Source organism: Clostridium gasigenes (assembly GCF_900104115.1).
GTDB lineage: Bacteria > Bacillota > Clostridia > Clostridiales > Clostridiaceae > Clostridium > Clostridium gasigenes.
On record NZ_FNJM01000002.1, the window covers coordinates 115344 to 173014 of the forward strand.

Here is a 57671-nt window from a genome sequence, read left to right on the forward strand (position 1 = left end):
TGGAATTTTTATGACAAGAAATGAATTTATAAAAAAAGTTGACGAAAAAGTTAAACTTATAAGAATTGAAAAAGGATATACACAAAACAAAATGGCAGAGATACTTGGAATATCAAAAAAAACATTAATACAAGTTGAAAAAGAAAGATGTAGTTTAGGTTGGGCAGTTGCTATTGCAGTATGTGTTATCTTTAAGGATAGTGAAATATTAGAATTAACTTTTGGAGGTGATATAGAAGACATAATAAGATCTTTGGCATTTGAAAATGATGATACTAAATACACTCCAACACTTGGAGGAAAGATTTGGTGGAAGGATATTCAGGCTAAAAATTGTTATACAATTCAACAAAATGTAATATCAAATCATTATAGAATTTTAGATAGTAATAATCGAAGAGTGAGTTATTCCTTTGAATTGGAATATATAAAGAAAATATTTAATGAACTTTCTGATTAAATATACAGAAAAAAACATAATTCAAGGAGGAGTTTATATGAAAAATGATAAAATTATTTATGGTGCTATATCAGTAATATTAATCTATTGTGGGGTTATAGCATTAAGGCATCCTATGTCATGGACACTGGCGACAATAGCAATATTACCTTTAGTATACATTGGTAGTAGAGAAATAGGTGATTTTAAAACAAGGTTAATGATAACTAAAATACTATCAATTATATATGGATTTATTTCAATATCTACATTTTCATTAGGTATTGTAGTTGGATTGGATAATGGTACTATATGGATTGTATTGAAAAATTTAATGGAGGCTAGCCCTGTAATATTTGGATTTTTAGTATTATCAATTTTTATTTACAAAAAAGTTAAATACGAAAAATAACCATGTTAAAAGAAATTTTATTGCTAAAAAGTGATATAGAATGTAAAAAAATAACTTTAGTTATAAACATTAATGCACAATATTCATACTCCGAATTAATAAAAATAAATAACATATTTAAATATCGCATTATTCATAAATGAATTTGCGATATTTTTTTATTCTCATTTTCCTACTCTACCTTTCTGTAAATTTCTATTAGTCTCTATATCCAAATACTATAAAATAAGTATAGAAAATATTATTTTTTTCCTTTAGCCCACATTTCTGTCATTGTACATCCTTATATATTTAGTTTTTGCATATATCCAAACTCCCAGTTCCTACTGCTGTTACTCTTGCATAAATTGCATCTACATTAAAACCTGTTACAAAAAACTCTAATTCTTCTGAATCCTCTAAAAGTTCATTGACAACTTTTAATATTTCTTCCTTAACCTCTTTTGAATAACCCTTATTCTAACCTATAATGTAAATTTAACAATACAATATAAGTAAAATATGTTATATTATTAATTAACAAGATTATTAAAATTAATAATCTTTAGTCAAAATAAGGAGGATTTATCATGGATAAACCAAGTAATATTAGAATCAAAAAATATGGTATAGGAACTTCGGCTTTGATAATTTCTATATTTTCTATAATGTTTTCATTCACTTATATCGCAGGGAAATATATAGGTGATCACATCTTAAGTATACTAGGAATATCCTTACCAATTAAGATTATTTCAATAATTCTATTTTTTATAGCAGTATTTATAGGACATAAATATAAGAATGATTATCTAGCTAAAACTGGAAGAAATTTATCTATTGCTTGTATATTTATGATATCAATTCTAACTTTAACATGTACACAATTTTAATATTTTATATAATAAGTTACCCTAAAATAATTTAACTAAGTCATGTCCAAATAAATAAAATACCTATAGGTAAACACTTTTTCAAGTGTATAACCTATAGGTATTAATTTACTTGTAATAAGTAATCAGTTTTAGTTATTTGTTCTATCTAATAAAAGTTTTTCTATAACTTTTTCATCTGTTGCATTTTCTAGTTCTTCCTTAAAATCATCATCCATTATACTTACTGCTAACATTTGAAGTATTTTTAAGTGTTCATTTCCATTCCCTTCTGGCACAGCTATTAAAAATACCATGTGAACTGGCTCATCATCTAAGCTTTGCCATTCTATTCCTTTTAAACTTTTCCCAACTACTACTGTTGGTTTTTTAACCCAAGATGATTTTGCATGAGGTATAGCCACACCATCCCCTATTCCGGTCGTTGACATTGATTCTCTAGTTTTAACGTCTTCTACGTATTTATCTACATCTACAAGTCTTTCTTCCATTAGGTTTGCTAGGTGCTTTATTGTAGCGAACTTTTCAGTTGTTACTACGTTTAAATCTATATATTTTACATCAAATAATTTATCGTTCATTCCAATCAACCTCTTTCAAATCTATTTTTTATATTGTTTCTTTATTTTTTTAAATATTCTTATTTTACTTGTTCTTTTCTAAATCTTAATCCCTTTAAGTAGTTAACCATTATTGCACTTACCATTGATCCAACGGCTATTGCGATTAAGAACATTATTACTCCATCAATTCCACCCATTAATGCAACTATTGGTCCACCATGTGGAACTCTATCTGCAACATTACCTGCCATTGCAATGTTAGCACCAACTATTGATCCTACCATTAATGAAGGTATAACTCTTATAGGATCTACTGAAGCAAATGGGATTGCACCTTCAGTTATTCCACAAAGACCCATTGCAAATGCTGCTTTTCCTGCATCTATTTCATCTTCACTATAATACTTCTTTCTTAAGAATGTTGCAATCCCCATTCCGATTGGAGGTATTGCTATTGCTGCTGCTATTGGTCCCATTATTTCTGGGTTACCTTGAGTTATCATTGAAACACCAAATAAGAATGCAACTTTATTTACTGGTCCACCCATATCAAATGCAATCATTGCACCTAATATAGTTGCAAGAACTATTGAACTTGTTCCTGATAATCCTGCTAAGAATGATGTTAATCCCTCAAACACTGCTGTTATCGGTCCACCTAAAACATATATAAATGCAAGGCCAGTTACAAGTGTTGATATTATTGGTATTATTATTATTGGCATTATTGGTTTAATTAAACTTGGTACTTTAATATCTTTTAAGAACTTAGCTATATAACCAGCTAAGAAACCTGTTACTATTCCACCTAAGAACCCAGCATTTGCTTGTGATCCATAGAAAGATCCGTTTGCTGCTATATATCCACCAATCATCCCCGGTACAAGACCTGGTCTATCAGCTATTGAGTAAGCTATGAACCCAGAAAGCACTGGTACCATAAATCCAAATCCTGCTCCTCCAATCATTTCAATCTTCTTCCAGAATGAGCCATCTGGTATTACAAGACCTTTAGCAGTTGGTTCTCCTCCAAAAGCTAATGCAAGTGCTATTAATAACCCTGCAACAACTACAACTGGAATCATGTAAGAAACTCCACCCATTAAATGCTTATAGAATGCTGGTTGTTTTAACTTCATTTCTTTTTTTGCTTCAGTAACACTTTTAAGTTTCTTTGGATCTTTCTTTTCTACTTTTCCATCTAAGAACATTTGAATTAATACATCCGGTTCCTTTATTGCTCTACTAACTGGACATTCAAATATTGCCAGTCCTTGAAATCTATCTAAGTTAACAGATTTATCTGCTGCTATTATTATCCCATCAGCTTCTTTTATATCCTCTTCTGTTATAACATTTTCAGCACCTGATGATCCTTGAGTTTCAACCTTAATTTCTACTCCCATCTTAACTGCCATTTTATTTAATTTTTGTGCTGCTATGTAAGTGTGTGCAATCCCTACTGGACATGATGTTATTGCTAATAATTTCATTATTATTTCCCCCTTGTTTAGACATCTTCAAAATGTTATTTTTTGAGGTGTCTTACCTTAAAATTTATATATTATTTTTTTAAAATCTTCAAAATCACTACTTTTTATAATCTCTAAAACAACATCTAATTCTATAATACTTTTATATAATTGTTCTAAATTTGATTTCCATTCATGTTGGTCTTCTTTTGCTATACATATAATTAAAACCACTTGTACCTTTTCTTTATGCCACGTAATCCCTTTTTTAAGTATAGCTACTGATATAAATGATTCCTTCAAATCCTTATGACTTGTATGAGGTATGGCTACTAGATTTCCAATTTCAGTACTAGCTAGCTTTTCTCTTGAAAAAATTTCTTTCTTCACAGCCTTAGTTATATATTTTTTATCTATTAACTCCTCTGTAAGCTTTTCTAACAATTCTTCTCTTGTAGGTGCTTCTACATCTTTAAAAAACAGTTCCTTTTTCAACTTACTAACAAGTCCATTTTCTTTATAGTTATTATTTTTCAAATTTTCCTCTATTTTTTTAATTTCATCCTTATCTAATAGGTTTTTAACATATATAACCTTTTCAGATTCTGCCTTTAAAGGAATTGTAGTTATTATAAAATCAACACTTTGTAATAATACCTCATTAAATTCATACCATGAAATTGTATCTACTATAGTTAATCTTCCTTTAAAATGTTGCTCAAGTTTTACCTTAAGTAATAATGATGTTCCAATTCCTGTAGTACAAACTATGATTACTTTTTTTACCGTTCCTATTTCCTCTTGTTTTATCCTCTCAATCGAAGCTGCAAAATGTAAGGATAAGAATCCTATATCATCTTCACTTAAATCAAGTCCATATTCTCTTTTAATAATATTATTTGATAAAACTCCTATTTCAAAAGCAAATGGATAATTATTTTTTATAATCCCTAGCATACTATTTTCCATTTTCACACCGTACTTCGCTCTATTTATAGCAGCTTTTAAATGAGCTCCTAAAAATTCTCTTAGTACTTTATCTGAGGTTAAATCCACATTAAAGTTTTCTTTAACAGCTATTAAAATTGTTTCTGTTAATTTGCTGTTTTCCTCATCTATATCAGTTCCAATTGAGCTACTTGCAATTATATGTTTAGTTACATAACAAACTTCTGTTTCATTTATTTCTACATTTAATTTTTTCATAAGATCACTACATATACTTTTTGCTATATCCATTTTCGATTCTTTTTTTAAATCATTAGTCATAGCTTCTGTATAAATTAAATTGTTACCACTCTTGTTTCTAACTAACATTACTGCTACATATGACCTTAAGTCTTTAAGCGCTATATCAGATAATCTTAATTTAAACTTTACAATATTATCTTTTATAATTTCCTCTAATTCGGATAAATTTTTAAGTCCTAAAGAATCTTTTAATATTTCTTCAAACTTTTCTAAGAATATTTTATTTGAAAAATTTAATTTTTCAGTTATACAACATCTTAAAGAATCTTCCTTGCCAGTAACTTTAATTCCCTTGTTAGCATGCTTTTCAATATCTAATGTAACATTTGATCCTCTGCCCTTAGGCTGTAAATTTGTTTTTGCAAGTTTAATATCATTTTTTAAGGTTGATAAACTTATGAATAATTCATCTGCTAAATCTATTTGAGTAATTGCATCTATATTTTTTATTTCATTTAGTAGAAGCCTCATAATTATATATTCTGCTCTACCTTCTGCCGTAAGATTTATATAGTTATCTTTTTTCTTTTCATCACTATATATATCTTTAAACTTTTCCATATCGGTAATTTCTAATATATATCCTTTTCCTTTTTCGGATAAAATAACAGCACCATGATTTTTAAAAATATTATTTAATTCTTTTATATCACTCCTTATAGTTCTTGATGAAACACCTACTGTAGTACACAACTGATCTCCTGTAACTACCTTACTGCTTTCCGATAATATTTTTATTATTTTCTGAAGCCTTAAATCATTTATCATTTCCATCACCTTGACTTTATTATAGATTTTTTGAAAACCTATTCATAGTTCTATTATTTCCTCTATCAAAGGAAATAATATATCGTTTCCAATTTTACTCAATTTATATTTATCTTTATTATTATTTATATACAATGCATCCTTTATTTTCTAATTGTTCTAACCAATTTACGTCCTCAAGTTCACTATTCCATCGTAAATCTAGTCTTTCTAGACCTTCTATATTTAATATTGATTTTGGAAGTTCCTTAATTTTATTTCCTCTTAAATCTATCTCCAGTAATTTTTTTAGATTACCAATCTCCTTTGGTAGCTCTTTTATATTGTTATTTCTAAAATTTAAACGCCTTAAATTAATACACTTGCCAATAGACTTTGTAATTTCCAATAATTTATTTTCGCTTATATCAAGTACACGTAGGAATTTCAACTCACCAATATTTTCTGGTAATTGCTCTATTTTATTTTCCTTTAAATGAAGTTCTCTTAAACTGTGTAGATCACATATAGATTCAGGTAATTTGAAAATACTATTATCCATTGCCCTAAGTTCAACTAAACTCTTCAACCCACCAATGTTTAAAGGTAATTCCCTTAAAAAGTTATTACTTACGTTTAAATACCTTAATAGATAAAGATTACATATCTCATCCTCTAATACTTCAATTTGATTGTTATGAATATAAAGATATTGATCTAACTTTTTTAAGTTTCCAATTTCTTTAGGTATGTCTTTTATTTTATTGTGTCCAAAATCAATACTTCTAAGTTTCTTCAATTTCGAAATACTCCTAGGTATAATTTCTATATTATTAGCTGATATATTAAGTACTGTTAAATTGCTTAAATCAAAAATACTCTCTGGAATATCCTTTATTCTATTGTTATAAAAAGTTATATCCTCTATGTCTCTACCGAATTCTCTCAAATTAGGCACTTCTTCTAATCCTAAATTATTAAAATTTAATTTCATACTAAATCTCCTTTTTAATAAAACATCTTCAAAAAATAGCAAGCTAATATGATATCTACTTTTTTTAAATGCCTAATATAGTTTATACTTTTATTATAGCCTTACTTAGATATGTTCAAATGAAAAATGTATCAGAAGTAGAATCATAAAATTGATTCTACTTCTGATACATACAAAATCACTTCCCTAAAGTTTAAGTTCCTGAACTGCTTCTCTTGTGATAATAAGCTTTTCTTCTACTTCTTTAATATTATTTTTTACCATTCCTATAAATAGCATATCTATAATTGCAAGTTGAGATATTCTTGAGCTCATAGCCCCTTCTCTTAATGACTTTTCTACAAAAGGTATTTTTAAAGTTATATCTGACAGGTTTTCAAGTTTATTATTCATACTTGCTTTTGTAATAGATATTACTGGTATTTTAAGTTTCTTAGCATTTTCTACACATTTAATAACTTCTCTTGTACTACCGGAGTATGAAATTGCTATTGCAACATCCCCCGGTTGCATTAATATAGATGAAGTTATTTGAAGATGTGTATCTGTATGAGCTATACATCTTCTATTTATCCTACTTAGTTTATAATAAAAATCTAACCCTACAAGTCCTGATACTCCTACACTATAAACATATATATCTTTAGCATTAATAAGTAACTCTATAGCTTTTTCAAGGTCTTCTTCTTTTATTAACTTAACTGTTTTTTCCATAACAACATCAATTGAATTTTTTATTCCATAAATTATATCTCTAGTTTTTAAATCTTTATCTAGGTATTCAAATTTTGGATTTTCCTCATTATCGTTATTATTTAAATTTATAGATAATTTAAACTTCATTTCATTTAAGCTATTAAATCCTACCTTTTTAGAGAATCTAACTACTGTTGCTGCTGAAGTATTTGTTATATCACCAATTTCCTTTGCTGATAAATTTATTATGCTTTCTTTATTTGAAAGTAAATAATCTGCTATTAGTTTTTCTCCATCTGTAAAATTTTCATAGTTCTGTCTTATGTAATCTAAAACATTCATGTAATCACACCCTAATTATATTTAAGTTTGTCTAAAATAAAACTTTTTACCGTTATTTATATATTTTAATAGATAAAAGTCTTTATGTAAAACGGATGCTACATTATTTATTCTCTTATCAGCTTTTTGGTCACTTATTAGAATCTGAAGTTCCCCTTCATATCTCATATATTCTTCATTATCTATTGTTACATCGCCATATTTTTTATCTACTATATTAGTAGGTTTTATTTTATCACCATTAAGAATTAATCTACTTTCACTAGCCCTTATTGCATCTCTTGCATTATCTGGTCTTGAGCTATAAGTTTCTTTAAGTAATCTTAAACAAACCTCATCTTCTACTTTTATATCTACTCTTAATTCTACACCATCTTGTTTTAATGATGATAAATCTTTTAATTCTTTTTCACTTGGAAGAGAATCTCCAATAAATACTGATCCATTTCCAATAGCAAACAAATGATTTGCAGCCTCTCTCACTTCCATTCCTCTATGATCTTCAAGTGTTGGCAACCCATCTTTCATAGGACTTCTTCTTCTATTATTAGATTGAACAAAAGCACATATTTTTATTCCTCTTTCATTCAACATATTATTCTTTTGTATCATACACTCCTCTGAAATTCCGGTTCCTATTCTTGGATAGAAATTATGAAGTGAATCTATATTATTATAATTTGGTGAAAGTTTATCTAACTTTTCAAAGAATTCTTCTGTTATTGTAGATGCATTTAATTGAATTTGTATTCCATAATCATTTTTACTCATTTGTGATATTTCTTCTTCTGTATAACCAAAATCTATTCTTATTGTTTTAACACCCATATCTCTTAATCCTTTTAAATCCATGTTTTTTAAATCTAAAAATTTAAAAGTATTTGGAGATATATCACTTATTATATCCATATCATATTCTTTAGCTAATTTAAAAAATCCTCTTACTTCAGCCTTTAACACATCATAATTAGCCTCGGGAATATGTAACGAAGTAAATATTCTTGTATATCCTAATTTATGTGCATCATTTAATAGCTTTATGTTTTCCTCTTTTGTATTATCTAAACCAAAATAAACTGAAAATCCAAAACTCATAATATTTCCCTCCATTTTTTTATTATGCCTTAGGGATATGAAATAAAATACACCAACGGCGGGCAAGGCCACTAGTCAAAGATTATAACTAGTTATTTTTTCAAGTTCCCTTTTGCAACTATTATTTAACATACATTATACTTTTAAAAAGAGTGATAATAACATTAAATCTAATGTACTTACCACCCTTTTCTATAAAATTTCTACTATAATATTATTCTACTGGATCTTCAAATCCAAGCATTTTTGTGAAGAAGTATCCAGCTATATATGATGTTAAAACTCCTACTAAGAATACTAGCATCTTTCCATCTGCAATTAATAATGCAAGTGGTAATCCAGATACTCCAAGCGCAACTGCTCCAACTTTAAAGAATGCCATTACAGCTCCACCAACTCCAGCTCCTAAACAAGCTCCAAGGAAAGGTCTTCCAAGTGGCAGAGTTACTCCGTATATTAAAGGTTCACCTATTCCTAAGAACCCCGGTATCAAACCATTTTTCGCCATTTTCTTTAAACGTTCATTCTTTGTTGTCCTTAATACTGCGATAGTAGCTCCAACTTGAGCCATACCAGCTGTTGCAAGTATTGGAAGTAATACTGTAAACCCAACATTAGCTATTAAATCTGCATGTATTGGTGTTAATGCTTGATGCATTCCTGTCATAACTAGTGGCAGGAATAATGCTCCTGATATTGTTCCTGATATAACAGAAACTATCATATTATCTGATGCTATTGTTTGAGCCACTAATAATCCTATTGAATCTGATATAAATCCCCCTGCTGGTTGAAGTATAAACAACGCCGCAAGTACTGAAACTGTAAGTGTAACTAATGGTGTTACAAATAAATCTAAAACATCTGGTACAAAGCTTCTACAAATCTTTTCAACATAGCAAGCTAGTAGTACTACTAGTATTACTGATATAATCCCACCTCTACCTGGAGTTAATGCTACTCCAAAAAGAGTTATTTTAGCAAGTGATGCTGATGACAAAATACCACCAAGAACACCACCCATCATAGGCATTTGTGAACCAAACTCCTTAGCTGCGTTAACCCCAACTAAAATTGATAAAATCGAGAATACACCATTACCTATAAGTCCTATAATTAGTGCTGATGTTGTAGACTTATATACATCTCCAAAATACACACCGGCTATATTATTTACAGCAAGTACAAGTCCACTTGCTACAAATAAAGGTATTAACGGGATAAATATATTCCCTATTTTTTTAAGAGCGTTCTTAAACTTGGTATCATTTTTTTCTTTTAATTTAGCTTTAGTTTCACGTACTGCTTCTTCTCCAAGTAAAACATTTTTCCCTATTAGTTTCTTTAATTCTTCGGTTACTTTATTTACCTTTCCTGGTCCATAAATAACCTGTAATTGGCCTTTATTTTCTACAACACCTAAAGCTCCCTCTGATTTTTTTATTGCAACTATATCTGCTTTTGAGTAATCATTAAGTTCTAATCTACAGCGAGTCATACAGTTCGTTGCTGATTTTATATTTTCTTTCCCACCAACTAATTCAACTAATCTTTTTGCAATTTCTTGATTTGTCATTATAATGTCCTCCTTATTTTTTATTTTTTACTTACTATAATATATATTGTTTATTTATCTACTTATTAAAGATTTTTTAAAGCTTCAGCGATATAACCTTTACTTTCTTTTAATTTAAATCCTGCTTCTTCTTTTTCAAGTTTTGATAAAATCATGAATATAGCAAGCTTTACATCAAATTCTGTTTTACTTAAAACTTCAGCAGCTTCATTTATAGTTACTCCTGTTGCTTCAGCTACTATTTTTTTAGCTCTCTCAACTAATTTTTCATTTGTTGATCTTACATCTACCATTAAGTTCCCATAAACTTTACCAAGTTTTATCATGCTTCCTGTAGATAACATATTTAAAACTAATTTTTGAGCTGTTCCTGATTTTAATCTAGTAGACCCAGTTATTACTTCTGCCCCAACTACAGGCGCTATTGATATTTTTGCTTCTTTTGAAACAGCTGAATCCGCATTACACGTAACTGAAATTGTTAAAGCTCCTATTTCATTTGCATATTGAAGTCCGCCAATAACATAAGGTGTTCTCCCTGATGCTGCAAGCCCAACTACTGTATCATTTGCAGTTAATTTTCTTTCTTTTAAACCCGAAACTGCAAGTTCCCTTGAATCTTCTGCACCTTCTTTAGCTCTGAAAATTGCTTCTTGACCTCCAGCTATAATACCTTGAATCAGGTCTTCTGAAACTCCATAAGTTGGTGGACACTCTGATGCGTCTAATATTCCAAGTCTACCGGAAGTACCAGCTCCTATGTAAATTAATCTTCCACCTTTGTGCATTCTTTCAACAATACCATCTATAGCTTCTGCAATTTGAGGAAGTTCCCTTTCAACAGCTTCTGCCACCTTCTTGTCCTCATTATTAATTTTCTTAACCATTTCAATAGTTGAAATTTTATCTATATCTAAAGTATTTTGGTTTCTACTCTCTGTAGTTAATTTACCTAAGTTTAATCTATCCATTTTATTTTCCTCCGCTTTCTTTTATATTAGGGGCTTCAAAGAATAACTAATCAGATTCTGTTTTATTTTCTTTCAGCTCCATTACCTTGTTTATTATTATTTAATGTCTACGTTTACTTAAATTCTATGACTACGTTTTCATCTGTTGAATTTATAATAACATATTTAAAATTATATTTCAAGTATTTTTTTATTTTATGAAACGTTATTTCATAAATAGCTAAAAGTTATCCTTCTCTACCCACTATTATTCTCAATAAAAGAACTTTTTCAAACCATAAATTCCCTATTAATTGAATAATAGTAATATTATCTATTAATTTGCGATTATTTTGTGTATAATTGATATGTATTTATTTTTTAATATTAATACAACCAATATATAAATAATAAATATAGTTGAAGGTTTATTGCTTTTAGCTCCTCTGGCAATTATTGTGCCTATAATTTTCAATAAATTTAGAAATATTAAATCAATACTAATTCTATGTTTTTCAGTATCTATATTAATAGATTTTCTTTAGTATTTATTGCTTTTATTAGGAAATTTAAGATAAGTTAACATAGACTGAGTAATTAAAAATACATTATGTGGCATAATAGGATTTTTAGTATTTAAAATTATAAATAGCATACGGCATTCTTTTTAAAATAACGATTCAATACGCTAGTATATTTTTTAAGAATCCCTTACTTTTAGGAGATGAAAAAATGAAAAAAATTTTTATAATACTTTCATTAATACTTATTATTTGTTCTGGAATTACTTTATTAATTTGCCCTGGAATCTCACCACTAATACATAATAAATTAATTTTAAAATATGAAAATACTGAAGGTGGTAAATTTTTAAACAATATTAAGACAGAGACAACAATCAATGACGATTCAAATTTATTAACGGATGTTCCATATGAAGTTAATTTATATTTTAATAAAACCAAATTAAATTTAAGCAATAAATTATTACACAAATATAACAGATATTACGTTCCTATAACTGAATTTTCAAAATTCTTTGGAGAAGATATTCTAATAAACGATGAAGAAATTCAGATATCTAACGATGTAATTTTGAATATATCCGATAAAAATTACAAAAAAGATGATAAAACTATTTCATTAAGAGGCGATCTTCCATTTATAGATAGTGAATATTACATCTCTTTTTCTGATATATGTGAGATTTTAAATCTATCTACTTATTGGAGTTATAAGAATAACAATATTTATATCAATAAAACCAATGTTCCCAATTCCGATACTTTACGCAAACCTAAAAAGAAGCATAAAAAAGACGCTTATATTAGATTTGAGGATGTTGCGGCAGGAGATGTATATACTCAACAAGATACTTTGGAAAAATTAAGGATAATAACGGATTATATGTATGAGGAATCGCAAAATTTTAGTGTAGCATGGGTTCCAAGATATATTAATAATACATTACATATCGATAACGATGTTTCAGAAGATAATTCATTTGCCAATGCTAATTTCATATTTACTCTGGATCATTCAATTAATAGGGGTGGGAGTATAGTCCTTCATGGTTACACTCATCAATATGGCGATGCTAACAGCATTTCAGGTTCTGAATTTGGTGAAAAAGGGTATAATACTGAAAAAGAAATTAGAGAAAGATTGGAGTCTGCTATAACTCTTGCAACTAAGGTGAATATTCCTCCATCCGGTTGGGAAACACCACACTACCGTACAAATCGTGAGCAACAATTAATATTTGAAGAATATTTTAAAATACTTTACGAGCCATCCATAGAAAAGTATAACAAAAATATAATTACTAGCAAAAAAAATGGTCTTACTAAATTTATTCCTACTCCTTTAAGTTATATTAAGGATAACGATGTAGATACTATGATTAAAAATATTGAATCTAAAAATTCAGATACAGAGTTAAGTTTATTCTATCATCCAAGCATTGAAATTGATAGCGTACATGTATCATTAAGTGAAGATGGAACCATTAATTCTACTTATGATGAAAATTCTATCCTTAAAAAAATAGTCTCTTGTATTGATGTATTAGGCTATAGATTTAAAAGTATAGATGATTTATAACTCTAGAATAGTTCACGTTAAGTATTTGAAAAAATACCAAGTTAAGGCGATTATATATTAGCTTGTTATTTTTTTAGATACCCCTATCCTTACACTAGTATCTAAATATATATAAGCCATGCTTTTTTTAAAAGCATGGCTTATATATATTTAGCAATCTTCAAAAAGTTATATTAGTGATCTAAAATAAAATACACGAGAATCTGACTAGTTTTTTTAGCTCACTTATTCAACATATTTCTCTATATTATCTAATCTTTTTAACAAGTCTTCGAAGTCTTTCATATACTTCGAGTATTCATCTAATTCTAATCCTATGCTACACGCTAACCTTCCAGGAATATCTTTAGCTTTTTCTTCAAGCTCTATACCATTTTTAGTAATAACTATATATATTTTTCTATCATCTTTTTCATCTTTAATTTTATCTATATACCCATAACCCTCTAACTTAGTCACAATAGGGGTCAATGTGCCTGTCTTCATTTTCAATTTATAACTTAAATCTTTAAAAGATATTTTCTTATTTTCCCATAGAACCATCATAGTCAAATATTGTGGATATGTTAATTTAATATCCTTTAGCAATGGGCCATATATTCTAACTATACTTTTTGATATAGAATACACTTTAAAACAAAGCTGATTTTCTAATTTTAAATAATCATTCATAATACTTACTCCTATTATAATTATAAATTTATAATATTATAATTTCATAATTATTTTTTCTTTTAATGACTTTATACCTTCTGGGCTGTGAGTTGATAAGTAAACAGTATTATTCATTTTAATAAATTCTCTAATTTTATTTAAAGTTTCTATAGCTAAATCTTTATCTTCAAATACCACTGAAAGTACATTTTGTCTTAGTGCTTCATCTGTATAAGTTACATCTCCATGAAACATATACTGTAATCCATCAAATTCTGCTACTACTATGGAGTTTCCCTTTGTGTGTCCATAAGCAGGCAACATAAATACATTGTCCGCTATTTTTTCACTCTTTTTAAAATTCTTATATTCTCCATCTTTAAAATTAACTCTAACTATATTGTCTCCATTTAAATTCATAGCATCAGCTTCTATTTCCGATATATAAATTTTTGCATTATTAAATAATCTAAGTTCTCCACTATGGTCTGGATGTTTATGTGTAACTACAACTTTATCTATATCTTCTACTTTATATCCGGCCTGTTTTAATGCATCAACAAAATTATTAATCTTTTTACCAGCATATATCATTTGTCCCGGCTTTTCTTCCATATCTTTCATTTCCATAGGTAACCCCGTATCTACTAGTATAACCTCATTTCCTGTATCTATTAAATAACTTTGCAGACTAGATTCATAAAGTTTATCTTCATCTATCTTTTCTTTTTCAACAGACCCTCCAAATGCAAACCCCTCTTTCATATATCCTTTCTCATAAAACTCTAATGATACTATTTTCATTTTAAAATCCTCCAATACTTTTATTTTTAATTTTTAATCGCTTACGATTAATCTTATACGATTATATTAACTAAATTTGTTTTTCTTGTCAATAGTTTATTTATATATTAAAATTTAATATTTTCGCATTTTATTAATATATGCACATAAAAAAGAGACTAGATAATATAATCTAACCTCCTTTACGTTTAATTTTCCTTATCTATATTCTCAATTTTTTTATTTTCTTTTTGACAATCTTCGTCTTCACAATGGCATTTAGATTCTAATGTATCTTCTACTAATATTGATGTCTCTGTATTTTCTTCAATTGATGTTTTCTTGTATTGAACATTATCGTTTGGATTATCGATATTTGTACTACATATTACTGATGGGGTCATAGCTAACGCTCCTATTAAAGTTAATGACAATATTATTTTTTTCATTTTTTTCCTCCATATCTAATAGTTTATATCCTAAATTCTACAAACTTGAGCATCTTTTAAAAATAACTAGTTAAAATATTTCACTAGTGGCCCTGCCCGCCGTTGGTGTATTTTTTTAACTCCTTTATATTATTTGCATTTAATAATATTTTATTACTAACAAATTAAAATTTAAGACTATTTATAGAGTATATTAATTTATATTTCAAAAAACCGCACACCAAAAGGTGTACGGTAAATAATATTTATTTTTTATTTAACTATTATTCTTCAATTGAAATAGCTTCTACTGGACATCCCTCGCAGGCTTCTCTAACTGAATCTTCTGTTCCTGCAACAACTTCTCCAGCTACTGCAACTCCTGTATCTAAAGAAAATACTTCTGAACATGTTCCTTCACATAATCCACATGATATACAAACGTTCTCGTCTACAAATGCTTTCATCTTTTATTCCCCCTATGATTTATATTGAGTATAAATGTATTATCAGTCAATAATGATTATTTGTCAATACTTTTTAAACATTATTATCTATTCTAATATTATAATGTATTATTTTAGTTATCCACTCTTTTTACTAGTGGTACTGAACTCCTATTAAAATTAACTGTTATTTTAGAAAAAATACCTCTAGACTAAGGTTTTTTAGTCTAGAGGTATTTTTATATTTACTATTTCCTTTTTTTATTGAATATTATCAACGATACTATTCCGATTAATAAAACTCCTATATAACCTAACATTGATGAATCTCCAGTATTAGGAATATTAATTTTTGTTTTTTCTTCTTGTTTTTCTTCAACTAATATTTGTGATTTTATTATTTCTGGGCTTACCAATACTTCCTCTTCTTTAGTTGGTTCTATTTTTTCTGGTTTTATTTCCTCACCAGTTAATTCCGTTGTTGTTTCTTCTTTTACTTCTTCTTCTATTTCATTAACTAATATTTGAGGTTTTATTATTTTTGGTTTTACTAATACGTCCTCTTCTTTAGTTGGGTCTATTTTTTCTGGTTTTATTTCCTCACCAGTTAATTCCTCTGTTGTTTCTTCCTTTACTACTTCTTCTATTTCACTATAATTAATTATTGAAACTTCATTTTCAATATCTTTTAATTTTATTACTTTTCCTATATCATCTTTTAAAATTTCAATTCTATGATCTTTTCCATCTATTTTATAACCTTTAGGGGCTTTAATCTCTTGCAGATAATATATTCCAGGCTCTTCTAAATAAGATCTTATCATACCATTATTATCACTTACTATTTCTTTAATAGTATTCTTATCCTTATCTTTCAATATAAACCTAGCACCTTCTAGCACCTTATTCTTATCATTTTCATCTATTTTTTTAGCTTCAAATTTGAACCCTTTAGCTGTGCTAACTTCATTTGTTGGTATATCATTAATTTTAGCAATATTTCTAACTATTGTTCCATCTTCTACATTCTTAAAATCTACATATATTTTTATCTCAATACGTTCTCCATATAATAACGGTCTCTTATCATTAATAATTTTCACTATATTTGTGTTTTTATCTATGCTAGTAGTAAAACCCTCTGGTGCTTCTATATTTAATATTTCTAACCTTTTATCAATATCATCTGTTACAGTTAAATAATCTTTATCAAATAAGCCAAAGCAATCAAAAACTATAGAATATATTGCTTTTTGATCTTCTAAATGCTTAATTTGTTTTTTATCTACACTCTTTTCAGCATTAATAGCGCCTGCTGTTCTGTCATATTTTATAATATCTCCAACATCTTCTATTTTATTGTTATATTTAAGTTTTGCTTTGTTTTCATAATTCAGTTCTCTTGAAACTACTTTCATTTCATAAATAACAACATAATGATCTTTAATATCTCCAAAGTTTATTATTATTTTCCCATTTTCTACACTTATTTTATTTTTCATTTTCTCTGTTATCCAATTGAAATTTCTATTCAAATCATACGTGCCAATATTAATACTTTCCCTATTAACTTCCATTCCCTTAGGAATAATATCTTCTAATATAACATTCTGTAAAGATGATCCATTCTCATTAACATCGATCCTATATTTTACCACCTGGCCAATTGAAGTAACATTTATAATTCCACCATCTTTATCTTTCCCTTTATCAGTTGCATAACTACTTTTAGATAGAACCTTTTCCTCACCGACTACCTTATTTAATACGACAGTACTTTTAATACTTGTATTATCTTTATAAAGAACAGCAGTGTTCGTATATTTAAGTAGCTCTTTAGTTATTTTCGATTCATAACTAATAATATATTTACAATTAATATCACCTAATTGTATATCCAACACCTTATTATTTTTACTAACCATACCATCATTGGTAATATCTATTTGTTTATTTTCTCTATCAACTTTAATTATTTTTACTGACTCAGTAATTAATTCCATATCATCTGGCATATTATCAATTATTCTTGCTTTACCTAAGTTACTATATTTTTCATTTACATATATAGTATACTGTTTTATTTTCCCTACTATTTGACCGCTAACTTCACCTATAGTATTTCCATCATTATCAAATCCTACATGACCATCTATATCCTTAAGTAACTCTCGATCTACAATTACACTTGGTTTTACGGGGTCCACTATTATTGGTTCCGTTGGCTTTAATACAATATCAACGCTAGTTATTAATTTTCCATTAACCTGAACTTCTATTGTTTTTTTTTCTTCAGTTCCACCCTTAGATACTAAAGCTTTAATTTTTATATATCCTTGTACAGCCTTATAAGCATTCTCTCCAAATGTTAATGTTGTTATATCACCTTCAGTTTTCATATCCTTAAAATGTTCTTTTGGATATATTAATTTAAAATTTTTAAATTCCTCCGGCAATTTAAATACTAAACTATCATTTTCCTTTATATTTCCTATATTACCTTTAACCTTATATTCTACCATAAAGCTAATCTCTTCCCCATCACTATAAGTATTTTTATCTAATAATACCTTTACGTCTAATACAGAACTTGTAAATGCCGACACTGGAATTGCTAAAGCATTAATTAATATTACACTCACTATTGCTAATAATACTACTGATTTCTTTAAACTTTTCTTTATCATCTATTTTCCTCCTCTTTATATTTTTAGATGTTGTTTTATTTTTCTTTAATAATAAATATTGTTTTTTGCAAAAAAAAAGACTATTTAATAATTAATTTTTTAAAATTAATTATAAATAGTCGGTTGCACTTCTAACTTCATATATTCCAAGTGCCCAAATACAGAATATATTTCATAGTTCCTATATACATTATTTTGAATATTTTTAACAATATTCTTTCTTTTTTATTTACTTAATATTTATATTTTGCAAAATATCTTTTGACTTTCTTTTGATAATTGACATTATTTTTGCAAAAAAAAGACTATTTAATAATCAATTTTTTTAAATTAATTATAAATAGTCGGTTGCACTTCTAACTTCATATATTCCAAGTGCCCAAATACAGAATATATTTCATAGTTCCTATATACATTATTTTGAATATTTTTAACAATATTCTTTCTTTTTTATTTCAATTAATATTATAGCATATTATTTTATTTTATCAATATATTTATTCCATTTACTCCAATTGTTTTCCATTAACCATAATTCTAGCATCATTAAATTCAAAACTACATGTCGTCAATGTTATAATTTTATCCTTTTCGCCTATATCTAATTTGTTTAAATGTATTGATTTTACTTCTAATTTATTTAAATAAGTTAGATATGATTCTTTATTTGCAAAGTTATATTCTAAATATTCTTCTTTTGCATCGGTGACATATACAGAAAATATTTCATATCTTTTTATTTCATTATTACTCTTTAAGATAATAACCTGGTTAGAAAATCAATATTCTTAATAAAAACTAAAAGCTATAGAATTAATGGTATAACCACTATTTCTATAGCTTTTATTTTTTTCTATAAAGAATCGTAAAATAAATATGAAGAAGTTGTATCAATATAAATTATAATCTGCATTAATAACTTCTATAATAATATTATTTTTATCTACATTTACTAAGCTTACTTCTTCTGAAATATCTGCCCATTTATGTGCACAAACTTTAAATCTTGCAAGTTCCCATAAAGTATTGTTATGAGTTTATCTTGTAACATTTCCATATTGTATTTCAAAAGTGGCTTATATGCTATTTATATCAATTGTTAATGATGCCTTTAATAATATATATCTATATACCAGTTATCAAATCACATAGGTTTATTTTCAAATGACTGAAGTTCATTTCCTATAGATTCAGTTTTCAAATTTTCTTTATTTGCTGCTTTACTAATAAATGATATTATTTGTTCCTCAGCATCAAATTTAACTCTAAAGCTTGTGCAATACGATTAATTTTCTTATATTCCCCTACACTATTTTGATTTTCTCAATTCCCACCTTTTACTCTCTTTATTTAATTAAAATATAAAATTTCAATTAATTCTATATTTTATAATAGAGCTCAATACTCCCATTGTTAGATTCATTCCATATCCATCAATTACAAAATTAAGTTTCATTAATATTATTAGCCCTTGATAATTGCCTTCAGAGTTTAAAGGAGCTCTGGCTTCCTGCTCATCTAATGTAACCTCATAATTATTAAATTTAAATTTAAATGTATATGTTCCATTTTTATTTTTATTTTATCTAATTATACTAACTTATTTCTATTTTTGGAATTTATCTTCTAATTAATTTTCAAAATATGTGTTTAATAAAATTTATCCACAGTTTTGAAATCTATAGTAAAAAAACCGCACACCAAAAGGTGTACGGTAAATAATATCTATTTTTTATTTAACTATTATTCTTCAATTGAAATAGCTTCTACTGGACATCCCTCGCAGGCTTCTCTAACTGAATCTTCTGTTCCTGCAACAACTTCTCCAGCTACTGCAACTCCTGTATCTAAAGAAAATACTTCTGAACATGTTCCTTCACATAATCCACATGATATACAAACGTTCTCGTCTACAAATGCTTTCATCTTTTATTCCCCCTGTAATTTATATTGAGTATAAATGTATCATCAATCAATAATGATTATTTGTCAATATTCTTTAAAGAATACTATCTATTCCAAGAACATCTATTTCATATATTCTTACTGCGGAATCTGCTCCTTGACTTGGTTTTAGCACATTTATTTTTACATATTTAGCTTGAGTAGCTTTAAATGTATCAACAGTGTTTCCAAGTTGATTTTTAAGAACTTCAACTACTGGCGTAAATGTTACTCCATCTAAACTAGTTTCTATTGTATAGCTTTGAGTGTTCATACCAGGGTTTTCTCCACCAGCTTCTGCATGAGCCATACGAATTTCGCTTACAGTTTTAACTGCTCCAAGATCTATTGTAATATCATGAGGAGCTGTACCTGTTGCACACCATTTTGTATTAGTTTTTCCATCTAAAGCAAAATTAGGTGCTTCAGCAGGATTAACAAAGCTTGAGGCTGTAACTTGTTTATTTTGTGAAAGGTTTGTAAGTTCTGATTTAACCTTTGAACTTACTGTTATAAAATCTTCAATAACCTTAACATCTTCACCTTCTTTATTCTTAGCTGTTAAATTAACTGAATACACACCATCTTTAGCATAGCTAACTTTTGGGTTATTATCTGTACTTTTTTCTGTACTTGATCCTGGCATGCTCCATTCTACACTTTCAGTAACTGCAGAACTTATGCTTTCGAATGTTATTTCTTCACCAGGTGCAACTAATGTTTTTGATACTTTTAAATTAGCTTTAGGAATGTTATTTGCTGGCCATTCCATAACTACTTTATCTGATTTTCCTGATTTGTTGTTTTTATTAACAGCAACTACTTCAAATGTTGTTTTATCTGATTTATCATCTCTCTTAAGTGCATTTACAAAGAATCTATTATTTTGAGTAGCACCTAAGAATGAGCTTGTTTTATCATCATTAATCCTGTAAACTTCATAATGATCAATATCTTTTTCATCTCCTGCATCCCAAGAAAGTCTTGATCCTGCATACATATCCTCTTCTTCAAATTTAGCATCATCAAGTTTTAAGTTTTTAACATTAACTTTTTTGCTAGATTTCGGATCTTGTATTGTTATATTACCTAAGTTAAAAATTAAATTACTAACATTTTCTTCTGAAGATATTTTATAAGATATTGTTTTAATAGATTTATCAGTAAGCTTAGAAACATCATATTTTACAGTTGTCCATTCTGTTCCTATAGCCTTGTCAGCTTTTATAGTTTCAGTGCTTCCATCATGGAATTCTAAAACTAAATCAAGGTCTACTTGTGCACTTGATTTTGCTGAAGTAGTAAATTCAATACCTTTTTCAAGTTTAAGATCTGCACTGTAAAGCTTTATATTAGAAGATTTAGATCCTTCTAAATTTCCCATGAATTTTATAGAGTTACCACCATAAAACGCAGTTGCAAAATCCATAGTAGCATTTAATTTATTATTTCCTTCATTTGCAATTATCCATCTATAGCTTGGCATTATATCTCCAAGACTTCTATTATTCCAATCACGTTCTGATGCTTTCTCCCCATTAATAAAGAAGTTATATCCGTTACCCATATTGAAACTAGTGTTAAAAGGTAATGTATTTACAACTGATTTTTCAACAGCATAAGTTGAAATCCCCTTCCACTCTGTTCCTTTAGTTTCTGTATTAATAGTTGGGTTTTTAAATTCATTTACCCATAATCTATTTTCTTTATTTTCAAACTCTTCTATAGTTTCAGAAGAGAAGTATGTCCAACTTGGACAATATAAACCAAGAGATGTATAGTTTTTTCCTGGACCATTTTCAAACAAGTCCCAACGAATTGGAGTTCCTGTTCCATTTTCTTGCATATCTACTCCAGCATATACATCGTATGGATTTACTCCTACTTCTTCTGCTTTTTTATTAGAAGCTTTAAGCAATTCTTTTTCAACAAGCTTCTTATTAGTCCACCAGAAATTTAAGAACATGCTATCTGCAACAGCATTCTTATCTCCATCAACTAAGAAATAATCATTTTTATCAGTAAGTGCATTTTGCCAATCCATCTCACCATCTTTTGTCATAGAATCATACCACATTATCTCTAAATCATCATTAGCTTTACTCTTAAATTCTTTTATAAATTCTTGCATAAGAGCTGCATGTTCAATAGATAAGGGTGCTTCCTTTGTAGTTTCAGTTTCTTGGTTTATAAACCAACCATCAAAATTATAAGTTTTAGCAACTTCTATAAGTTTATCAGTCATAGGAAAATTCCCTGACTCATCTTTTTCTAAAAATTCATTAAGCCATTCCATCTTGCCGCCATGAGCTGTTTGAGGAAAGAATATCGTTCCTAAAACTGGAACCCCATTTTTATGAGCAGAATCAATAACATCCGCAGTTGGTGGAACTATTAGGCCTTCACCTGCAGATCCTCCCCAATAAACAAGCTTATCTATGTATTGCCAATAAGAAAATGTATTAGATGCAAATTTACTAGATCCTTGTGATGGATTTCCACTAGTACTAGCATTCATTATTGAAATAGCAACAACATTCATATCCTTATTTTGCGTAGCATTAACAGCTTCTAACTTTTCTGTGTCTACTCTCTTTGCTAAAGGTACTTTACCCATATTGAAAGCAGCATCTTTATCATCCTCTGCCTTCCAATTTAAAAGTTCTTCTGGAAACCACTGAGATGATATGGGTTGATTTGCTATAACAAATTTGTCAGCTTCCTCTGTAATACCATAGTTACTCTTTTTCTCACTTCTAGTGCAAGAAACAAGATTAAAACTAAAAGTAAGCGCTAAAAATGCAGGCGCTAAAAGTTTTATTTTTTTATTCATATAGTTATCCCCCTTAAATTTTAGAAGTCATTTTATAATTTTAAGGCCCCTTTTTTTATCTTAATTTTAGAGTGCTCAATTTAATGTGTACCCTGAAAATACAGATCAAATCTACATTTATATTCACTTTAAACCAACCCTTATCGAATACCATGTAAATCGATTACATTCAAATTTTACCATATTAAAAAGTACTTGAACAAGTGTAGTAATTTTAGATAATATGAATAAACTATACATTTACTCTATTTTTCTTATTTTCTATAAAATACGGGAAATAGACTAAATTAATAATATTGCTAAAGCAACTGCACCTATAACCCAGGCATCTGTTCCTAGTTGTGCTGGTACTATTTTGCAGCCAGAAGTCATTGTTTTAAGCCCTCTTTCATTAACAACTTCTCTAACTTTTTCAAAAACTACTTCACCAGCTTTTGAAACTCCACCACCTATTACTACAATATCTGGGTCAAAGGTATTAATAATATTTGTTACTCCAATACCTAAATATCTTAAAGCATTATCTCTTATAGAAATTGCAACTTTATCTCCCTTTTCTGCTTCTTTAAATACCTCATATGATGTTAATGTCTTATATTTCTTTAAACTTGTATCAATATTACTCAGCACTGCATCTTTTGCTCTTCTTGCTATTGCTGTTCCTGATGACAAAGCTTCCAAGCAACCTAGATTTCCACAATTACATCTTGCACTACTAAATGGATCCACAGTTGTATGCCCAACTTCTAAAGCATTTGTTGTTCTTCCTCTATATACTTGTCCATTAAGAATAGCTCCCCCTCCAATTCCAGTACTTACAGTTATATAAATCATATTTTCTGTACCGGCTCCAGCACCAAACATAAATTCACCAATGGCTGCTGCATTTGCATCATTGTCTAAATAAACAGGAATATTAAATTTCTCCTTTATGGGTGTTACTAAATCAAAATTTGTAAAGGGAAGATTTGCAGGCTCTATTATAATGCCCAATCTTGCATCTAATGGTCCTGGTGCACCTATTCCAATCGCCTTAACATCTTCTTTAGTGATATCTCTATCTATCATCACTTTATCAATTAATCTTATTATTCTACTTAATACTGCACTTTCACCTTCACTTGCATTAGTCTCAACTACTTGAGTTTCAATTATATTGCCTGATAAATCTGATAATGCACAACTTATTTTAGTTCCACCTACATCTACTCCAATTATATACCTCATACTAATATCCCCCAATCTATTTTCACACCCCTGGGGTGTTATTTTATACATTTATTCCATAAATTACACCCCAGGGGTGCTATAGTTAAAATCCGTTATTTTTTGAAACCTCTTTCATCCAGTGTCCTGATTTTTTGATGGTTTTTTCTTTAGTTTCTAAATCTAGTGATATAAACCCATATCTATTTTTATATGCATTATTCCATGACCAACAATCAATTGGTGTCCATAAATGATATCCAAAGCAGTTTGTTCCAGCTTCAATACCTTTATGTAACCACTTTAAATGATCTGTAATAAACTCTATTCTATAATCATCTTCTATTATTCCTTCAGCATTTTTAAACTTTGATTCTCCTTCTACTCCCATTCCATTTTCTGAAACATACCATGGTATATTTTTATAATTATCTCTTATGTTAATTGCCACATCATACATAGCTTCAGGGTATATTTCCCATCCTCTATGTGGATTTATTCTTTTTCCTGGCATATCGTATCTTTCAAAATACTTCTCTGGCATCCATCCATTAATTTTATCAAATTCAATTTCTCTTGCCATTATACGTGATGGTTGGTAGTAGTTAACCCCTAGGTAATCTACTGTATTTTCTTTTATTATATTATTTTCCTCTTCGTTGCACTCCCACATAACATTATCTTTTTTAAATATTTCAACTAATTTCTCTGGGAAAGTTCCATGTACCGCTGGGTCTAGGAACATTCTATTAAAGAACATATCTGCAATATTTGAGGCTTTTATATCTTCTTCTGAATTACTTCTTGGGTATGATGGTGTAAGGTTTAATATTGTAGATATTTTTCCACCATTTTTATCACACCCAAGGTCTCTAAATTCTTTAATTGCCTTTGCTGAAGCTAACGCTAAATTATAAGAAGCTTGCACTGCTCTCTTTCCATTAACAACACATGGATAATGGTGTTTATATAAATATTGACCTTCAATTATAACTATAGGCTCATTGAATGTTGCCCAATGTTTAACTCTATCACTAAACAGTTCAAATGCTTTTCTTGCAAACTTGGCAAATAAATCTACAACATGTTTTGATTCCCATCCATTATACTTTTCATATAATTCTACTGGTAAATCAAAATGATGTAAATTCATAACAGGTGTAATTCCAAGGCTTAAGCATTTGTCTATTACAGCATTATAAAATCTAACGCCATCTTTATCTACCTCGCAGGTTTCTAAATCTTTTATAAGTCTTGTCCATTGCATCGAAGTCCTAAAAGAATTTAAGCCTATCTCTTTTAACATTTCTAAATCTGATTCATAACTATTATAAAAATTTGATGCTACATTTGGTCCTACCTCATTAAAAAACTTATTAGGCTCTATATCAAACCAATAATCAAATACATTTTTATGAGGCTTATTAAACCTACCTTCACATTGTGGACCTGATGTTGCAGCTCCCCACCAAAAGTCTTTTGGAAAAATCTTATTCATATGCTTACCTCCATATTGGTTAATAATTTAAATTTTCTAATCTATATACCTTTCTATTAGTGATTTGAAAGAAAATAATAGACTAGCAAATTTGTCTATTATTTATTTTTTCATAACTTATATAAAAACAAACTCTACGTAAACACATAGAGTTTGTTTTCTTTTGCTATATTTCTACTTAGTCTTTTTCCATTCATCTATTTGTGTTTGCATTTCTGCTATAACCTTATCTAATCCTTGTTCTTTTAACTTATTATTTAATTTTCCTAAGTATTCGTCAATATCAACTGATCCACTATACAGTGTTGCTTTAAATTCTTCTAAAACATTATTTACAGCTGCTATTTCATTACTTACTTTTGATGTATCAAATTTAAACCCTAAAGCTGGTGAACTCTTTGCTGAATTATTAAATGCTCTAAATTCATCCCATTTAGTTAATGGTTCATTACTTAAAACATCTGTAATAAATAAGTTTCCTAATGTGTAATATCCAACTTCATAGTTCTTTCTGTTAGCTTCTATTAATTCAATTTGACCTTCTCCCATTTTGTTATAATGAGTACCTTCAATACCGTAGTTTAATAAATTTCTTAATTCTTTATCAGTATTTAAAAGGTTTAAGAATTCTACTGATTTTTCTTTATTTTTAGAGTTACTTGATACTGCTATCATTGATCCTGTTGTTGATCCATTTGTTATAAATGAATCCATAATTGGAGTTGCTACTACTTCATATTTTAAATCTTTAGACCAAAGAATTTCTGCGTAAGGTTGTCCGTCACCTTTAGTTGCAAATCTCTTAATTGATTTATCATCTTGAGCTGTAGCTGAATCTGCATTTATATATCCTAATTTATAATATTTTCTTAAAGTTTCTAAATCTTTCTTCATTTGATCTGTTTCAAACATATTTTTTATAGTTAAAGTATCATCTCCATGTTCCACTCCAATTGGATCAACTAATTGATCAAAGTATTGTGGTCCGGAGAACCCCTTAGTTATATATAAAGGTACTATATTTGGTTCATTTTCTTTTATAACTTTTAACCACGGTTCTAAATCTTGCAAGGTATGAAGTTCTTTATATGGTATATTATACTTATCTATATATTCTTTAGTAAATACCCACATTGGAGCTGTTGATATTTCTTTTTGGTTAGGTACTGCATATATTTTTCCATCAATAGTTGCTCCATCCCAAAATCTTTGGTCTATTGCAGCCTTCATATCTTTGCCTGTTGTTTCTAAATATTCATTTAATTCTAAGAAACCACCTTTTCTAGCATTACCCAAATAATCTCCAGCCCATGAGCATGTAAATCCTAAATCAAAGTTTTCTCCAGAGTTTATTATAACGCCCATCTTTTGTGTATAATCTCCATAATCAATAAATTGCATATCTATAGTTACATTCATTTTATCTAATAAATATTTATTTGCTTCTTCTTGTACTACTTGTAAATCCTTAGGTTCTGCACCAATTGTGTACCACTTTAGTTTAACAGGTTCATCACTCTTACTTCCTGACGTAGATCCACTGCAACCAGTAAATATACTTGCTGACATAATTCCACAAGCAGCCAAGGCTATTAATTTTTTAACTTTTTTCATTTTATAGTCCTCCCCCTTATTTTTAAACGTTTTAATAACGTTTACAAGATAATTATAATGCATATTTTTATGCTTTTATAGTGAACTTTTTTAATATTTAGTCTATTAATTCTATATAGTTTCCACACCAGTTATGAAAATAATCCCTTACAAATGGAGGACGCGTTTCACGCGCGCCCCCTTGTACATTAAACTTATACTATTTTAACTTAACTTTAAATGTTAATATTTCATATGGCTTAATTGTAAAGTCAATTTTATTTCCAGTTGCATTAATAGTTTCTAAATCTCTTTCCATTAAGTTACATTCACATATTTCTTCAATATCTTTAAAGAATTCTAATGTAGCATTTGTTCTCTTATTATGGAATTCGTACATTCTTACTATTAAGTGGTCTGTATCTTCAGCCTTTTTAACAACTTCTATAATAATATTATTTTTATTTACATTAACTAAGCTTATATTTTCTGCAAGCTTACCTGCATGGGCTTCTTCAACCTTAGTGTATAAAGGTACATTTAGCTCATATGCTCTTTGAGTTGTATCTGCTTCTTTCCAAGTTCCAACATGACTGTATAGTGAATAAGTGAAGTAATGTTCTTCTTTATCAGCTGATGGGTTTGGATCTGAAGTTGATTTAAGTAAGGTTAATCTCATATTACCTTCTTTAATATCATGTCCATATTTACTATTGTTAAGGATTGATACTCCAAAATCTCCTTCTGAAATATCTGCCCATTTGTGAGCGCAAACCTCAAAGCTTGCAACTTCCCATGAAGTGTTATTATGAGTTGGTCTTGTAACATTTCCATATTGTATTTCAAAAGTTGCTTCTGAAGCATTTGTATCAATTGGGAATGCTGCCTTTAATAATATATTTTCTTCTTTCCAATCAATATATGTGTCAAAATCAATTCTTCCAAGGTCATTATATACATAAATTTTTTGTATAATAATTGATTCTAAGAACTTTCTTTCAATCTTTAAAGTACTTCTTACAGGACCTTCTTCTATAACTTCAATATTTTCTATATTATCTATTTTCCACATTTTCTCTTTGTAATATATATCTATATCCCAGTTATCAAAGCACATAGGTTTATCTTCAAATGCTTGAATTTCATTTCCTATAGCTCCATTTTTTAAAATTTCTCTATTTGCTGCTTTATCAATAAATGATATTATTTGTCCCTTATCATCAAACTTAACTGCAAAGAACTTATTTTCTCCACCATTAACAGTTAAACTTACTTTTTCTTCACTAATTTTGCTAGCCTCAACTATTTTAAAAGTTGTATATCCATTAGCTGGGATGTTAGTTGCAAAGAATATGGCCTTATTATCAGCTATTCTTTGACACACTATTTCTTTTCCATTATTATCTACTACTGCTGGGTTTATTATATCTGCTGGCACTTCAAATGTAGCTATATCATTTCTTTCAAATCCTAAAGTATTTGATACAACAACGCTTCTATCTTTTATATTTATTTTAGAAGCTAGATATTCTACACCCTCATTAACTAATTTAGTTCCATTTTCAAGTAAAGCTTTATATTCAACTTCAGTTACATCATAAACTTCCTTAATTGAAGACCCTGGTATTATATCATGGAATTGATTTAATAAAACTGTTTCCCATGAATCTCTTATGCTGTTATATGGATAGTTTTTCCCTCCTAACATTGCAAGTGAATTTATCTTTTCCGCGGATGTATATATGTTTTCACAAGCTCTGTTATCTCTCTTATTTCTAGCCATTGAAGTATATGTTCCTCTATGGTATTCAAGATATAATTCTCCAACCCATTTTGGTAACTTTTTATTTTCTCCAACTTTTTCTTCTAATCTCTTAAAGTAATCTAATGATGTTCCCATTTTAACTCTTGGAGCTCCTGGGATACCTTTAGCTAATCTTCTTCCATTTTCAAGCATTTCTAAAGTAGCACCACCGCCACCATCTCCCCATCCAAATGAAACTAAAACATCATTATTTATGTTTTTATTTTGGTATCTTCTCCAAGATCCCATTATTGCATCTGGTTGAATGTGTCCATTATAAGTTGTGAAGTGAGATTCTTTTTCTTGTCCTGGCCCTGTTGTAGTTATAAAGTGAGTTAATACTTCAGTTCCATCAATTCCCTGCCACCTGAATGTGTCATTTGGGATTTTATTAAATTGATTCCAAGCTATTTTTGTTGTCATAAAATAATTTACATCAGATTTCTTTAATATTTGAGGTATTGCTGCAGAGTAACCAAATACATCTGGTAACCAAAGTATTTCATTATCAACATTAAACTCTTCTTTAAAGAATCTTTTACCATGTAATATTTGTCTTACCAAAGATTCTCCAGATGTTACGTTACAATCAGCTTCAAGCCACATAGCTCCTTCTGGTTCCCAAACTCCTTCTACAATTTTCTCCTTAACTTTCTTATAAAGCTTTGGATGATCTTCTTTTAAGAATTTGTAAAGTTGAGGTTGTGATGACATAAACACATACTCTGGATATTCTTCCATTAACTTAAGAACTGTTGAGAAACTTCTCTCAACCTTTTCTCTTGTTTGTGCAACTGTCCATAACCAAGCAACATCTATATGAGTGTGTCCAACACAAGTAGCAATAACATCTTCATGTCCACATAATGCTCCATAAAACTTCTCATTTAAATAATCGTTTGTAATAATTACACTTTCATCATATTCCTTTGATTTTGGGCGTCTCAAATCAATTAAGTTTATAGCATCATTTAAAACTGTTATCATATCTATTCTGTTTTTATCTTCTTTATCTAACTCCTTGCAAACTCCAACTGGTACTTTCAAGTTGAAATATAGCTCTCTTGCAGCCATATCTATTACTACTAATTTACCATGTAATGTAGCTTTCTTATCTGCAAGCATTCCTGCATATGCATGTAAATCTATTATATATATTGTGCCAGCTACTGCATTATGAGTTAATATAACTTCTCTATGATTTATATCAACACCTTGTATTTGTTCTCCGTTAACATATACACTAAATTGTGGATTTGTTGCATCCCATCCTTCATAAAAGGTATGGAAGTGTAATGCTATAGTTTCTCCCTCAAAGTTTTTTGGAACTTCTACTTCACATTTAAACCAACCATGACAATCCTTACCACCCCAAAGGTCTTCTGTTTTAAATTCTCTCCAGCCATCAGCTGGAGCTTCTTTAATTCCATCTATATTATGATAATTTCCATCTATATACATATATTTTTCAAGTTTAATCGCATCTCTATATACATGCTTCGCTATTTCCTCACAAGTTTTTTCAATTCTTTCTAATAAATAATACATAATTATACACCTCTTATATTCTTATATTTTTGTTTATTCTTATTAATTTACAGTTGAAATTTTTACTCTTTTACTGCCCCAATAGTTAATCCTCCAACAAAATATTTTTGGAAGAATGGATAAGCAAATAAAATTGGTAATGTAGTTATTACTACTATAGCCATTTTAGCCGTTTCTTTTGGCATTTTACTAGCAGCTTCAATTGCTCCAGTTCCCATAGTTGTTGCATTATTTGCCAAGAACTCCATAGAAGTTTCCATCCTTACAAGTAAATACTGCAACGGTATCAGGCTGTTATCATCAATATATAACATAGCATTAAACCAATCATTCCAGAATCCAAGTGTTAAAAATAACCCTATAGTTGCAATCCCAGGCACTGATATAGGTAAAACTACTTTTATAAATGTTACCCACTCTGATGCTCCATCAATTTTTGCAGCTTCCACAATTGCATCTGGTACTGTTGTTTTGAAAAATGTCCTAAGTATTATTATATTAAATGAACTTACACATATAGGAAGTATAAGTGCTAATATATTATCCTTTAATCCTAAACACCTTGTAACTACCAAGTAAGAAGCCACCATCCCACCTGAGAATAACATTGGTATAAATATTAACTTTGTAAAGAATTTTCTATAAATAAAACTCTTTCTTGATAGCGCATATGCGTATGTTGACATTATTGCAAGACCAAGTAAAGTTCCACTTATAGTTACTATTATAGTTATTCCATATGCTGTGGTTATTTGACTACTTGATGTGAAAATATATTTATAAGCCTCTAAACTCCATTCATCTGGCCAAAATTTATATCCATTAATTAGAAGTGATTGCTCACTTGTTAATGAAATTATAAGCACAAATATAAATGGTATTATAGCTATAGCTGCTAAAATAGCAAAGAATATATTTAATCCTACATTTGTCCCTCTTGATACTGAATTAAATCTACTTACCTCCTCTACTGGCTTTTTACTTTTTCTTTTTTTCTTAAATATTGGTTTCCTATTTGATAGCTCTAACATAACGTGTCCCACCTTTCTTTCTAGAAGAATGCATTATCATTATCAATTTTTCTAACTATTCCGTTTGTTACTAGTATTAATACAAGACCTACAACTGATTGGTATAATCCCGCAGCTGAACTCATTCCTATATTCCCTAAGTTCATAAGCCCTCTATATACATAAGTATCTATAACATTTGTTACAGGGAATAATGCCCCTGAGTTTTTAGGTAGATTATAGAATAATCCCATATCCCCTCTAAACATTCCTCCAACTGAAGTTATAAACATTATTATTAATATTGGTTTTAATAATGGAATTGTTATGAATTTTATTTGTTGCCACTTAGTAGCTCCATCAATCATAGCTGCTTCATAATAGGTTTTGTCTATACCACATATCGCTGCTAGATAAACAACTGTTCCATAACCCATAGCTTTCCATTGACTCATAAATATTATTATAAATGGCCAGTATTTAGGTTCTGTGTACCAGGATACTGTATCCATACCAAGGTTTGTTAATATTCCATTTACGAAACCTTGTCCCGGGCTTAAGAAAGCATATAAGAAATAACTAACTACAACCCATGATAAAAAATATGGCAGAAACATTGCACTTTGATAAAACTTTGCTGCTCTTTTATTTAAAATTTCTTTTAGTAGTATGGCTAATGTTACTGGTATGGCTAGTCCAAGTACTATAAATACCAGATTATATGCAACTGTGTTCCTCGTTATAAGCCATGCATCACTACTTTGGAATAAGAATTTGAAGTTATCAAGACCTACCCACTTGCTCGTTATTAAACTTTGCATGAACCCACCATTTATTTTCCAATCCTTAAATGCTACTATAACTCCAAACATTGGTAAATATGCGAATATTAAAAACCAAAGTGCTCCTGGAACTGTCAACAATAGAAGTTCTCTATTTTCTTTTATTTTTTTTAATTTTGATTTTTTATTAACTTTAATTATCTCTACATTTTTATTCATATTATCACTCGCTCCTTTATATATTCTTCTTTGTAAACGTTTCTTTTATTATATAAAATATATCACACCCAACCCGGTCTTTTAAAGTTGATTTTTTTTAGGTTTAGTGTATAAATTAGATATTTATTATTTGTTTAGAAATAACTCATCTAATTTTCCACAAAAAAAAACTCCTGTTAGGGAGCGTAAAATAAATAACTAGTCAAAGATTCTTAGGCTTTTTGGCCCTGCCCGCCTTTGGTGTGTAATAGACAAGGAAGTAAATTTAGTTATTAATTTTACTATTCCTTAGTAATTTTTTATTTCCCTTAAAGTAGATGGACACACCCCATAATACTTCTTAAATTTTCTATAGAAATAACTTGTATCTGTATATCCTACAGCTTTAGCAATATCATTTATTTTCATATTAGTATTTAATATTAACTCTTTAGCCTTAATATTTTTAGTGCTATTTAAGTATTCTGAAAATGAAACCCCTAGCTCTTTTGTAAATACCTGTCCTAAATATGAACTATTTATATTATATTGACAAGCAAGGGTCTTTAAACTAAGCTCTTCATAATATTTTTCATTAACACTTTTCATAATTTGAGATATAACAGGACTATATTTAATTGTGTTTACATTCATTAATAATAAAAGTTCTTCGAGTTCACTAATTAGAAAAGTCTTTACATTATCCCTAGTACTTTCATTGCAAAGTTCCACTATAGTATTGCTTAAGCTATCTTTACTATACTTATTATCAAGCTTAAACTCTTCTGATATTTTATCTGCACAAAATATTATCTTTATTGATAAATCATATATATTTTTAGGAGTTAAATTACAATCATCAAACAACAACCCTATATAATCTTGTAATTTACTATTGTTTTTTTCTATTATTAATTTATTTATTACTTCTATTTCCTTTGAAAAACTTCTTTTATTAGCTTTTATATTACTAACATCTTCTTTGCATAAACAAGCATTAGATCCCTCTGTTAGAATATATTTTTTAAGCTTATTTGCCACACTATAACTTTCTTTTAATTTATCTATACTATCTACTAAATCTCCTACACCAATAAAAATATCAGTATTAAGTTCGTCTAGTAGATTGATCTTTATAGACTGAAAATAATTCATAACATCTTTAATAGTATTATTTTCATTCCATGAATTCACTACTATCACTTGTCCATCATAGTTTTTTATTACCTCACACTTACCATAAGTGTTTTTCTCAATAATATCACTTATATTAATATTTTCTTTATTATCCCTTTGCCCAAAAGTTATACTACTTACTGTATATCTTTTTTCATTTAACCCTATATTAATAACTTGATGTATTTTACTTAACCCAGACTTATCTATCTTTCCATTTATAAATTGAATAAGTTTTCTATTTTTATCTAACAATAAACTTTGTGTTTCTTTTTCCATATTCATTGTATTTACAATTTTTATTAACGCCTCTTCCAACTCTTCTTCATTAATTGGTTTTAATATATAATTTTCCACCTTATACTTCATAGCAGTTTTCGCATATGAAAACTCATCATATCCACTTAATATTATAAATTTAACATTTTCATCTATAGCTTTAATTTGTTTTATAAGTTCAAGTCCAGTTACTTTAGGCATACTAATATCCGTAATTACAATGTTAACAGGATTTTTCCTAAACAGTTCTATTGCACTTATTGCATTATCAGCAGTTTGTATAACTTCTAATCCAATTTTATCCCATTCAATAATCTTTAATAACCCTTGTAATATTAATTTTTCATCATCAACTAGCATAACTTTATACATCTTTATCTACCTCTTTGCATGGTATTTTTATAACAACCATTACACCTTTATTTTTATTATTAATCAATTTTATTCCATAATCTTTTCCATACTTTATCACAATTCTTTCATGAGCATTTAAAAGTCCTATAGATTCCCCAAAATTAATTCTTGTCTTTAGCATTTCATTTATACTTTTAATTTTCTCTTCATCTATCCCAGCACCATTATCATTTATCCATATAACAATATCTTTATTTTCTATTCTTATTTCTATGCTTAGCTTATTATTATCATTCTCAAGTCTTATTCCATGAACAAAGTAGTTTTCTATAAGTGGCTGAATAGTAAATTTAATTATTTCTTTATTTAAAAGCTGTTCATCGCAATTTATAGTATACTCAAATTTTTCATCGTACCTAAATTTGAATATTTCTAAATATTTCTCGCAATATTCTAACTCACTCCTAATAGTTATAATATTTTTTTCTTTTAGTTGCCGTCTAAATAAAAAGGCTAATATATACAACATTTTTCCAACTTCTTTATCCCCATTACAAATAGCTTTCATTCTTATAGATTCTAATGTATTATATAAAAAATGTGGATTAATTTGATTTTGAAGAGCTACCATTTCGGCACTTTTTTGATTTAATTCTGCTAAATAGCTTTTTTCAATATGTTCGTTTAATTTTTTACACATATCATTAAAATTTTGAGAAATATAATTTATTTCATCATTTTCATTAGTTATAGGAATTGGAATATTAAGTTCTCCATTTTTAACCCTCTCCATTGCCAGTAATAAGGTATCTGTTCTATCACTAAGTTTTTTAAGCTTTATATAAAGCACACCTTCTACTATTATAAAAAGTAAAATATCTATAAAAAATAAAGAGCTAAAAAATTCTTTTGGTAAATTTCTCATTTTGACTTCCTGAGTCTTTACTATAGTTACTAATGCCGAGGCATTTACAGCTTTAGTTATATAATAATTTTTATCTAACTGAACTTCTTCCTTAGCCTCCATCACTTTTGAAAAATAAGAATATTTTTCATATTCATAATCATCATTAGAATCATAAACAACATTCTCATTATCATCTAATATCATAACTTCATATTTTTTTTCATAAGTACTAATAATTTTCCTAATTTTACTTAAATCATATGTACATATTATTTCACCTTTAGCTTTAAGTGTTGTTGGCTCTCTTATTTCTCTAATATACCTTATACTATTTTTTTGACATACAATATTAGAAAAGTTATATTCTTCTCCTAAGTAATCCCTTTTATTTTCTTTTACTTTTATTTGATTTCTTCTATTAAACGAGCTCTCTTCATCTCTACTATAACTAATAAATGAAATATTAATCAAAGCGTCATTCATATTAAATGAATCTTTGGTGAATTTTTCAATTCCTTTGTAAAAATACTCATTACTACTAGAAAATTTATCTAATTTTCGCTTTAAATATGTTATCCCATCCACATCTAAGAAATCAATTACATCATTAATAATATATTTATCATCATACATATTTTTAACTATTAAGTTTGTACTATTATTTATGTTATTTATTTCTTCATTTACATCATAGGCAATCTCTTGATTTATGTATAAACTATTTTTTTTAATATTAGTTAATTGTTTTTTTATAATATAAATATCTAAACTTGATATTAAAAAAATTACCATTATCATATAAACACCAAATATTCTTTTATATATCATAGATTTTTTTATACGCATTTCTTCACTCCTCTAACCTTAAGAATGTATAAATAAACAACTATATAAGTTAATATACATATTAAACTCTAGATACCTTAGATCTATACGTCTAGCTGTATTAAATTAATGTAAATTACTAATTAGAACTTATATAGTTTTTTAAATCCCCTATGCTATTTACTGTTTTTTACAACATCTTCTATACTTCGACTCATAATTACATTTAACCATAATTAAAATTTAATGAAAAGGTTTATCCGTATGACATTTTATTGTTTTAGTGGACTTATTTTAGAATACTCTATAATTTGGACATAAAACTTTGAATTTTAACATTAATTATAATATACTTTATTATAATTAAAGTAAACTTTTACATAGGAGGCATTATTCATGGGAGACTTTTTTAGTTTAGATAAAATCTTTGATATATTTAATTATATATTCTGGTTTTTTTTATTGAATCTATTTTTTATGATCTTAAATATACCAAGTGTATCATTCTTTCTCTTCCTCGGAATAAGTAATATTTCTTCATACTTCCCTTTGTTTTTAATATGCTTAATTCCTATTGGCCCATCATTAACATCACTACTATACTGCACTGGGAAATTAATTAGAAATAAAGATTTAAATATTATAAATGATTTTATTAAAGGTTTAAAATTAAATTTTAAACAAGCTACTTTCTTATGGTGCTCTGAACTAATAGTAGTATTTATACTTTATTCTAATATAAAATTTTTCTCCACTTCAAAATATAGTTTAGTTTCAACATGCTTATTTGCCTCACTAACCATTATTCTTTTATTAATGACACCCTATATATATATATTAATAAGTAGATTTACTATGACAAATATGTCCATTGTTAAATCTTCACTTATTCTAGTCTTTACTAGACCAATTATTACTATATCTAATATAGTAATAATTATATTTTCACTTATTTTATTTGAAATGACTCCAGGTACAATAATACTATTTATTTCAAGTATATTTGCATTTTTACTTAGCTTTACTAATAAAGCATTGCTTCTTGAACTAGAAACAACTAAGACATCGTAGCATTTACATAAGGCTCAATCAAATAACAAGTCAAAAAATCTTACTAGTTATTTTTTTGAAGATACCTAACTACAAAACTTATTATACTAGGAGGACTTTTATGACTACTATAACAAATACTAAATTAGAGGTTATTAAATCTACAATAAGCGAAATAGGACAAAACTTAACCAACTCTATAGAAAATGAAAAACTTAAATCTATATTTTTAAATTGTTTTATTAATACAATAGAAACTACAGTTGATGTATCTTTTGATGATGCATTTGTAATAACAGGGGATATTCCTGCTATGTGGCTTCGTGATTCTACCTCTCAAATAGAACACTATTTACCTTTTATTAAAGATCACGTTGAACTTAAAGATATATTTACAGGGTTAATAAAAAGGCAAATGAAATGTATTCTTATAGATCCCTATGCAAATGCTTTTAACAAAGAAGCTAACGGTAAAAAATGGGATAATGATTTAACAAAGGATAGCCCTTGGGTTTGGGAAAGAAAATATGAAATAGATTCATTATGTTACCCAGTTAGACTTACACATAAATATTGGAAAGAATGCGGTGATGCCACTTTCTTTAATGATGAAATAAGAAATGTTTTTAATATTATTATTGATTTATGGAAAACTGAACAAAACCATTTTGAAAAATCTGATTACTCATTCCAAAGATTAAACTGCTCAAAAACAGATACTTTATGCAATGGAGGCCTTGGAAACCCAGTTTCATTTACAGGGATGACTTGGTCTGGTTTTAGACCAAGTGACGATGCTTGCCAATATGGATACTTAATTCCAGCTAATATGTTTGCTACTGTGGCACTAAGATATATAGAAGAAATTTCTGAAGTTATATATAAAGATTTAGAACTTAAAGAAAAAGCTAACTCACTAAGACTTGAAATTGAAGAAGGCATAAAGAAATTCGGTATAGTTCATAATGAAGAATTTGGAGATATTTATGCTTACGAAGTAGATGGCTTAGGCAACTATAACTTTATGGATGACGCTAACGTTCCAAGCCTTTTATCAATTCCATATTTAGAATTTAGAGGAATTGATGATGAAATTTATCAAAACACACGAAAGTTTATATTAAGCAAAAACAATCCATTCTACTATGAAGGTACAGTAGCTAAAGGGATAGGTAGCCCACATACACCACCCCAATATATATGGCATATAGCACTTTCAATGAATGGACTTACAACTAATAATACTCAAAAAATAAAAGATTTAATAAATATATTAATAAATAGCCATGGTGGTACAGGCTTTATGCATGAAGGATTCCACTGCGACAATTCAACCAAATTCACAAGAGATTGGTTTGCTTGGTCTAACTCACTATTTGCACACTTTATATATGATGCTATGATAGAGAAAAAAATTAAATTATAGTTATTAATATACCCATGATCTAAGGCATTATAAAATAAACTTATTACATCATGGGTATATCAAAATTATAGATACCTTTAAAATGAAAATTAGTAATCTACCGAAAGAAAGATAGAGAAATAAATCTCTATCTTTAAATATCATATACAATTATTTAATATACTAATGACGCATGCTAAAGTTATACACTGCACCTATTAAATTAGCATCATTTGAATAAACGCATTTTCTAACAGTTGGCATTATCTTAGCTATTTTTGCTTGTTTTAATATAAGTTCTAGTTTTGCATTTATACAATCTACTAAATCTTCACGATCACTTATAGCTCCCCCGATAACAATTACTTCTGGATCATATACATATTGTAAATTGAATATTCCTAAAGCTAATTTATAATAAAATTCGTCAATTGCTCTTAAGCAATCCTTGTCTCCGTCTTTAGCCATATCAAATATTTTTTTCCCATCAATTTTACTAGTATCTATATTTTTATATTGCGCTACTCTTTTAACAATAGAAAAAGTAGATGCAACTTCACTATAATTTTTGACTATTCCTTTTTCTATATCACTTTCCATTATCATATATCCAAATTCTCCACCATGTAGGTTAGTTCCTAAATGTAATTTCTTATTTTTTATAATTGCTCCACCTATACCTGTTCCACATACCAAAAAAAGTGCATCATTATTATCTTTTGCTGCACCCATCCAAACTTCTGCTAAAGCTGCGCAGTTAGCATCATTTTCCATAGACATATCTAAACCTGTAGCTTTTTTTAATATATTTCTAAAATTAGGTCCATGTATATATGGCACTGCTGATGCTCCATATATTATTCCCTCCTCATTATTAACAGCTCCAGGGCAACTTAAGCCTATCCCCTGTAATTTCATATTCTTTTTATATTTATCTACAACTTCAACTATTTTCGAAATAAGTATATCAAAGTCTTCTTTTGGTGTTTTAAACGATCCCTTGTCTAATATTTCTCCTTGTTCATTTACAAGTCCAAATTTAACTGAAGATCCTCCAATGTCAAAAGCAATATAATTTTTCATTTTTATTTCCCCCTATATATTTATCAACTACCCACCATTACTTATCTATTAAAATATTCATACTCTCCTTATTCTTGAGATATAATCTAGTAATTCTTCATTTAACACTAACTCATAAATCTTTGTGGTAGCTGACTCTTTTAATATAATCACTTGCTTATCACACTTTTCATATTTCTTAGTATAAACTTTTGATATTTTTGTGCCCTTATATCTATTTTGATTAAAATCATTTAAGCTTATAGGTATTTCTGCCTTATTAAGCTCTATACACTTTACTAATTTTCTTCTTTTTTTGTTTGATATTTTAAATATATCTAACTCATTATCTGTTATTCCATATTCATATTCTACATATATATTTAAAGTTGATATATAAATAATAAAATATAATACTATAAGTCCTATTGAAATTAAGCTACTAATAAATATATAACTTATTGTAGCGGCTATTAATATTCCATTTTTTATATTATTAACTAAAGATAATATTTTCGGATTATATCCATCTATAAACTGTTCATAATACATTTTAAAACCTCCATTATTTGGAACTTGTTATACTATATTAAAAATAGCAATACATTTCAAATATCGTTTACATATATTATTATAAGTTTTATTTTTTTAATGTTGTAGTGTATAAATTATATTTTAACTGTATAAACTCTAATCTTATTAAATTGAAGATAACCCTACCTATTGATTTATGTCATCCATTTACTCCAATTGTTTTCCATTAACCATAATTCTAGCATCATTAAATTCAAAACTACATGTAGTCAATGTTATAATTTTATCCTTTTCGCCTATATCTAATTTGTTTAAATGTAGTGATTTTACTTCTAATTTATTTAAATAAGTTAGATATGATTCTTTATTTGCAAAGTTATATTCTAAATATTCTTCTTTTGCATCGGTAACATATACAGAAAATATTTCATATCTTTTTATTTCATTATTACTCTTTAAAGTAATTATTTTATTTTTTTCAAAGAAATCCTGATTTTTAAATTTAGTTAAATTATTAAACATTGTTTTATTTTTCATATTATGTCCATAAATAATTATATTTGAATCATCTTTAATATCATTTCTATAATCCATAAAAATACTTCCTGAACTACTCTTTTCTTTTGTAAAATCATTATATAAGTAAAAATCATTATTATTACCTTGAACTACTGGATAATCAATATTTGTGCCTTCTACTGTAATCCATCCCACATAATCGTTATTCTTATTTTTAAAATTTTGATATAAATTATCTACTTTCACCTCTTCTGTTTCTATTTCATTTATTTCTGTTTCATCTATTTCCATCTTTTCTATTCTAATTTTCTCATATTTATTAGAATCATAAATATATCTATATATTTTTGCCACTACTTTATATGCACAAAAAAACAATATTAGTATTAATATTATATTTATTATTTTTTTCATTATTACACTTCTCCTATTAATTAAAATAAGGCATTGTAAAATAGATTAAATTTTAATTATTAATGCCTATTACTACAACTGAATGTAATTTATATATATATTTATTATACATATCTTTTTTTAATATATAACATTTATTCCTTTTTATTCCCTTGAATTTTCTGTAATTTCAAAAATAGCAATTAGTTTTGCCACTTTTAGCCTCACTATGGGAATTGGCGATTTTCTAAATGTTTATAATGCAACAATCCAAATGCCTAAAAACTCAATTACTCAACTCTCAGGCTTTCATACGTTTTGGTATCTTTAAAAAAACTAATTAGTATAGTAGCGCATAAAAAAATAACAAGTCAAATATACTAACATATTGTCTTGCTATTTTTTATCGATTTTAATGCTTTATGGCATTATATATAATTTATTACCTTGAACTATATTTGCTTGTATGTCCTCAAATATCCTTTGAGCTTCTTCAACACTTTCATACATACCTAAAAAAGTTGCATTTATCAATGGATTATTACTAGTTATGCTACAATTAATAGTAACCTTTGCCTTCTTAACCTTTGCCTTTGCCTTATTTATGAAAATAAATTTTGATTCTATTAAAACTTCTTGACCTTGTACTCTAAACCACACTAAAATCATCTCCTATATAATTATTTATTAATGCACCTATTATAAACTGGTACTTCCTGTTATAGTTTGATATAACATCTGCTGATTAACGCGTAAGTAAATACTTAATTATGAAATAGTCATAGATGGATTTTATCTTTTTTTTTATCCCTGCTACAACTCTTATCATATTTTTTTCCTTTTCGTCAGATATAACCCTTTGTATTTTTCTCATATAAACATTTTTTTAAAATATTCAGTCCATTTTTTCTTATGTTCTAATTATACCATAACGCTCATTAAACTAATTAATCAATTCTTAATTAATTCAACTCTGTAAAATAATAATCAGCGTCTTCTAACATATTTACTATTTCATCTAACATGTCATATTTAACACGTTATCACTAGCCTCATCATCCTTGTTAAATCCAAAGCTTGTATAGCTGTTACTATTGCTCCCCCTATGTCATCTATTTCTAAATCAATTCCACTTATTTCACAAGTTGTAAGATCTATTTTATCTAAAGAAGTTTTATTAAAATATGAGTTAGTTAAATCAGTATCTTTCAAAACTATCTTTTCATTCTTAACTTGCTGAAATATTCCCTCTTGAAAGTTACATTCAATAATATTTACAGATTTAAACTTAGCAAAAGAAAAATTGGAATACTTTCCTAATACCTTTTGAAATAAAACATCCTTTAAATTACTTTCATCAAAAGTTGCTCCAAGTAGCTTACAATTAATAAACTCAACTCTATGTATACTCCCTCCACTAAAATTACTATTAGATAAATCACAATTTTCAAACTTAGCATCTAATAAATCTACATTTTTAAAAGAGCACTTATTGAATATTACATTCCTAAAAATACATGAATCTATAGTTATCCCTACATCTTTTTTATCCTCAATTGTTATATTTTCTATAAGCTTATTTTGAATTTTATCAGCTATAATTATCTCTTCATACATATTGTTTATATCTTCCAAATCATCTATAAACTTAGGTTTTTGTATCTTAACTAATTTACTCATTTACCCACATCCTTTACTAATAAAATTATAACATAATTGAATCAAGACATCTTTAGTTAATCCTTTATTATCAATAAATAACTTAAGTGTAAAGTCTAATTTATACATTATAAACCTTTAGGGATTTTCAAAAAAATACCTATTGACTTCATTAAAACATTCACCTATAATCTACTTGATATTGATTATCAACAACATTTAAAAAGGAGCACTACCATGATTTTGATTTATTCATTAATTTTAGCAACAATTTTATCATTGCTTTTTACAACAAGTATTAAAAAGCATTATTGGTTTTATTACTCATTATCCGCATTTATAGCTATTAGTACAACAATTTATGAGATTTTAAAAATAACTTCTAATATGGAGCTTTATGGATTTATTTCTTATATTGAAAAAGCATCTATAAAAGGTATTTTTTCAATATCAATTTTTGTTTTAGTTATGTTTGCAGGCGCTTTACAATCGAGGTGGAAAATAACAAAAAAACTATTAATTATTAGAGGCGAGTTAGCTATTATAGCAGCTATCCTTCTATTCCCCCATGGAGTTATATACCTAGTTCGTTTTATAATGAAAATAATTGATCAAAAATTATCTGCAATTTATGTTGCATACGTGATTTTTGGAATTATAGGATTTATTATAATGATACCATTATTTATCACTTCATTAAAAAAAGTTAAGAGTAAAATGGACTGGCATCAATGGAATAAATTGCAAAGAACATCTTACCTTTTTTACTTTATAACATATGTTCATATTTTACTTATATTGTTAAGCAAAAAAAATATAGATTGGATAAAGTTAATCACTTATACTACAATATTTACCTTATATGCAATATTAAGATTAATAAAATATAAAAATACTAGACAAGCTTAACTTATACTATTACATATTACTATTTCCATTAACATATATAAAACAACATACAATTAAGTCATACTAATAAATTAACTAAGTCACTTTCAAAAAAATAAGTGTTATAAAAAAGTTAAAAGGATAGATGTATAAACAAGTAATAATCTATGTGCAATCTCAACCATACTTAAAATAATCATATCAAATTCTTCTTTTGATATCTAAAATGATTTCTTAATAACTTGAAAAAACTAGGTGCTACAAGATGATTTTATAAATCATCTTGTAGCACCTAGTTATACACTAAATATAGTTCCCATTATTTATAGTACTCTGTCTATTTATAAAACTTTAGATAAGAAATCTATTGTTCTTGGATTCTTTGGGTTTGTGAATATCTCTTCTGGTTTTCCTTGTTCCACAATTACTCCGCCATCCATAAATAGAATTCTATCTCCAACTTCTTTTGCGAATCCCATTTCATGTGTTACAACAACCATTGTCATTCCTTCTTTTGCTAATGTCTTCATAACATTTAAAACTTCCCCTACCATTTCTGGATCTAAGGCTGAAGTTGGTTCATCAAAAAGCATAACATCCGGTTCCATAGCCAGTGCTCTTGCAATTGCAATTCTTTGCTTTTGACCACCTGATAAAGATGCTGGAAATGCTTCTGCTTTTTCTGTTAATCCAACTCTCTTAAGAAGCTCCATAGCCTTTTTGACAGCTTGTTCTTTAGGAATTTTCTTAACATTTAAAGGTGACATTGTTAGGTTTTGTAGTACACTTCTATGTGGGAATAGGTTAAATTGTTGAAACACCATACCCATTTTTTCTCTAATTTTATTTATATCACTTTTCTTATCTGTTATATTTATTCCTTCAAAAATTATTTCTCCAGAGGTTGGCTCTTCTAGTCTGTTTAAACATCTTAAGAAAGTACTTTTTCCAGATCCGGAAGGTCCAATTACAACTACAACTTCACCTTTTTTAATATGCTCATCTATACCTTTTAAAACTTCGTTTTTTCCAAAACTTTTGTGTAAATCCTTAACGTATATCACCAGCTTTAAGCCTCCTTTCAATATAACTCATAAGTCTTCCAAGTGAGAATGTCATAACAAAATAGAACATGGCTGAGGCAATTAGTGGTGTTAATGGTATATATGTTGCTCCTGTAACAACTTTAGCTGCAAACATAAGCTCTCCAACTCCAATAACTGATGCCATTGATGATTCTTTAATAATTGTAACAAACTCATTACCTATTGCAGGTAATATATTTCTTATAGCTTGAGGTATAACAACTAGTATCATAGCTTGTGTTTTCTTCATTCCAAGACTTCTAGCTGCTTCCATTTGCCCATTATCAACCGCTTCTATTCCAGCTCTTACTATTTCTGAAACATATGCTGCTGAATTTAAAGATATTGCTACTATTGCCGATGTTAATGGCGATAAATCTAATCCAAATACTATATCAGATCCAGCATAAACTATCATGATTTGTAGTAACATTGGTGTTCCTCTAATTATTTCTATATAAATAGAAGCTATAATTTTTAAAGGTTTAATTTTGCCTATTTGTATATTTGAACTCTTCATAAAGAATAAAAGAGACCCTAAAAGGGATCCAACTATTACAGTTATTAAAGATATAAGTAATGTCATTTTTGCTCCATCAACAAAATATGATAAATACTCTGATAAAAAACTAAAATCTAATTTCATGCCCTACTCCCCCTTGGTGTTAAAAAGTGAATAAATCACTTTTATTCCTTAACTTCTTTATCTGTTAACTTAATTGCATCTGTTATAAACTTGCTCATTGATCCATCATCCATTAGTGTTTTTATAGTTTTATTTATTTCTGCTACTAATTTAGGTGAATTTTTCTTAATTCCTACTGCATTTCCGCCTGTTTCATCTGTAAATCTTTGTTCTGCAAGAGCAAGCTCTGGATTAGATTTAATTGCCATTTCAGCAACTGGCGCTTCTATTATTAAAGCTTCTACCTTACCAGCTTTTAGTTCTAATATTAAATCATTAACATTAGCTAACAAGTGCATATCTGCATTTTCAATTTTTTCCTTTGCTAAGGCTTCTTGTGTTGATCCCAGTTGTGCCCCAACCTTTTTACCAGCTAAATCTGCAACTGTTTTATATTTATCTTTATCTTCTGCTCTAACTAAAATCCCATGTTGTGAAACATAATATATATCTGAGAAATCTACTGCTTTCTTTCTTTTCTCATCAGGATTCATCCCTGAAATTATTAAATCTATTTTATCTGCTGGAAGTGCTGTTATTAATGAATCAAACTCCATTTCCTTAATTTCTAGTTCTACTCCAAGATCTTTAGCTATCGCTTTAGCAAGATCAATATCAAAACCTACAACCTGATCTTTACCATCTATCATTGCATGGAATTCATAAGGTTTATAATCAGCACTTAATCCAACTACTAACTTACCATTTTTTTTAATAACATCTAACATGTCATTTTCCTTAGTGCTACCACATCCAATTAACCCCAGTGCCATTACTCCTACTATTGCCGCTGCAAATATTTTTTTGGCTTTGCCTGCCTTTGGTATAACATTAAAATTTTTCATTATTAAAATCCCCCTTTTTATTATCCACTTATTTATTAGCATAATTATACGTTATAACATCATATTTATGCAAGTCTTTTTTGAATTTTTTAAATATTTTTCATATTTACGATGTTTTATACAGTTATTTAGTTATAATTCTATTTTTTATGCATATTAACTATATATTATTCATTAAATTGCATATTTATTATTAACTGCATATTTTTTACTTATAATAGTGTTCTAACGAATATAGTATACCTAATATTCATTTGAATAATTCATATGTTAAATATCTTTTAAAAAATAAAATTTAATTTACCTTACATTGGACAGGCTCATAATGTTATATCTATCCATAAACTATAAAGATTTAATAATATAATTAAAACAAATAATATAATTAGGAGTGGTATAATTGGCATATTTAAAAGAAAGGCATCTATTTCCAGGAGGTAATACTTCTAAAGGATTTTACTCATTTTATAAATATATACTTTCACAAGAAGATGGAAATAGAATTTTATGTATGAAAGGTTCTCCAGGTAGCGGTAAATCTTATTTCATGAAAAAAATCGGAGCTCATTTTGCCGCTAAGGGATACACTATAGAATATCATCATTGTTCTTCTGATAATAACTCACTAGATGCTGTTGTTATTAAAGAACTAAAACTTGCAATTCTTGATGGAACTGCCCCTCACATGGTTGATCCTATTCACCCTGGTGCTGTTGATGAAGTTCTAAATATGGGTGAAGCTCTTGATATGGATGCCCTTTTCTTAAATAAAAAAGAAATTATGGAAGTTCAAAAGAAGATTAGTAAGACTTTTGAAAGAGCATATCGCTACTTTGCCGCAGCGAAAGATATTCATGATGATTGGAGTTCTTTAAATGCTGAATCCATAAGTACTGATAAGATTTCAACAGTTACAGAATCATTAAAAGAAGAGATATTCCACACACAAAAATCTGGCTACGGAGCTGATAGACACTTATTCGCAACTGCTTTTACTCCAAACGGAATAGTTACCTTCGCTGAAGATTTAGTATTCGGTTTTGAAAATAAATTTATATTAAATGGTGGTCCTGGTTTTGGAAAAACTGAAATATTTAAAAAAATAGGAAGCACAGCACAAAGGAAAGGTTATTTTGTAGAGTATATGCATGATCCTCTTATTCCTGAAAGAATTGAGCACTTACTTATTCCTGAATTATCAACCTGCGTTTTAACTACTAATGAAATTAGTCAAACATCATTCACAGGTAAAGTTTATAATATTGAAGATTTTTGTAAAGCTGATGTTATAGCTGCAAATAAAGAAGAAGTTGCATACTGTAGCAAAATATTCTATGACTTAATAGAAAAAGGTTTGTCTTTAATTACAGATGCTCACACTATTCATGATGAGTTAGAAACCTTCTATATCTCTGCTATGAATTTTGATGTAGCAAATGATATTTTTGATAAAGTAGTAAAGAAGTTCGAGAAATTCGAATAATATTAAAATTAATTGTTTCTATAAAAAATGAGATATAAGTTTTCACTTATATCTCATTTTTCTTAGGAATATTTAAATAAATAATTAATCAGTATTCTTGTATTTTATGATATTTCAGGAATTTAAATATTTCACAACTCTCTTTATAAATATTATATCTATCTAGTTACTTTTACTATTGATAATCTGTGTAATGCTCTTGTTGCCATAATATATTTAACTAAATCATCTGTATTATCATCAAAATCTACTATTATAACTCCATCAAATTCTAGTCCCTTTGCATAATATGATGGTACTAATACTTTCCCACCTTTATATATCATGTCTTCTCTATCAAAGGCTACTATCTTTGTATGTTTTTTTAATTCTGGCGCTATTTTTTGTAGCTGCTCTTTACCTTTAGTTATTATAGCTATATTTTCATATTTTTCATCTTGGTATTCTTCTAATAGATTTAATAATACATCTATTAAACCTTCCTTATCAGTTTCTGGAACTTCTGTTTCTAAAACATCAAATTCTCCTTTTCTAACAAAAGGAACAACTGCTTTTTCATCTAGAAGCTTACTTGCATATTCCATTATTTGATAAGTTGATCTATAACTCTTATTTAAACTAAAATCTTTAACAAATCCACCAAATAATTCTTTAAGCTTAAGCATTGGAGGGATTTCTTCAATTTTTATTAATCTTTGATTTGAATCTCCTACAATTGTATAGCTCTTGCATCCAGTTAATTCTTTTAAAACTAAGAATTGAAGGAAGCTATAATCTTGAGCCTCATCTATTACTATATGTCTTATATCTTGTTTTACTTTTTTACCATCTAATTTAATCATTAAATATAATATAGCTGGCAAATCTAAATAAGTTAGTGTTTTAACATCCATAAACTCTTTATACATATCAACTATGCTTTCATTACTTATCCATTGCTCTAACTCTTCTTTAGATTTAACTACTTCTTTAACTATATCTCTTATTTTATTTTTTCTTTCAAAATCCATATTATTTTCTTCAATTAAAAGTTCCTCTGGTGTTAAACTAGCTAGCTTTTCTTTAAATTCTGCATTTAAAGTCCTTACTTTTTCATCTCTCTTATCTTTAAGTTTAGAAGTTATAATTAGTTTAACCTTTTGGCTTCTTCTAAATAAAGGCATATATTTATAATGCTTATTAAATAACACTTCTATTTCTTCTACTGTAACTATTTCTTCTCCCATAAAATTAACAGGAGTAATAGTGAAATATTTTTCTTCATATTGAGCTACTTTTTCATCTAAGAATGTTATAAATTCTTTTGATGATTTATATTTTATTTTATTTATTACCTCTTCATTCCCCTTTAATACATCTTCTAAATATGTAGGAGAATCAATTATAGGTTCATCTAACCTAATTTCATCATAAGCAAATCCTACAAATGTTTCTTGGCTTATTCCACTTTCTCCAAGAGTAGGTAATACATCTGAAATATAATCTATAAATATATCATTTGGTCCAAAAATCAAAACTTTATTAGTTAATTGTTCTCTAAAATTATATAAAAGATATGCTACTCTATGAAGTGCAATTGTAGTTTTACCTGAGCCTGCAACTCCATTAACAACAACAACCTTAGTCCTTTCTTCTCTTATTATTTCATCTTGCTCTTGTTGTATACTAATTACAATATCTTTCAACTTTTCTCCAGCATTTGATGAAAGTATCATTTGAAGAATTTCATCCTTAACATCTACATCCGAATCAAAATAACCTTCTAATAGACCTTTTTTAACCATAAGTTGTCTTCTTGCTGTTATTTCTACTGGAACTTCTCCATTTGGTGCTTTATATGAAGTTTCTCCTATCATTCCCTTATAAAATAATGAAGCTACTGGAGCTCTCCAATCTACCACTGACTCTTTATAACTTTCCTCTGGCGTTAACCCATATCTACCTATATATATTTCTTCTTTATCTTCTTCATCAGTAAAAGTAACTTTACCAAAGTATGGTGATTCTTTTAGTTTTGTAAACTCAGAAAGTTTTCTATCTATTGTGCTATAAGCTTGTTCTTTTACATATTTCTCATGATCAAAATATTCCATTATATTATCTTCATCATCTTTATGATCTTCAATAAATTTCTTTCTATAATCAAGTATATATTGGGCTATACCCTTTCTTTTCTTTATATAATTTAATATCTCAAGGTTTAAAACTTCTAATGTTCTATCTAAGTTCTGTTGTTCACCTATTAACTCTATTTTATCCAAATTAAATCCCCTCCAACTTCTTTTAAGGCATCCTTAAATAAATAACTAGTTATTTATTTTACGATGCCTATTATTCTTTTACAATGTCTTACATTTTCTCATCTGTTGTAATGTCTATTATTTGTCCTTTATTATCGTCTAAACTTAATTCTAATTGGACATCACTATCAATAGCTAATTCATCTACTTTTTTTTCTTTCTTTAAATGAGGATACTTTTTATATATAAAGCTTCTAAGATCATCTCCATATATTGTTTCTTTCTCTAGAAGATATTCTGATACCTCATCTAATAAATCTCTATTCTCTTTTAATAAATCCTTAGCTTTATTATGTGCTTCTTTAATTATTCTTAGTATTTCTTCATCTATAATTGCTGATGTTTCTTCACTACAGTTTCTAACAGCTCTACCATCTAAATACCTGCTTGTTACTGATTCTAAAGCCATCATATCAAATCTATCTGACATTCCATAAATAGTTACCATACTTCTAGCTGTTTGAGTTGCTCTTTCTATATCATTAGAAGCGCCTGTTGAAACTAAGTTAAATACTTCTTCTTCTGCAGCTCTTCCACCTAACATAACCATTATTTGGCTTAATAACTCATCTTTAGACACAAGGTATTTTTCCTCTTCAGGTAATTGCATTGTATACCCTAAAGCTCCCATTGTTCTTGGAACAATTGTTATTTTATGAACTGGATCTGTACCTTCAATTAAAGCTGCTACTAACGCATGCCCTACTTCATGGAAGGCAACAATTCTTCGCTCTAGTGGTGAAAGTATTCTATCCTTCTTTTCTTTACCTGCTATTATAACTTCAACAGCCTCTTGCAAATCTTCTTGCATAATTTCTTTTCTTTCATGTTTTACAGCTCTTAGTGCTGCCTCATTAATCATATTTGCAAGGTCTGCTCCTACAGCTCCTGGAGTTCCCTTTGCTATTTGCTCTAAATTAACTTTTTCAGATAACTTAACTCCCTTACTGTGAACCTTAAGTATATCTATTCTTCCTTTTAAATCAGGTTTATCCACAATTACTCTTCTATCAAATCTACCTGGTCTTAAAAGTGCTTTATCTAATATTTCTGGTCTATTTGTTGCTGCTAAAACAACAACTGCTTTTGATGAATCGAATCCATCCATTTGTGTTAATAGTTGATTTAGAGTTTGTTCTCTTTCATCATTACTTTGCATTTGAGCATCTCTGCTTTTACCTATTGAATCTATTTCATCTATAAATATTATACAAGGTGAATTTTTCTCTGCTTCTTTAAATAAATCTCTTACTTTTGAAGCTCCCATACCTGCAAACATTTCTATAAAGTTAGATCCTGACATTGAATAAAAAGGAACCTTAGCTTCACCAGCAACTGCTCTTGCAATCAGAGTTTTACCAGTTCCTGGAGGTCCAACTAATAATGCACCTTTAGGCAATTTAGCTCCTATAGCTGTGTATTTTTCTTTATGATTTAAAAAATCTATTATTTCTCTTAAAGATTCTTTAGCTTCATCTTGACCTGCAACATCATCAAAAGTAATTGCTATATCAGTTTCAACATATAACTTAGCATTACTTTTTCCCATTCCCATCATGCCGCCACCTAAGCCACCGCCCATTTTCTTACCCATTCTTCCAAATATGAATTTAAATGCTACAAACATTAATAATGCAGGAATTATCCATCCCATTATAAATTCTATTATGTAATTTTGCTCCACGATAGATTTATTAAAATCTACACCAGCTTCTGTTAATTGAGATGTTAAATTTTGATCTCTCATATTCCCTGTAAATAATACTTTCTTATCTTTTTCATCTTTTAATATTGGTGTTATTTTTATTTCTGAATCTGTTATTAACACTTTTTCAATTTCTTTATTTTCTACCATTTCTATAAATTTATTATATGTTATTTCTTCTAATCCCATAGAAGTTTTAACTGTGTTAAATGCATATACAATTAAAAAAGTCATAACTGTGTATAATAATATAGATTTTATTTTTTTATCTTTACTTTCTTCTGGATTATTATTCATATTTTTTTTATTTTTATTTTCCATCTTAAGTTCTCCCTTTTTACTTTATACTTCCTATATTCTTAAATGGATATATTCTAAATCTTACTATCCCTATAATATCCTGTCCATTTACACAGGTTTTGTCCCATAATCTAGAATCTAATGATATAAGCCTATTGTCTCCTAAAAAAAAATATTCCTCATCTGGCACCTTAAATTTGCCTGTATAATCATCTACATTCTGAATATATGATTCTCTTTTATATTCTCCATTTACATATAAACTTCCTTCATCCATTGATATAAAATCTCCCGGTAATCCTATTAATCTCTTTACCATATATTCATTAAATTCTTTTGAGTAAAATACTACTATATCTCCAAATTGTAAGGTGTCTAAATTATACACTCTAGTTACTAAAAGTTTATCATTTATATTTATATTTGGTGCCATTGAGGCTGTAGGAACATTTGCTTTGAAAATAAAAAATTTATTTATTAGTAATGTAAATACTACGGCTATTAATATTATTTTTATAAATAGTATTATAGTATTTTTCTTTAGTTTATTATTTAATTTTTTATTATCATAGCCTAGTATTTGCTGAAACTTTTCAAGCATCTATTTTATTTTTCCAATATCACTAAATGGATATACCTTAAATTGAGCTTTTCCTTCTATATCTTTTGCATCTATATATGGATTAATCCAATATCTTGAGTCTTTTGACCATAATCTATTATCTCCAAGGAAAAAATATTTTCCTTCAGGCACTTCATATTCTCCATTGAATCTATCTGCATTTCCTATATAATCTTCTATTAATTTTTCTCCATTAATAGATACTTCTCCATTTTTAATAACTATTTTATCTCCTGGAAGTCCCATAAGTCTTTTAATTAATTTTTCTCCAAGTTCATTTGAGTCAAATACTAATATATCTCCTCTTTTGAATTTATCTTCATTATACACTCTTGTTACAAATAATCTATCTTCTACATTTAAAGTTGGAACCATAGACTCTGAGGGTATTTTAACTTTAAATATTACAAATTTATTTATTAATATTGCAAGTACTACAGCTACTATTATAGGAAGTCCCCATTCATAGAAGAAACCACTTTTCTTATTTTCAGCTAACCTTTCAGATCTTTTTTCTAATTCATTATCATCTATATTATCTTCTTCTATTTTTACATCAACAGAATTAGATATATATATTTCGCTTTTAGCTTTAGATTTTTCTTCACCAATCATTATTCCTGCCACATACCTTTCATAAATTTCTTTACTTTAATTTTTCTATTTTTTGTCTCTTTAATATCAATAACATATATGTTATCTTTTCCAACTAAAACATCGCCCTCTTTAACAAATTCTAAGGCCTCATTTTTAGTTATTATACTCATTTCTCCTCCCGGTGATTCTATAGTTATGTTTTCCTCATGTATTCTATCTACAATAAAATATTCACACATAAATAATAGCAACTTTTGTTGCTTCCACCTCGCTTTTATATATCTTTAAATTTATATATATCCCGTTTATTTCTTTATACTATAGTATATCACATTTTTTTAAATTTTTAATACTAGTATTAGCTAATATTAAAAAAATTTATTAAATAAAAAAATCTCATGCTAATTTTACTTTTCAAAGTATATTAACATGAGAAGAGGTTTTCATTTCTATATAGGTAGCTGATAGAAAATAATATACTATTTAAATTAGTCTTTTTTTGGAAATGCTTTAAACTAGCTCATTCTCTATTAACTCTTCATAAGTTTGTCTTTTACATACTACTCTTGCTCTATTTCCCTTAACAAATACCACTGCTGGTCTTAAGTTTTTGTTGTAGTTATTTGACATTGAGAATCCATATGCCCCTGTTGTCATTATTGCTAATATATCTCCCCCTTGAGCCTTTGGAAGTTCTATATCTTTTATTAATATATCTCCTGATTCACAACATTTTCCTGCTATAGTTACCTTCTTATCTAATGTCATATTCATTTTATTTGCAATACAAGCTTCATATTTTGCACTATAAAGTGCTGGTCTAATATTATCTGTCATTCCACCATCTACTGCAACATAAGTTCTAATACCTTCTATTTCTTTAATAGCTCCAATTGTATATAATGTCATACCTGCATTTCCAACTATTGATCTACCTGGTTCTATTGTTAATATTGGTTTTTCAAGTGATAATTTTTCACATACTTCATTAACTTTATTTATAATCACTTGGCAATATTCTTCAGTGCTTCTTGGCTCATCTTCATCAGTATAATGAATTGCAAACCCGCCACCTAAATCTAATTCTGTTATTAAATGACCTGTTTCTTTCCTTATATTATCTATAAATTCAAGCATTACTTCTGCTGCATCTGCAAATGGTTCTAAATCAAATATTTGTGACCCTATATGACAGTGAACTCCTGCAAGTTCTATATTTTCTAAAGATAAAGCATGCTTTACCGCATTCATTATTGTATCTCCAACTGGCGCAAATCCAAATTTAGAATCTATTTGACCTGTTTTAATGTAATCATGAGTATGAGCTTCTATTCCCGGTGTTAATCTTAAATATATTTTTTGAATTTTATTATTTAATTTTGCTATTTTATTTAACTCTTCCATTTCATATAAATTATCAACAATAAATCTTCCAACCCCAAGTTCTACTCCTAAAGTCATTTCTGACAAAGTTTTGTTGTTACCATGGAAATAAGTCTTTTCTAGTGGAAATCCAGCTTTATAAGCCGTATATAATTCTCCACCTGAAACAATATCTAAATATAGCCCTTCTTTATTTATTAGCTTACACATTTCTACTGTAAGGAATGCTTTCCCTGCAAATGCTACTCTATTTCCTTCTTCACATTTAAAGTTTCTATAGTATCCTTTGCATGTATCTATTAACAATTGCTCATCCATAACATAAAGAGGTGTTCCAAATTCCTTAGCTAAACTCTCTGCTTTAACACCTCCTATGTATAAATCATTTTCTTTACATTCCATTGCCCCAAATAATTTCATGATTTTTCCTCCTAATTTTTACTTTAATCATCTTAAGTCGTTATTTTTTAAGATGCCTTAAGTCCTTATTTTTTATTCTTTATTTTTTTGTAAAATAAAACACCATGGAATAATTCCATGGTGGTAGATACTATTTAAGGCTTATATGCATTTTGCTTAAAATTTTAATTTGTTCTATTTTTCTAAAAATTAATAAAATAGAATTTATCTTTGAATTAAAATATTTAAACCTAGCAAACCTCGCTAGCGCTTCACTTACGTGACAGTCATACACATATTATATGTACACCCAAAAACAAGTTTTTGCAACACTTATTTCTTCGGCCATTTTACCTTTCCTTATTAGTCTTAGCTTGCTAGCTCTTAATAAGTACTCTTTAAATATGGCACCTCTACCTTGGTAATTATCTTTTAATCTTATTATATGATACTTTACAATTTATGATACCATAATTTTCAGAAAAATCAATCTTTATCTTAGAAACAGCATCCATTTATTGTTTTACTTTCCACAATTTTTACTTGCACTAATTAAAAAGCCTATACAAGAAAATAAAATGTTTTTTAATAATAACATTGATGCATTATCTATATCAACTATATAGATATAACCTACCATTATTACTATAGTTATAGTAATTGATATTATCCCAACCACTAAATTTCTAAAAAACATAACTTTTTCGTTACAATTCGTCTTATTTTGACTACAATTTTCTAATAAGAAACCTATTATAGAAGAAAATATGGTTCTAATTGCAACTAAATTATCAACATTTTTTAAATCTGGATTAAATACAGAAAATATTATTAAACCGAAACTTAACATAGCTATAATGAATAATATTTTATAGGTTATATAGATAGATTGCCATTTTTTCAGAGAATATTCTAATCTATGCTTAATCCATTTCACCTATTAACCACCCTCTTCTTTTGTGTTTTTAAAAATTTATTTTCATTTTATATAATATGTATAGTTATTAGGATAGGTAACCACTTCTTTAATCATTTTTTTAAATTGCATTATTTATAGTTTTTTAAGATAACTTAATTAATAATAGGATTAAAGCCTAACTAAATTTATTTTAGTTAGGCTTTAATTTTTTTGAAGATGCCTTGTTTTTAAACCAGCTTAACTTTATATTCTTCTAACCAGGTGTTAATTTGAATTAAATATGCTATTAATTGTGGCCCAGTCATTAATTGTCCAAACCAAGGTGTTTTATATGCTTTCCCCCTTGAATCTACTATTTCTTTAACTTTCTTTTCATCTATAATACTTAAAATAGGTGAATTTGAATCTTGCAAAATACCATTCATTACGCCACATACCATATCTGTATATATTGGGTTATGAGTTTTTGGGAATGGGCTTTTCTTTCTATAAATTATTTCCTCTGGTAAAAGTCCTTCTAATGACTTTCTTAATAGACCCTTCTCCCTACCATTTAACAATTTTATATCTGTAGGAATGTTAAATGCATATTCTACCAACCTAATGTCTGCAAAGGGAACCCTAACCTCTAGGCTATTTGCCATACTCATTCTATCTTTTCTATTTAAAAGATTAACCATAAACCATTTCAAATTTAATGCAAATAATTCTCTCATTCTATATTCAGTTTTGCTTTCACCATACAAATGAGGCACTGATTTTAATGTTTGATTATATTTTTCATTTGCAAAATCCTCTATTTTTAAACCTTTAAGTGATGGGTTTAAAATATCTTTTCTATCATTTATAAATCTTGACCAAGGAAATGTCTTAGCATTTATTAACTCTTCATTGGTAAACCATGGGTATCCCCCAAATAATTCATCTGCACATTCTCCAGATAGTGCTACAACAAAATCTTTCTTAACCTCTTTGCAAAATAAATATAATGATGAATCTACATCAGCCATACCTGGCATGTCTCTACCTATTGTTGCTTCTTTTAAATAATCTACTAAATCTTTTTGATCTAAAACAACATCTCTATGATCTGTATTTAGAAATTTAGACATTTTCCTAGCCCAATATTTATCTGATGATGGTTGATAAAATGAGCTTTCAAAATATTTTTCATTATCTTTATAATCAATACAATAAGTTGTTAGCTGTTTATTTTTCTTTTTATACTCTTCTGCTGCAATTGCAGAAATAGCTGATGAATCTAACCCACCCGATAAAAATGTACATAATGGCACATCACCTACTAGTTGTCTCTTAATAGCATCCGTTAATAACTCTCTAACATGTTCTACTGCATCATCTTCACTTTCA

At 28.0% G+C, this 57671-nt stretch carries 47 protein-coding genes, 1 pseudogene and 3 riboswitches (1 of these 51 only partly in view); of the genes and pseudogenes, 9 read left to right on the top strand and 39 right to left on the bottom strand.

The features are described from left to right. Positions 1-10 precede the first annotated feature (10 nt). From BLS77_RS05545 to BLS77_RS05555, 3 genes are all read left to right on the top strand, one after another. Positions 11-460, top strand: coding sequence for a helix-turn-helix transcriptional regulator (locus tag BLS77_RS05545; protein WP_089966770.1), 450 nt, complete (start codon positions 11-13; stop codon positions 458-460). Positions 461-497: 37 nt separating this feature from the next. Then, complete coding sequence (locus tag BLS77_RS05550; RefSeq protein ID WP_089966773.1) at positions 498-851, top strand: hypothetical protein; 354 nt, start codon at positions 498-500, stop codon at positions 849-851. A gap of 569 nt (positions 852-1420) precedes the next feature. Further along, positions 1421-1723: a hypothetical protein gene (locus tag BLS77_RS05555; RefSeq protein WP_089966776.1), complete on the top strand. Its 303-nt coding sequence runs from the start codon at positions 1421-1423 to the stop codon at positions 1721-1723. A 131-nt stretch (positions 1724-1854) separates the two neighbouring features. Here the strand turns inward: BLS77_RS05555 and BLS77_RS05560 are convergent, their stop codons facing one another. The 8 genes from BLS77_RS05560 to murQ all read right to left on the bottom strand — a co-directional run bounded on the left by BLS77_RS05560 (position 1855) and on the right by murQ (position 11430). Then, positions 1855-2304 (bottom strand): PTS sugar transporter subunit IIA, encoded by a 450-nt coding sequence (locus BLS77_RS05560; protein ID WP_089966779.1) that lies wholly within the window; start codon positions 2302-2304, stop codon positions 1855-1857. 59 nt (positions 2305-2363) lie between these two features. After that, complete coding sequence (locus tag BLS77_RS05565; protein WP_089966782.1) at positions 2364-3779, bottom strand: PTS fructose transporter subunit IIC; 1416 nt, start codon at positions 3777-3779, stop codon at positions 2364-2366. Positions 3780-3836: 57 nt separating this feature from the next. Then, positions 3837-5777 carry a BglG family transcription antiterminator gene (locus BLS77_RS05570; RefSeq protein WP_175490786.1) on the bottom strand — a complete coding sequence of 647 codons (1941 nt, stop codon included), beginning with the start codon at positions 5775-5777 and terminating at the stop codon, positions 3837-3839. Positions 5778-5898: 121 nt separating this feature from the next. Then, positions 5899-6750 carry a leucine-rich repeat domain-containing protein gene (locus BLS77_RS05575; RefSeq protein ID WP_089966787.1) on the bottom strand — a complete coding sequence of 284 codons (852 nt, stop codon included), beginning with the start codon at positions 6748-6750 and terminating at the stop codon, positions 5899-5901. A 186-nt stretch (positions 6751-6936) separates the two neighbouring features. Beyond that, positions 6937-7788 (bottom strand): MurR/RpiR family transcriptional regulator, encoded by an 852-nt coding sequence (locus BLS77_RS05580; RefSeq protein WP_089966790.1) that lies wholly within the window; start codon positions 7786-7788, stop codon positions 6937-6939. 21 nt (positions 7789-7809) lie between these two features. Beyond that, positions 7810-8883, bottom strand: coding sequence for a MupG family TIM beta-alpha barrel fold protein (locus BLS77_RS05585; protein WP_089966792.1), 1074 nt, complete (start codon positions 8881-8883; stop codon positions 7810-7812). Between the two features lie 214 nt (positions 8884-9097). Next, positions 9098-10459 (bottom strand): PTS transporter subunit EIIC, encoded by a 1362-nt coding sequence (locus BLS77_RS05590; protein WP_089966795.1) that lies wholly within the window; start codon positions 10457-10459, stop codon positions 9098-9100. Positions 10460-10524: 65 nt separating this feature from the next. Beyond that, positions 10525-11430 carry an N-acetylmuramic acid 6-phosphate etherase gene (gene murQ / locus BLS77_RS05595; protein WP_089966797.1) on the bottom strand — a complete coding sequence of 302 codons (906 nt, stop codon included), beginning with the start codon at positions 11428-11430 and terminating at the stop codon, positions 10525-10527. A gap of 711 nt (positions 11431-12141) precedes the next feature. Between murQ and BLS77_RS05600 the strand changes: the two genes are divergently transcribed. Beyond that, on the top strand, positions 12142-13512 hold the full coding sequence (locus BLS77_RS05600; RefSeq protein WP_089966801.1) for a DUF2334 domain-containing protein: 1371 nt from the start codon (positions 12142-12144) through the stop codon (positions 13510-13512). Between the two features lie 225 nt (positions 13513-13737). Here BLS77_RS05600 and BLS77_RS05605 read toward each other — a convergent pair whose 3' ends face one another. From BLS77_RS05605 to BLS77_RS05680, 15 genes are all read right to left on the bottom strand, one after another. After that, positions 13738-14184: a MarR family winged helix-turn-helix transcriptional regulator gene (locus tag BLS77_RS05605; protein ID WP_089966803.1), complete on the bottom strand. Its 447-nt coding sequence runs from the start codon at positions 14182-14184 to the stop codon at positions 13738-13740. Between the two features lie 36 nt (positions 14185-14220). Beyond that, positions 14221-14970 carry an MBL fold metallo-hydrolase gene (locus BLS77_RS05610; RefSeq protein WP_089966805.1) on the bottom strand — a complete coding sequence of 250 codons (750 nt, stop codon included), beginning with the start codon at positions 14968-14970 and terminating at the stop codon, positions 14221-14223. 188 nt (positions 14971-15158) lie between these two features. Next, positions 15159-15398, bottom strand: a complete 240-nt coding sequence (locus tag BLS77_RS05615) for a hypothetical protein (protein WP_089966807.1) — start codon at positions 15396-15398, stop codon at positions 15159-15161. Between the two features lie 263 nt (positions 15399-15661). Then, positions 15662-15844: a ferredoxin gene (locus BLS77_RS05620; protein WP_089966808.1), complete on the bottom strand. Its 183-nt coding sequence runs from the start codon at positions 15842-15844 to the stop codon at positions 15662-15664. Positions 15845-16071: 227 nt separating this feature from the next. Then, on the bottom strand, positions 16072-18510 hold the full coding sequence (locus tag BLS77_RS05625; RefSeq protein WP_089966809.1) for a SpaA isopeptide-forming pilin-related protein: 2439 nt from the start codon (positions 18508-18510) through the stop codon (positions 16072-16074). A 108-nt stretch (positions 18511-18618) separates the two neighbouring features. Continuing rightward, positions 18619-18702: riboswitch (cyclic di-GMP riboswitch) on the bottom strand. 141 nt (positions 18703-18843) lie between these two features. Then, a riboswitch (cyclic di-GMP riboswitch) is annotated at positions 18844-18927 on the bottom strand. 1326 nt (positions 18928-20253) lie between these two features. Continuing rightward, positions 20254-20436, bottom strand: coding sequence for a ferredoxin (locus BLS77_RS05635; RefSeq protein ID WP_089966808.1), 183 nt, complete (start codon positions 20434-20436; stop codon positions 20254-20256). A gap of 73 nt (positions 20437-20509) precedes the next feature. Next, entirely contained in the window at positions 20510-23287 is a 2778-nt protein-coding gene (locus tag BLS77_RS05640) for an endo-beta-N-acetylglucosaminidase (protein ID WP_089966811.1), read from the bottom strand. 282 nt (positions 23288-23569) lie between these two features. After that, on the bottom strand, positions 23570-24514 hold the full coding sequence (locus BLS77_RS05645) for an ROK family protein (RefSeq protein ID WP_089966813.1): 945 nt from the start codon (positions 24512-24514) through the stop codon (positions 23570-23572). Between the two features lie 85 nt (positions 24515-24599). After that, positions 24600-25991: a glycoside hydrolase family 1 protein gene (locus tag BLS77_RS05650; RefSeq protein ID WP_089966815.1), complete on the bottom strand. Its 1392-nt coding sequence runs from the start codon at positions 25989-25991 to the stop codon at positions 24600-24602. A 174-nt stretch (positions 25992-26165) separates the two neighbouring features. After that, positions 26166-27605, bottom strand: coding sequence for an ABC transporter substrate-binding protein (locus BLS77_RS05655; RefSeq protein ID WP_089966817.1), 1440 nt, complete (start codon positions 27603-27605; stop codon positions 26166-26168). Between the two features lie 199 nt (positions 27606-27804). Further along, complete coding sequence (locus BLS77_RS05660; RefSeq protein ID WP_089966819.1) at positions 27805-30936, bottom strand: alpha-mannosidase; 3132 nt, start codon at positions 30934-30936, stop codon at positions 27805-27807. 62 nt (positions 30937-30998) lie between these two features. Further along, positions 30999-31967: a carbohydrate ABC transporter permease gene (locus tag BLS77_RS05665; RefSeq protein WP_089966820.1), complete on the bottom strand. Its 969-nt coding sequence runs from the start codon at positions 31965-31967 to the stop codon at positions 30999-31001. A gap of 20 nt (positions 31968-31987) precedes the next feature. Further along, positions 31988-32947: an ABC transporter permease gene (locus BLS77_RS05670; protein ID WP_089966822.1), complete on the bottom strand. Its 960-nt coding sequence runs from the start codon at positions 32945-32947 to the stop codon at positions 31988-31990. A gap of 288 nt (positions 32948-33235) precedes the next feature. Then, on the bottom strand, positions 33236-34753 hold the full coding sequence (locus tag BLS77_RS05675; RefSeq protein ID WP_089966824.1) for a response regulator transcription factor: 1518 nt from the start codon (positions 34751-34753) through the stop codon (positions 33236-33238). Continuing rightward, a complete protein-coding gene (locus tag BLS77_RS05680) occupies positions 34746-36488 on the bottom strand; it encodes a sensor histidine kinase (RefSeq protein WP_089966826.1) in 1743 nt (580 codons plus the stop codon). The genes BLS77_RS05675 and BLS77_RS05680 overlap by 8 nt, the downstream gene beginning before the upstream one ends. Positions 36489-36863: 375 nt before the next feature. Between BLS77_RS05680 and BLS77_RS20525 the strand changes: the two are divergent. The 3 genes and pseudogenes from BLS77_RS20525 to BLS77_RS05690 all read left to right on the top strand — a co-directional run. Further along, positions 36864-37196, top strand: a pseudogene (locus BLS77_RS20525) (DUF624 domain-containing protein); the annotation flags it as partial. Between the two features lie 126 nt (positions 37197-37322). After that, positions 37323-37538, top strand: a complete 216-nt coding sequence (locus BLS77_RS20270) for a hypothetical protein (protein WP_242873959.1) — start codon at positions 37323-37325, stop codon at positions 37536-37538. 100 nt (positions 37539-37638) lie between these two features. Beyond that, a complete protein-coding gene (locus tag BLS77_RS05690) occupies positions 37639-38943 on the top strand; it encodes a glycoside hydrolase family 125 protein (protein WP_089966830.1) in 1305 nt (434 codons plus the stop codon). Positions 38944-39105: 162 nt separating this feature from the next. On the opposite strand, the gene BLS77_RS05695 is transcribed toward BLS77_RS05690, so the two are convergent. The 5 genes from BLS77_RS05695 to BLS77_RS05715 all read right to left on the bottom strand — a co-directional run bounded on the left by BLS77_RS05695 (position 39106) and on the right by BLS77_RS05715 (position 43110). Continuing rightward, positions 39106-40005, bottom strand: a complete 900-nt coding sequence (locus BLS77_RS05695) for an ROK family protein (protein WP_089966832.1) — start codon at positions 40003-40005, stop codon at positions 39106-39108. A 57-nt stretch (positions 40006-40062) separates the two neighbouring features. Then, the gene (locus tag BLS77_RS05700) at positions 40063-40536 is read right to left on the bottom strand and encodes a hypothetical protein (RefSeq protein WP_089966834.1); all 474 of its coding nucleotides are present in this window, start codon (positions 40534-40536) and stop codon (positions 40063-40065) included. A gap of 189 nt (positions 40537-40725) precedes the next feature. Next, positions 40726-41451: a class B sortase gene (gene srtB / locus BLS77_RS05705; protein ID WP_089966836.1), complete on the bottom strand. Its 726-nt coding sequence runs from the start codon at positions 41449-41451 to the stop codon at positions 40726-40728. 399 nt (positions 41452-41850) lie between these two features. Further along, positions 41851-42090 carry a hypothetical protein gene (locus BLS77_RS05710; RefSeq protein WP_089966838.1) on the bottom strand — a complete coding sequence of 80 codons (240 nt, stop codon included), beginning with the start codon at positions 42088-42090 and terminating at the stop codon, positions 41851-41853. Between the two features lie 372 nt (positions 42091-42462). Beyond that, a complete protein-coding gene (locus BLS77_RS05715; protein WP_089966840.1) occupies positions 42463-43110 on the bottom strand; it encodes a pentapeptide repeat-containing protein in 648 nt (215 codons plus the stop codon). A 216-nt stretch (positions 43111-43326) separates the two neighbouring features. Here BLS77_RS05715 and BLS77_RS05720 point away from each other — a divergent pair, with 216 nt between their 5' ends. After that, positions 43327-43998 (top strand): ferric reductase-like transmembrane domain-containing protein, encoded by a 672-nt coding sequence (locus BLS77_RS05720; RefSeq protein WP_089966841.1) that lies wholly within the window; start codon positions 43327-43329, stop codon positions 43996-43998. 320 nt (positions 43999-44318) lie between these two features. Here BLS77_RS05720 and BLS77_RS05725 read toward each other — a convergent pair whose 3' ends face one another. Genes BLS77_RS05725 through BLS77_RS05735 form a run of 3 tightly spaced genes read right to left on the bottom strand, consistent with a single transcriptional unit; the run spans position 44319 to position 46592 of the window. Beyond that, entirely contained in the window at positions 44319-45041 is a 723-nt protein-coding gene (locus tag BLS77_RS05725) for an amino acid ABC transporter ATP-binding protein (RefSeq protein ID WP_089966843.1), read from the bottom strand. Then, entirely contained in the window at positions 45028-45708 is a 681-nt protein-coding gene (locus tag BLS77_RS05730) for an amino acid ABC transporter permease (RefSeq protein WP_089966845.1), read from the bottom strand. The genes BLS77_RS05725 and BLS77_RS05730 overlap by 14 nt, the downstream gene beginning before the upstream one ends. 41 nt (positions 45709-45749) lie before the next feature. Then, positions 45750-46592, bottom strand: coding sequence for a transporter substrate-binding domain-containing protein (locus BLS77_RS05735; RefSeq protein WP_089966848.1), 843 nt, complete (start codon positions 46590-46592; stop codon positions 45750-45752). Positions 46593-46992: 400 nt separating this feature from the next. Between BLS77_RS05735 and BLS77_RS05740 the strand changes: the two genes are divergently transcribed. Next, complete coding sequence (locus tag BLS77_RS05740; protein ID WP_089966850.1) at positions 46993-48075, top strand: PRK06851 family protein; 1083 nt, start codon at positions 46993-46995, stop codon at positions 48073-48075. 158 nt (positions 48076-48233) lie between these two features. Here BLS77_RS05740 and BLS77_RS05745 read toward each other — a convergent pair whose 3' ends face one another. From BLS77_RS05745 to asnB, 8 genes are all read right to left on the bottom strand, one after another. Then, entirely contained in the window at positions 48234-50336 is a 2103-nt protein-coding gene (locus tag BLS77_RS05745; RefSeq protein WP_089966852.1) for a HelD family protein, read from the bottom strand. Positions 50337-50424: 88 nt separating this feature from the next. Then, on the bottom strand, positions 50425-52377 hold the full coding sequence (gene ftsH, locus BLS77_RS05750; RefSeq protein WP_089967581.1) for an ATP-dependent zinc metalloprotease FtsH: 1953 nt from the start codon (positions 52375-52377) through the stop codon (positions 50425-50427). A gap of 40 nt (positions 52378-52417) precedes the next feature. After that, positions 52418-52981 carry a signal peptidase I gene (lepB, locus tag BLS77_RS05755; RefSeq protein ID WP_089966854.1) on the bottom strand — a complete coding sequence of 188 codons (564 nt, stop codon included), beginning with the start codon at positions 52979-52981 and terminating at the stop codon, positions 52418-52420. After that, a complete protein-coding gene (gene lepB / locus BLS77_RS05760) occupies positions 52982-53629 on the bottom strand; it encodes a signal peptidase I (protein WP_242873942.1) in 648 nt (215 codons plus the stop codon). After that, on the bottom strand, positions 53617-53838 hold the full coding sequence (locus BLS77_RS05765; RefSeq protein ID WP_089966858.1) for a DUF3006 domain-containing protein: 222 nt from the start codon (positions 53836-53838) through the stop codon (positions 53617-53619). Before BLS77_RS05765 ends, lepB (BLS77_RS05760) begins: the two co-directional genes overlap by 13 nt. A 271-nt stretch (positions 53839-54109) precedes the next feature. Continuing rightward, complete coding sequence (gene lysA / locus BLS77_RS05770) at positions 54110-55402, bottom strand: diaminopimelate decarboxylase (RefSeq protein ID WP_089966860.1); 1293 nt, start codon at positions 55400-55402, stop codon at positions 54110-54112. Between the two features lie 236 nt (positions 55403-55638). Continuing rightward, positions 55639-55805: riboswitch (Lysine riboswitch) on the bottom strand. Between the two features lie 99 nt (positions 55806-55904). Beyond that, positions 55905-56318: a hypothetical protein gene (locus tag BLS77_RS05775; RefSeq protein ID WP_089966862.1), complete on the bottom strand. Its 414-nt coding sequence runs from the start codon at positions 56316-56318 to the stop codon at positions 55905-55907. A 209-nt stretch (positions 56319-56527) separates the two neighbouring features. Continuing rightward, positions 56528-57671, bottom strand: the 3' portion of a protein-coding gene (gene asnB, locus BLS77_RS05780; RefSeq protein WP_089966864.1) for an asparagine synthase (glutamine-hydrolyzing). It continues 695 nt past the right edge of the window; only the last 1144 of its 1839 coding nucleotides appear in the window; its start codon lies beyond the right edge, outside the window; the stop codon is at positions 56528-56530.

Bases quoted from the DNA above. Each gene is read 5' to 3' on its own strand.
- BLS77_RS05670 (WP_089966822.1), bottom strand. From the start codon at position 32,947: ATGAATAAAAATGTAGAGATAATTAAAGTTAATAAAAAATCAAAATTA.
- BLS77_RS05690 (WP_089966830.1), top strand. From the start codon at position 37,639: ATGACTACTATAACAAATACTAAATTAGAGGTTATTAAATCTACAATA.
- BLS77_RS05615 (WP_089966807.1), bottom strand. From the start codon at position 15,398: ATGAAAAAAATAATATTGTCATTAACTTTAATAGGAGCGTTAGCTATG.
- lysA (WP_089966860.1), bottom strand. From the start codon at position 55,402: ATGAAATTATTTGGGGCAATGGAATGTAAAGAAAATGATTTATACATA.
- BLS77_RS05720 (WP_089966841.1), top strand. From the start codon at position 43,327: ATGATTTTGATTTATTCATTAATTTTAGCAACAATTTTATCATTGCTT.
- srtB (WP_089966836.1), bottom strand. From the start codon at position 41,451: ATGAAAAAAATAATAAATATAATATTAATACTAATATTGTTTTTTTGT.
- BLS77_RS05585 (WP_089966792.1), bottom strand. From the start codon at position 8,883: ATGAGTTTTGGATTTTCAGTTTATTTTGGTTTAGATAATACAAAAGAG.
- BLS77_RS05625 (WP_089966809.1), bottom strand. From the start codon at position 18,510: ATGATAAAGAAAAGTTTAAAGAAATCAGTAGTATTATTAGCAATAGTG.
- BLS77_RS05575 (WP_089966787.1), bottom strand. From the start codon at position 6,750: ATGAAATTAAATTTTAATAATTTAGGATTAGAAGAAGTGCCTAATTTG.
- BLS77_RS05545 (WP_089966770.1), top strand. From the start codon at position 11: ATGACAAGAAATGAATTTATAAAAAAAGTTGACGAAAAAGTTAAACTT.
- BLS77_RS05560 (WP_089966779.1), bottom strand. From the start codon at position 2,304: ATGAACGATAAATTATTTGATGTAAAATATATAGATTTAAACGTAGTA.
- BLS77_RS05675 (WP_089966824.1), bottom strand. From the start codon at position 34,753: ATGTATAAAGTTATGCTAGTTGATGATGAAAAATTAATATTACAAGGG.
- BLS77_RS05645 (WP_089966813.1), bottom strand. From the start codon at position 24,514: ATGAGGTATATAATTGGAGTAGATGTAGGTGGAACTAAAATAAGTTGT.
- BLS77_RS05600 (WP_089966801.1), top strand. From the start codon at position 12,142: ATGAAAAAAATTTTTATAATACTTTCATTAATACTTATTATTTGTTCT.
- BLS77_RS20270 (WP_242873959.1), top strand. From the start codon at position 37,323: ATGACAAATATGTCCATTGTTAAATCTTCACTTATTCTAGTCTTTACT.
- BLS77_RS05665 (WP_089966820.1), bottom strand. From the start codon at position 31,967: ATGTTAGAGCTATCAAATAGGAAACCAATATTTAAGAAAAAAAGAAAA.
- ftsH (WP_089967581.1), bottom strand. From the start codon at position 52,377: ATGAATAATAATCCAGAAGAAAGTAAAGATAAAAAAATAAAATCTATA.
- BLS77_RS05620 (WP_089966808.1), bottom strand. From the start codon at position 15,844: ATGAAAGCATTTGTAGACGAGAACGTTTGTATATCATGTGGATTATGT.
- BLS77_RS05650 (WP_089966815.1), bottom strand. From the start codon at position 25,991: ATGAATAAGATTTTTCCAAAAGACTTTTGGTGGGGAGCTGCAACATCA.
- BLS77_RS05555 (WP_089966776.1), top strand. From the start codon at position 1,421: ATGGATAAACCAAGTAATATTAGAATCAAAAAATATGGTATAGGAACT.
- BLS77_RS05640 (WP_089966811.1), bottom strand. From the start codon at position 23,287: ATGAATAAAAAAATAAAACTTTTAGCGCCTGCATTTTTAGCGCTTACT.
- BLS77_RS05700 (WP_089966834.1), bottom strand. From the start codon at position 40,536: ATGTATTATGAACAGTTTATAGATGGATATAATCCGAAAATATTATCT.
- BLS77_RS05550 (WP_089966773.1), top strand. From the start codon at position 498: ATGAAAAATGATAAAATTATTTATGGTGCTATATCAGTAATATTAATC.
- BLS77_RS05695 (WP_089966832.1), bottom strand. From the start codon at position 40,005: ATGAAAAATTATATTGCTTTTGACATTGGAGGATCTTCAGTTAAATTT.
- BLS77_RS05765 (WP_089966858.1), bottom strand. From the start codon at position 53,838: ATGTGTGAATATTTTATTGTAGATAGAATACATGAGGAAAACATAACT.
- murQ (WP_089966797.1), bottom strand. From the start codon at position 11,430: ATGGATAGATTAAACTTAGGTAAATTAACTACAGAGAGTAGAAACCAA.
- BLS77_RS05570 (WP_175490786.1), bottom strand. From the start codon at position 5,777: ATGATAAATGATTTAAGGCTTCAGAAAATAATAAAAATATTATCGGAA.
- BLS77_RS05735 (WP_089966848.1), bottom strand. From the start codon at position 46,592: ATGAAAAATTTTAATGTTATACCAAAGGCAGGCAAAGCCAAAAAAATA.
- BLS77_RS05680 (WP_089966826.1), bottom strand. From the start codon at position 36,488: ATGCGTATAAAAAAATCTATGATATATAAAAGAATATTTGGTGTTTAT.
- BLS77_RS05605 (WP_089966803.1), bottom strand. From the start codon at position 14,184: ATGAATGATTATTTAAAATTAGAAAATCAGCTTTGTTTTAAAGTGTAT.
- BLS77_RS05565 (WP_089966782.1), bottom strand. From the start codon at position 3,779: ATGAAATTATTAGCAATAACATCATGTCCAGTAGGGATTGCACACACT.
- BLS77_RS05655 (WP_089966817.1), bottom strand. From the start codon at position 27,605: ATGAAAAAAGTTAAAAAATTAATAGCCTTGGCTGCTTGTGGAATTATG.
- lepB (WP_089966854.1), bottom strand. From the start codon at position 52,981: ATGCTTGAAAAGTTTCAGCAAATACTAGGCTATGATAATAAAAAATTA.
- BLS77_RS05715 (WP_089966840.1), bottom strand. From the start codon at position 43,110: ATGAGTAAATTAGTTAAGATACAAAAACCTAAGTTTATAGATGATTTG.
- BLS77_RS05730 (WP_089966845.1), bottom strand. From the start codon at position 45,708: ATGAAATTAGATTTTAGTTTTTTATCAGAGTATTTATCATATTTTGTT.
- BLS77_RS05590 (WP_089966795.1), bottom strand. From the start codon at position 10,459: ATGACAAATCAAGAAATTGCAAAAAGATTAGTTGAATTAGTTGGTGGG.
- BLS77_RS05635 (WP_089966808.1), bottom strand. From the start codon at position 20,436: ATGAAAGCATTTGTAGACGAGAACGTTTGTATATCATGTGGATTATGT.
- BLS77_RS05610 (WP_089966805.1), bottom strand. From the start codon at position 14,970: ATGAAAATAGTATCATTAGAGTTTTATGAGAAAGGATATATGAAAGAG.
- BLS77_RS05660 (WP_089966819.1), bottom strand. From the start codon at position 30,936: ATGTATTATTTATTAGAAAGAATTGAAAAAACTTGTGAGGAAATAGCG.
- BLS77_RS05580 (WP_089966790.1), bottom strand. From the start codon at position 7,788: ATGAATGTTTTAGATTACATAAGACAGAACTATGAAAATTTTACAGAT.